Source organism: Kiritimatiellia bacterium, assembly GCA_025054615.1.
GTDB lineage: Bacteria > Verrucomicrobiota > Kiritimatiellia > CAIVKH01 > CAIVKH01 > JANWZO01.
The window spans coordinates 1-57,671 of sequence record JANWZO010000009.1; the positions used below are offsets into that span (position 1 = coordinate 1).

The following is a 57,671-nucleotide window of genomic DNA, read 5'->3' on the forward strand; positions in this document are numbered from 1 at the left end:
ATGGAGGGCCCGCTTCCACGCGGGCCTGTATGGGACAGGGTGGAACCTGTCCCTCCAGTTGCGGACGCCGTGGAAGGCGGCCCTCCAATGGTCGGGGTGGAACCTGCACCTCAAGATGCGTATGACGTGTGAGCGTTATTCCACGGTTGGGATGGAATCCGCCCGTCCGGAAAAGGAAGATTGGTCAAGAGGTCTGACAGATGAGTCGCGAGGCGTTGACCGGCTCCGGTGCGTCGCGTAACGTCGCGGTCCATCAGGAATCATGAGGACCGATCTATATGCTGCCGCTACCGCTGTTGCCGCTGGCTGATTTCATCTACGCGTTCCGGGAGAGCAATTTTCTTTCCGGCAAATTAATCATCATCATCCTGATGATTTTTTCCATCATCGCATGGACGGTGATGGTCTCGAAGATGATGGAGCTCCGCCGCGCGCGAACGGAGGCGCGCCGCTTCCTGGAGTTGTACCGACGGGAACAACATCCGCTCGGCCTGTTTATCCGTCGGCAACGCTTGCCGTACTCGCCGCCGGCGAAGGTCTATGAGAGCGCCTGTATGGCGCTTGGCCTTGAGTTCGAGAGCCGGGGTAGCGCAAACGATTTGTTCTCGCGCAGCGATTCGCGAATTGTCCTCACGCCTCTTCAACTGGAGACCATCCGGAACGCCGCGGCCCGGCAGTGCAACGACCAGGTCCTCGAGCTCGAATCGCGAATGGGATTCCTATCGATCGCCGTTAGCGCCAGCCCGCTGCTGGGCCTGTTGGGAACTGTCTGGGGAGTGCTCGACTCCTTTTCGCAAATGGCGCTGCAGGGTTCCGCCAACTTGTCGGCCGTCGCCCCGGGGATCGCCAGCGCCCTGCTGACGACCGTGGTGGGCCTGCTCGTCGCGATTCCCTCATCGATCGGATACAACGCGCTTGCGGGGATCATCCGCGAAATGACCGTCCAGATGGACAATTTCGCCGACGAGTTCACCTCCGAACTGCAGCGAACGTACGTCCGAGACTGAGTCGACAATGGCCCGGCGATCTTCCATCCGGCCGCTCCGGGAGATCAGCGAAATCAACATGACCCCGCTGATCGACCTGACGTTTTTGCTTCTGATCACCTTTATCATCACGATGCCGCTGCTCGAGCAGGGGATTCCGGTGAACCTGCCGAAGGGCCGCGCGCAGGACATGGACACGCCCGTTTCGCGCACGATCACGCTCGACGCGGAGGGCCGGATCTATCTGGAAAAAGTTTCGGTCACCCTGTCGCAGCTCGGGGAGCAGATGAAGGCGCTCGCCCAGGCGGAGCCCAGCCTGACGGTGATGGTCCGCGCCGATGAGCGGCTCCAGTACGGAAAAGTGGTCGAGGTCATGCGCGCACTGTACGAGGCGAATGTGACGCGCCTCGGATTGGTGACCACGCCGGACGCGCCGGCCCGGAGATAGACGAGATGCCGTGGGCCCCGCTCGCGCCGCGCCCGGCCGAATCCGCAGAAGCGTCTCGCTTCAGGCGGGCGTTTCTGATTTCGACGGCCGGGCATCTCTTGTTCCTGCTGATCGTCGTCGTTGCGCCGTTTATCGTCCGCTGGGTCACCCGGCCGCCGAAACGTGAAATAGTTACCTTCGTGGAGCTGGTGCCGCCTCCGCCGCCCGCGCCACCGGTCACTCGCCCCGAGCCGCCCAAGCCGCAGCCGCCCAGCCCGAAGAAGGAGGAACCGAAACCTTCGCCAATCCCCGAAAAACCGCCAGAGAAGCCTAGGCCGGAGAAACCGAAAATTCAGGTTAGCACCAACCGGATCGTGCGGCCCGCCGAGCCGCGGCCGCCCCGTCCGCAGCAGCCGGCCCTGACCCCTGAGCAGATCCGAAAGCTGCTCGAGGCAAATATCCGTTTCAACCCCGCGAGCCCGCCGGCCGCGACGATCGACGATCTTTCGCTCTACTATGCAATCGTTCGCGACGCGATGTATGCCGCCTGGATTCAACCGAGCGCCGTGGCCCGCGGCCTCCGCGCGGAGGCGTCGATCCGCGTCTTGCGGAATGGCGCGGTGACCCAGCGGCGGCTCACGCGGCCGTCCGGCAACCGGCTGATGGACGATTCCGTGATGCAGGCGCTGAACAGCGTGTCGATGTTGCGCCCGCTGCCGCCCGAGATCCGCGAGCCGCACCTGGATATCACCATCGAGTTTGTGGTCGGCGAATGATCGGATGCGATCAGCGTTGACCGCCGCCGGATTCTGACCCAACCTGCTGCATCGGTCGGTCGCTCGGGTTCTTGCACGCCCGCGTGCCGGCCGGAAATTTTCCATTGAATGGAAATTTTTGGGAAGGATTTTCCATAGCATGGAAATTTTTTGCGGCATTTTTACAGAGCATGGAATTTTTCGCTCCGCGCGCGGCGCGCTCTGCTTGGCGCTGCTGGCGGCCGGGTGCCTGACCGAATCGTCCTGGGCGCAGGTGAGGGTGGTCAAGGGGGCGGGGCAAAAGACATCGATCGACTGGTCCGCGTACCAGGCGCTGGATGCGGACGGCCAATTGTTCCTGAAGGTCCTGACGGATGACTTGATCCGATCGGGCTGGTTTGCGCGCGCGCCCGCGGGTTCGGGGGAGCTTGCGCTGACGGGAGAGGCGGGGGGCCGTAGCGTCCAGGCGGTCGTTTTCAACCGCGGAACGCGCCAGCAGGTCTACGGCAAGCGGTTTCCAATGGAGCCGAATCAGGTACGGCGGCTTGCGCACGTCGTGGCGGATGAGATCGTGCTGGCGGTGACCGGCCGCCGCGGAATGGCATCCGGCCGGATCGCGTTGGTGGGGAACCGGACCGGCCGCAAGGAGCTCTACCTGATGGATGCGGATGGGCAGAACCTGGTTCAGTTGACGCGTGACCAATCGATCAACATCGCGCCGAACTGGGGACCCGGGGGGCGCAAGCTCGTCTACACGTCGTATTTGAAAGGGTTTCCGGACATTTATCTGATCGAGCTGGCGACGGGGGCGCGTCGGCGCATTTCACACTACTCCGGGCTGAACACGGGTGGCGCGATTTCGCCGGATGGGCGGCAGATCGCGATGATTCTCTCGAAGGATGGCAATCCGGAGCTCTACATCCGCGATTTGGAGGGGGGCAAACCGATCCGTCTGACCCAGACGCTGCGCGCGGCGGAGGCGAGCCCGTCTTGGTCGCCCGATGGGCGGGAAATTGTTTACGTTTCGGATCAGGCCGGGTCGCCACAGTTGTATATCATCGGCCGCGACGGCGGGCCGCCCCGTAGATTGACTGCGCGCGGATCGCAGAATGTCGCGCCGGACTGGGGGTCGAACAACCTGATTGCGTACGCGAGCCTGTTTGGCGGGCGGTGGAGCGTGTGCGTGATTGATCCTCGCAGCGGCGAGGTGCGTCAGATTACGGGCGGCGAGGCGGATTATGAGGATCCGAGTTGGGCGCCGAACCAGCGGCATCTCGCCGCGGCGCGGTCGATTCGATATGAATCGAAGGTGGTATTGCTTGACACCATGGGCGATCCGCCATTAGTTCTCACGGACTATCCCGGTGACTGGTCCTCACCCGTGTGGGCGCCGGGCCAGTGAGTGCGGGACGCGTGGTAACGAATTGAAACGTTTGCGGAGGAACAGAGTGAAAACGTGGTTGAAGGTGGGAATGTTGCTGACCCTGGCCGCGGCCGTGTCGCTGACCGGCTGCAAGAAGAAGCCGAAGGCCGGAGCTGGTGCGGCGGGCGGCATTGATGATGTCGGCGGCGTGATCGGGTCCGACGTGAGCGGGGAAGGGCTCGGGCTTCGGCCGGAGGGCTTGGCGGAAATTGCGAGCCAGTTTGGGGTTGTGTATTTCGATTTCGACAGCGCACAGATCAATCCCAGCGAGCGCGGAAAGATTGAGGCGGTCGCGGATTATTTGCGGCGTAATCCGTCGGTGGGCGTCATTGTCGAGGGGCATTGCGACGAGCGCGGGAGCAACGAATACAACCTGGCGCTCGGAGAGCGCCGCGCGATGGCGGTCCGGGCTTATTTGGTGAGCCTGGGCATCGATGCCGCGCGGATTCAGACGAAGAGTTATGGAGAGGAACGGCCGGTGGCACTCGGCCATGACGAAGCGTCTTGGGCGCAGAACCGGCGGGCTGAGTTCAAGCTGTTCCAGTAGCCGACGGTTTTCCGGCCTACATCGATCAATGTGCAGGAACGCCGCGGGCGCGAGCCGGCGGCGTTCTGCGTTTGGCGTTCGGTGGGACGATGGTGAGGCTAAACGGGCCGTGACGCCCATTGCGGCGACCATCGGATCGTGCTCACATGGAGTGCATGGTGGCATATGCGTTCTTCGGCGGATCGGCGGGCGGCGGTGAAGTTCTGCTGATCCTTGTCGTCGCGCTGATCCTGTTTGGGTCCAAAAACCTGCCCGAGATCGCGCGGACGATCGGGCGAACCCTTGAGCAGATTCGGCGCACGGCCAACGAGGTGCGCGACGAGGTGATGAAGGCCGGCTTGGACGAGCCGCCGGCCGGAACGGGTCCAGAAGACCGACCGAGGTCGCTCCCTCAGCCGAGGCCACCTGCGGAGGATGGCGATGAGCGGGTCCCCCGCTGACCCAGGCGACGAGCGCAAGCCGTTTCTGGAACACCTCGAGGATCTGCGAGTGGTCCTCATTCGCTGCGCGTTGGCGATTGCGGGTGGGATGGCTATCGCGCTCATTTACACGCCTTCGATCCTCGCGATCCTGAAACGGCCCTTGGAAGGGCTTGTTGAAAACCCGGATGTGTTTCTGCGCTCGATTGAAGTCGCGGGCGCGTTCACGGCGACGTTGAGGATCGCATTTTGGAGCGGGCTGGTTCTGGCGTCGCCCGTCCTGGTTTTGATCGTGGGCGCATATCTTGTCCCCGCTCTCACGCCAGCGGAGCGGCGCGCCCTCGGCGGGGTGGGGATTTTGAGCGTGCTGCTATTCGTCGCGGGGGTTGGGATGGGGTATGCCTTCACACTTCCGTTCGCGTTGCGCGCGATGTTCGGGCTCCACGGCTGGCTCGGGATCGCGGCGGAGTGGACCCTCACGAGTTATGTGACCTTTGCCACGCAACTCCTCATCGCGTTTGGGTTGGCCTTTGAGTTGCCGGTCGTGTTGCTGGTGCTGGGCCGTCTGGGGTTGATCAGCTCGTCGACCTTGCGGCGATTTCGCCGCCATGCGATCGTGGCGATCCTAACGATTGCGATGATCTTGACGCCGCCGGATATCTTTTCGCAGATCCTGATGGGCGTGCCGCTGATCCTGCTCTATGAAGTGTGCATATGGGTGATTTGGGGGTGGGAACGGGCGGGGCGCCGCGGCGAGCGCGCCGGCTGACGAACCCGACTCGACCTGCGCCTGGCCGGGACCTTCCGCGATGATTGTCGAGATTTCGCCAACCGATTTCGATGCCGAGTCTTTGATTCGGCAGGTGGACGATTTTTTCCGGCCAGGCGGGCGTTTGCAGAAGGCCTGCGAGGTGGACGGTTTCCCGTATGAACCTCGGCCCCAGCAGCGTCAAATGGCGCTGAGGGTTGCCGAGGCTTTGGCCTATGGACGGCATCTTGCGGTCGAAGCGGGGACGGGCGTCGGCAAGAGTTTCGCTTATCTGGTGCCGGTGGTGCTTGCGGCCAAGTTGAGCAACCGGCAGGCGGCTGTTTCGACCTATACGATCAGCCTGCAGGAACAACTGATCTACAAGGATATTCCGTTTCTTCAGGCCCACCTCGGCGTGGACTTTCGGGCTGCCTTGGTGAAGGGGCGCGGGAATTACCTGTGCCTCCGGCGGTTGGCGCGCGCGGAACGGATGAGGCGACAGTTGTTTTCAGCGGACGTCGAGCCGGAGCTGCACCGCATCCGAGAATGGAGCCGCCGCACGCCGGACGGCTCGCTGCAGGATTTTGCGGAGCCGCCGCCCCCGGATGTCTGGGAGGCGGTCAATGTGGAGCCGGGCAACTGTCTGGGGCACAAGTGTCCAGAGTATGCGCCTTGTTTTCTCTTCAAGGCGCGACGGGAGATGCGTTCGGCGGACCTGTTGGTGCTAAATCACCATCTGTTGTTTTCGGACCTTGCGCTTCAGGGACGCAGGGGCGGTTTCCTTCCCGATTTCCTGGCGATCGTCATCGATGAGGCTCACATGGTTGAGAACGTGGCGTCGGATCACCTCGGCGTTCGTCTCTCACGCTATCAGTTTGACTATTGGCTTCGCCGTTTGTTTGTGCCGGACACGGGGAAAGGCCTGCTCGGGATTCTAAAGGACAGCGCGGCGGCGCAGTTGGTGGTCCGGCTGGGCGAAGACGTGAACCGGTTCTTCGCATGGGTGAAGGAGTGGGCGGGTTTGGGTCCGGATCGGAAACAGCGCGTCGTCCACGAACCGTTGCCCGTGGAGGTAGCCTTACTGGAGAAGATGAAAGCGCTCTCGGCCCGGTTGCGCGTGTTGCGCGACGGGCTTGAGGATCTCGACCTCCGGGCGGAATTGGCGGCTGCCCGGCGGCGCGGCGACGAGCTGGCGGCGTCGCTCGAAGCATTTCTGACGCAGAGTCTGCCTGACAGCGTATATTGGATTGAGTTGGAAGGTGCGCGCCGTCCCCAGCCGGTATTTTACTCGGCCCCGATCGAGGTGGGGCCTATTTTGCGACAACTGCTATTCAGCGCCCACCGCAGCGTCGTCCTGACCAGCGCCACGCTGGCGGTACATGGGAATCTAGACTATTTCATCCAACGGGTGGGCGCCGACGGGTGCGACGCAGAACAAATCGGGTCTCCATTTGATTACGAACGGCAGATGAGGGTCTGGATTCCCTCCCAGATGCCGGATCCCAGCGAGGCGGACAAATATCTTGAGGCGGTGACCCGGGCGGTTCGCCGATGTGTGCACGAGACGAGGGGGCGCGCCTTCGTTTTGTTTACGGCCGAGCGAATGATGCGGGCCGTCGCCGATCGGCTTCGAAGCGACTTCGAGGCGGCCGGCTATGAATTGCTGGTGCAGGGCGAGGGGTTGTCGCGCCGTCACATGATTGAGCGGTTTCGGAACAGTCATGCGGGCGTTCTCTTCGGGCTCGACAGCTTTTGGATGGGTGTAGATGTCCGCGGGGAAGCCCTCAGCAATGTCATCATTACAAAACTGCCATTTGCGGTTCCCGAGGAGCCTCTGGCGAAGGCGCGCATGGAGCGGATCCAGGAGCGGGGCGGCGATCCATTCAGAGAGTACAGTCTGCCCGAGGCGATTTTGAAATTCCGTCAGGGGGTGGGGCGGTTGATTCGTTCACAGACGGATCAGGGGATCGTGGTGATTCTGGACCCGCGGGTCAAGACGAAGGGGTACGGTCGCTGGTTTCTAAACGCGATTCCGGAGTGCCCGATCGAGATCCGGCCTTTGGCCGACTAAAAACGCGCCATCCTCTCCGCCAATCAGCGGTGAGGGCCAATGTGTCCCGAGTTACTTTGCCAATTGAGAGGATTCCGAAATCTGGTCTTTTCGTCCTTTGAAGGGGCGGGGAGGAACGGCAAACCACAACCCAACAATCAGCGCGGCCGTTATCGCATAGGCCACGACGAACCAGCTTTGAGGTAGGTCATGGTAGAGAAGGCGTTCCGTCCAATAGGGGATGAAGGCTTTTGGGGCGCCTGGCTCCACCTGGCCCGCGCGAACGCGAAGCTCGTGTTCCCACACGGTAAGGGGGCAGAGTCGTCCCAGTAACGCCTGCAGCAGCACAATGCCCATCAACCCCGCGTGGATGGAGCGGAACCACGGATTTCGAATCCAGCGCCATCGGCGGAACGCGCCGAGGGCGACCACGCCAATCCCGCCGAGGATGAAGAGTGGAATCATCGCGTGGAGCACCAGCAAGATATCCGCTGACAGCTCATCGCTCACGGGGTAACCTTTGCGCGTGCCCGAGTCGCGTCACCAGAAAAATGTGCTGGGGTCAGAGCTGAAGCCCTGCTGCTTCAATCCGCTGACCGGTTTTTTTCGAGACGGATTCTGCCGCACCTGCGAAGAGGACGTCGGTCTGCACGCCGTCTGCGCGAAAATGACAGCCGAATTCCTCGCATTCTCGAAATCGGTGGGGAATGACCTAAGCACGCCGCGTCCTGAATGGCGATTTCCAGGGCTGAAGCCGGGAGACCGGTGGTGCGTTTGCGCGGCGCGATGGAAGGAGGCGTGGGAGGCGGGAGTGGCCCCGCCGGTCATTCTCGAGGCGACAGCGATCGATGCGCTCAAGGTTATACCCCGATCGGTTTTGGAAGAGCACGCCGAGATGGGTGACGGCGGGGATTCATGAGGAGCTCCTGCGTAACCCGGATTCGTTGCAAAAACAGCCGAAGCGCCGTGTTAGCAGCTTTGGCGGTTGCCTCGCTGTTTGGGGCGTCGGTCTACGCGCAAGTTTTTACGAACATTGCCGTCTATCCGCATAATTTTGAGGTGCTCTCTCTGGACTGGTCGCCTACCAACAACCTGTTGGCCGTCGGATCCGCATCAGGTGTTACGCATCCTGAATTAAGAATTCTTCATTTTCAAACACCAACCAACCTTTCGCTCGCTGCCGCGATGCGGATCGGATCGCCCGTCTTGTCGGTTCGGTTTCACCCTTCGTCCAACCTTCTGGCGGCTGGCACCGGTTTCAACACGGCGACGGGCGAAGTTCGGTTCTTGCTCGTACACTCGACGAATGGGACGATCATTCAGTCGAATCGCGCCATCGAGGTTGGCGCGCACGTCAAAGGCGTAGACTGGCGGGTGCTGGGTTTATCAAACTATGTGGCGGTGGCGGTGAGCAACCACCCCTCGTTCGATGCGGCCGTCTATTCCTACGCGGTTTTGACGCCGACCCAGGTGCTGCAGGCATCTCTGAATTTTCCGCTGTTGGCCGACTCACCGATGCCGGATGCTCTGCAATGGCGGCCTGGCGGCACTCAGATGCTGGTGGGGGCCTACAGCACGGGCCTGAATCAGCTCATGAACCTGGGGTTTTCGGGAGGCGCGATGGGTTTGAACGCGTCCGCCGGCTTCCCCTTGCAGACACTCCGCGCCATTCGGTGGAATCCCGGCGGATCGTTTTTTGCGGTTGGGACGCATAATTTTGCCGGCTTGACGAACCTGATGATCTACACAGCGACGGTCTCAGGCGCCATGGCGCCCATCGCGGCCGTGTCCGATGAGACCAACGAGGTCACCGCGCTGGATTGGTCGCCAAACGGCGAATTCCTCGCGTATGCCCGGCTGGGAGCTTCGAACAATATTTGTGTGCTGAAATATGCGGCGGCATCGAACCATATATCGCTCGTGGGGGAGATCACCCACCCGATGCCCTACACCCGCATCAACGCGCTTCGGTGGTCGCGGGACGGTCGATTCCTCGCCGTCGGCGATAACAACCCGTGGGTGACCATTTACAGGTTTCGCCAGGCGGATCTTGCGGTGATTAAAACCGGTTTCCCGGTGACCGTGTCGCCGGGTTCGAACTTGACGTTTTGGATACGCGCCACGAACAGCGGGCCGGACGCCGCGACCTCGGTGCGGATGGTCGATTTACTCCCCTCCAATGTCACATTTGTCGCCGCCAATTCAGATGTATTTAGCTGTTCGGCCAGCGGGTTGACCGTGGTTTGCATGGCGTCGAATCTAGCGGCGAATACCAGCGCGTGGGTCTCCATTCAGGTTCAGGCCCACAGTTCCCTCCCCGCCGCGATCACCAATCGCGTTGAAATCTCGTCTGAAACGCCGGATCCCAACCTGTCAAACAATGTGTCGGTTCTGGTCCGTTTGCGCGATGGCGACGGAGATGGAGTGGCCGATGCGGCGGACAACTGTCCCTTCCAATATAATCCATCCCAGACCGACAGCGATTTGGACGGGCGCGGCAACGAGTGCGACAATTGTCCGTTTCACGCCAATCCTCTGCAACAGGACTCGGATGCCGACGGCTGGGGCGATCCTTGCGACCTCTGCCCCGCATTCACGAACATCACGAACTTCGACGTGGATAGCGACGGCTTCGGGGATGAGTGTGACAATTGTCCGACGAACTACAACCCGTCTCAGGTCGACTCCGATGCGGATGGTTACGCGGATGCGTGCGATAGTTGTCCCGGCGTGGCCAACTGGTTCATGGACCATGACGGCGACGGCATCGACAGCGCATGCGACCCGGATCTTGACGGAGACGGTATGCCCAACGATTGGGAGACGGCATTTGGTTTCGACGTATTCGGCTCCTACGATGGCGTGTTGGATTCGGACGGCGACGGTTTCCTGAATTGGGAGGAATATGTTTTCGGTACTCACCCGCTTAACGCGTCGTCGATGTTCCAATTCACTTTGGGATCTGGGCCGCCCCCCACGCCCATGTTTTCGTCGTCTACGGGCCGCTGGTACGACGTTTGGGTCGCTTCCAACCTGTCGCCGGGGACCCTCTGGATCCCTTGGGTAACGAATTTACCGGGGAACGGCGTCTGGATGGCGATAACCGACATGCACACGGCGACGCAGCGTTTTTATCGTGTTCAGGTGCGGGCGCCGTGAATGGCTCCGTGTAATGCGGCGCGTCGCTTAAAATGGTCTGAATTTCTGAATTGCGTCAGGGTAGTTATTCCGCCTATACAAATGGACCGTCAGCATCCGAGCATGATGAGACCTGCGATGTGTTTCTTTAGGGTGTTGCTACCCTTGCTCTTCTGCGTTGTGCCGCTTACCGCTCTTTCCGAGGATGCTGGGGCGTCAATTGCGACGGAGCAGCTCCGTCAGGAACTCGAGCAAATCCGGTCCGAAATCGAGGCCACCGAGAGGGGAATGAATCAGAAGATGGCGGAGATTCGCGAACGGCGCCATCAGATCGAATTTGGCGATCCGGAGATCGCTGCGCTGCGGCAGGAACTGGTTGAGCTTGAGCGCCAGGTTCTCCGGAAACGGGAGGAACTCGAGGCGCGTATCGCGGCGAACAAGGCGCTTAAAGCCTTGGAGGATGAGCGCCGCGCGGTATTCCAAAAATTGAAGGAATTGCGGGAGACAGAGGCGGCCATACGCCGTGAACTGGCGGCCCGCGAGAACAGTTGACCAGAATCAGTCCGGCGCGCCGGCGGCTTCGGCCTCCGCGTCCGGAAAAATCGGAGAGGTGACTGTGAGAACAACGCGAATGATCGGGGTGCTGATCGCTGTTGCGGCTCTGGCATTCCTGTGGGCGTCACGGACAGTCGGCGGCGGCAACGCGGAGGGGACTTCGACGTTTGAACTGAATCGTGAGGGCGACCGGTACACGCTCAAGGCGAAGAATGCAAAGCTCGCGGACATTCTTTCGGAACTTCGCAACCTGGCCGGATTGAAGCTGGATGCCGATCCTGCGCTCGATGCGAGAGTCACCGCGGACCTGAGCAATGCCACCCTCGAAGAGGTCTTGGCGGCGCTCGCCAAAAGCCGCGCACTGGTCTATGAGCGCACGCGCGACGACGATCTCAGGCTCATTCACGCCCGGTTGACATCCGAGCAGCCGGTCGATCCATCGGACTCATCGGAGGGTGTTGAAGCGGATCCCGCGCCAGCGCCCCGTGAGGTGCCTGTTCCGAGGGGAATTTTGACAAATTCCCGCCGCAGCTTGACAGAGTTGCGAAGGGACGATGCCCAGGCCCTGTTATTTTCCGGCGCGATTCTCGATACCCGCGCCGTGGTCGAAGAAGGCCGGCTGCTGGAGATTCCGGACCGATTCCGGGCTTCGGCTGATTCATCGGTTCGCATCGTTCAATTCAACCGGCCTGTTTCGTCAGCCGATGTGGAGGCGATCGAGGCTCTGGGCGGGAAGATACACCACTACGTGCCGCATCGAGCTTATGCTGTAAAGGCGACGCCGGAGCAGTGGGCGGAGATTCAGAATTTGCCGGGGATTTATGTGATCGAACCCTATCACCCCTATTTCAAAATGAGCGAGGCGGTGCGCGAAAAACTTCTCGCCTCGCCCGAATCCCTCGCCGACGACGAGCCGGCGCCGTTCAGCGTACTCTCCTTCGCGGGGGCTGATGTGCGGCCGGCCCTCCAAGCGGCTGGCGTCGAGGTCCTCCGCGAGGCGACCGACGGGCAACGCTCGCTGGTGACCGTGCGGGCGAAGGCGGGCCAAGTGATGGGATTGCTTCACTCCGAAGCGGTCCAATGGGTGGAGCCTTTTGTCCCCGCGAAAGCCATGAATGACCTCGGGCGGGAGCGGCTGAGGGTCCCCAGCCTTAGAAATATGTTCCCCGGTCTCACCGGCGAGGGGGTGATTATTGCTGTCACCGATACGGGGATTGATTTCAAACATCAGACCTTTAGCGCCGTGCAGGGTCTGCCGACGTCCACCAATATTAATACGCGAATCGTGTACTATGACCATCGACCGGGCCCCAACACGGAAGGATTACCAGGGGATGTGGATGGTCACGGAACACATGTTGCGGCTACCCTCGCTGGCAATGGAGCGCTTTCACAGACGGCGAACTCGGTGCCGGGTTCCGCCGGTCCGCCCTTTGGAACCAATCAGTTTGCCGGTGTGGCGCCCCGCGCGAGACTGGTGGTCCTGGAGGATTACAACAGTATCTCGGATAACGAGCAGGCGCGAATCGCGCACCAGCAAGGGGCCCGAATATCAAACAATAGCTGGGGCGTTCCCTCTTTGACGGATTACAGCGCCCTGAGCGCGATTTGGGACGCCCTGGTTCGGGATGCTGATCCGACAACGCCAGGAAATCAGGAGCTGATCACCTTCTTTGCCGCCGGCAACGATGGCGGCGGAAATTCCAATGGCACGGGCGGGGACGCGGGGACGATCCTTTCGCCGGGCAACGCCAAGAACGTGATCACGATGGGCGCGTTGGAGTTGCCAAGAAGGCCCAATAACATCATGGGCGTCAACCTGGAAGACGGCATCTATTTTTCAGAGCAGGAGGCAGATTCGGATTGGCAGGTTGCCTCCTACAGCTCCCGCGGTCCCGTATCGTCATCGGACCTCCGGGTCAAGCCGGATCTCGTGGCGCCCGGCTCCTACATCATTTCCGCCCAGTCCCATGAAACATCTCCGGACGAATACACCGCGGATTTCAGTCGCACGGATTATCGCTTCGGGAATGTGGACACCGGGACCAACTACGCCTTTATGAGCGGCACCTCGATGTCAACGCCGTTGGGCGCCGGCGCGGCCGCGTTGATCTACCAGCACTTGACGAACACGCTGGGTGCCGCGCCGAGTCCCGCACTGATGAAGGCCATTTTGGTCGCTGGCGCGCGCACGGTGAATAGTCTGCTCTATAATTTCCCGGCCTCGGACGATGATCTCGAAATCGTACACGATGGCTGGGGGTTGATCGATGTGGCGCGTTCGGTGCTGGGGCCGCGCATTCGTCCGGGCGACGGGGTGATCCTCTTTGATCAGTCGCAGACCACTCCGCTCCAAACCGACCAGTTGTGGTCATATCAGTTGACGCTCGGCGCGAATGATGGCGGCCTCAAAGTTGTCCTCGCGTACACCGATCGGCCCGGCACGCCCGGCGCCGGCATCCAGCTTGTCAATAACCTCGACCTGATCGTCTTCGCTCCCAACGGCTCGATTTATCGGGGCAATCAGTTCGCCGCCGACGGCGTCCATTCGAGGCGATTCACTTCCTCGAGCTCGGTCGAATACGACCAGTTCAATAACGTCGAAGTGGTGACCATCCCCGGTGGGGCGGGCACGTACACGATTCGCGTATATGGGCGCCAGGTTCCGCAGGGACCCCAGGATTTCGCGCTTGTGATCCAGCGCGGCATCGGCTTGCAAGGCCGGACGGCCGGCAGTTTCCCGGCTATCGCCCTCGACAGCAACGGGCTGCCCGTAATTGCCTATTCCCTCGACCCGATCGGCGGATCCACCAATGTGGCGAGGCAGATCCACGTCCGACGTTGGGTGGGACCCTTCGGAGATACGGCCGAACTCAATCAGTGGAAACGATTGGAGGATCAATGGTACGCCATTCGTGACTCGCTCGACGTCGGAGGAATCAGCAAGACCCTCGAAAATTCTGATTATCCGTCGATTGCCATACACGGCGATCGCATTTATGTCGCTTGGGAAGAGGGGACCCAGGGCAGTGGCGGCGCAATCACCAACCAGCGGATCTTCCTCCGGATGTTCAACGGAACCGATTGGGTCCAGGTCGGGAACTCCGCTGTCGGGTATGGCGTGAGCAAAAATACAAATGGCTACGATGCAACCCGACCGGCTGTCGCGGTAATGCCGGATGGTTCACCGGTGGTGGCGTGGTTGCAGGACGGAGCGGCGCCCAATCTGCGCCGCGTTTTCGTCGCCCGCTGGGACGGGACTAACTGGGTCGGATTTGGCGGCTCCCATACCAACGGAGTACCTTCGCCGGCGGCGACTCGACTTGCGGAAGAGTTGTCCCTCACCATCAATGGCGCCGGCAACCCGGTGGTCGCCTTCAAGGAAGTGACAAATCCGGATGGCGTTGTGGTGATGCAGTGGACGGGTTCCGCCTGGGGCAACATTAGCCCACCCGACTCCCCTCCATTCATCGAAAAACCCAGAATTGCAGCCGGTCCCGGCCCCAATAACCTCGCGCTGGCGTGGATTCAGACGTACGGAGCGTTTCCGGGTATCTATGAGTCCTTCCAAGTTTATGCCGCTCGCTATACGGGCACGTGGGTGGCGGTTGCCGGATCGCAAACGTTTCCAGGCGTAAGCGCGGCGACAAACCTCGCCGAGCGTCCCGTCGATCTGACGATTGGCGTCTCGTTCAACAATACGATCACGATCATGTGGCAGGGCGGCACCAACGCGGGCAGTCGAACCATTCTCGGCCGGCGCTGGATGTTTGGTGCGACCAACTGGTCGGATATCGCCGGATCCGCGCGAATGCCCGGTATCACCAAAACCTTCGAGACCTATTCCGCGCCTCGCATGGCGATCGACAGCTTCGGGCTGCCCATCGTGACATTTGTCAATACGCCTTCGTTCACCAACATTCAGGAGGTCCAAACCTACACGCTCATCGGTGACCGGGCCCCGCCGACCTTCGCGGGGCTGCAAACGGCGGTGGGGGGAACGAACAACAATGTTGTGTTGAACTGGCTGCCCGCCTCGGATGATACCTCGACCACGATCATTTATCGGATATTCCGCGGGACTCAGACGTTCGCGTGCGGTGTCACCCCAACGTGCGATATCGGGAACGTCTTCAGCAATCAGATAGCAACGGTCACCAACGTCACGACCTTTACGGTCACGGGTTTGACGGCAAATCTCGTGTACTGCTTCGGTGTCCGCGCGGTGGACCAGGGCGGCCTGATGGATTCGAACACCGTTGTGAGGTCAGCGGGTCCCGTATCCGGGACAGGCGACAACGACCTCGACTGCCTGCCCAACGGGCTCGAACTTGCCATCGGGACCGAGCCGTGCGTGCGGGATACCGACGGAGATGGCATGTGGGACGGGTGGGAGTGGACCTATTCAACGAACAACACCGCAAAGACCAACTCCATCTCCATTTCAAACACCAATGTGGTGTTCCTCAACCCGGTGGACAACGGTGTGGACAATGTCCGAACTGCCGCCTCCGGAGACGGGACTCCGCATAATCTGCCCGGCGCCGATCCCGACGGCGATGGAGCTTCAAATCTCGATGAATTCTTGTGGTGGCTCAACAGCGGGGCAAGTTGCGCGATTACCAACATCGCGGTTCCCGCCGGGCCGAATCCGACCGCCTTTGATACCGACAATGACGGCATGCCGGACGGATGGGAGATCGTTAACAACCTCAATCCGATCGTGAACGATGCCGCCCTCGACGTCGATGGAGACGGGGTCAACAACCTCAACGAATACCTGAATGGCGGGGATCCGCGGACGCCGGATACGGATGGCGACGGTGTTGGTGATGCGACGGAGCTGGTCAACGGGACAATCCTGAATCTGGCTGACAGCGATGCCGACGGACTGGACGACGGCTTCGAAGCCCAGATCGGCTCTAATCCGCGACGCGCGGATTCAAATAACAGTTTTCTGCCAGATGGCCTGGTCTTCGAGCTGGGTCAAAATCCGACGGGAACGGCGGTGAACTTCAAGATGCTGCTGCATGAAACCTTTGAATCCACCTCGCCGACCCTGAACGCCTGGACGAGCTACGCGCCCAATGTCGCTTTGCCGTTCAATTTCTGGCACCTCTCGTTCGTTGAGCCGCAGACGAACTTGGTCGGCGTGACCAATCCAATCGTCTACTTCGATTCCCATACGCGGACCGGCGCCTATCGTGCCGCCCGCGATACGACGCGGACAAATCTTAACGCCAACTACAGCGGATTTGGCAGTCTGGCGATGGCTTTGCAGGCGCCGACCCTGACGAACTCCGCGTCGGTATCGAACCTCTTCGTGTCTTGGCTGGAGTGGTACGAAACCGAGCCGAACGCCGACTTTTGCGTCCTCCAGGCGCGCAGCGTGAACAGTCCCAACTGGATTAATGTCAGCTCGACGGCATCCGGACGCAGCGGCGTAACCAATGTGAACGCAGAAGGTCAATCGGTCTGGGTCCGACGCACGGCCGATTTGAGCGCGTTTGCGGGTCATACGAACGTGCAAATTCGCTTCTTGTTCACCGCGAATGCGATCAACAACCAGTACAAGGGGTGGTTTGTTGACGACGTTCGGGTTTATGAAGCGGTCACGATCGCCGGATGGGTCCGAGACATCAACGGACGTGCGGTCGAGGGCGCTGTCGTTCGAGCGCTCGGCCGTGGCGGCGTGACAAATATCCTCGGCGGTCATGTCTTCGTGCGGCCTGGTCACATTTTCGGCGAGGCATATACGGAGGCGGACGGCAGCTACCGGATCACCGGCCTGCCCGCCGGCCAGTACTATGTCAAAGCCGAGGCGGCGAGCCACATTGCGGAATTTTATGACGGGCCGCTTTTCACGGGCGCTTACGCATTTGCTGCGGGATTCCGGCCGGGTGTTCCCAATCGGGAGCAGGTAACAACGAATGGGATTGTCAACCTGCCCGTGCCGGGTCAAACTGCTCGGGTCCACTTTGAACTGGAGCGCGGCAGCGGACACGGACGCCTAGGGGTTGCCGCGGCTAGCGCGCCTGTTGTTACGGTCAACGAGAGCCTCGCGCAGCGATGGAATGGTTCGGTCAGCACACCTGCATTTACAAATATGCTGGCGAGCTCAAACCTGGCTGCCCTAGCTTTCCACCTACCGGATTGGCTGACGAATGCTGTCGCGCCTCGATTCCTCTTTGACCTAGCGCCGGGCGACCACCGTATCTACATCGGAACCAACGTCGCCCGATTCCCGATCCCAAGTGTCCGCATTCGCGAGGGCGAAACGATCCGCGTGGAATTCCGCACGAATGCGGCGAATGCCCGGCTCTCGATCTCTGCGGCGGATGGGGGTTCGTACCTCATCCGACTGAACGGCCGCTTGCTGACCAATCTGACCCCCTCTTCGATTCCCGTGTTTGCCGGCCGCCATGATGTTTCGCTCGTGAGCACGATGAGCAGCCTGCGCGTGGGTACCAAATCCGTTACTGTAGCGCCGGCGACGATGGCGCATGTGATGTTCGCCACAAACGAAACCCAGGGATCTCCCGGGTTCGTTTGGGTGCGCGCGGTCGATATCAACGGCAATGCCGTCTCCGGACTTCAGATCCGCGTCAATGGGGTGCTGGTGGGGTCCAACGATGTTTCGGCGGGTCAAGTCCCGGCGACGCCGGCGCTTCTGACGAGCCTGCGGCCCGGAACGCACCTGATTTCGATTTCCGGAAACGGGTACAAGCATTCTGAGGTTCGGTCCGTCACCGTGCTGAGCGGCATCACGAATGTTCAGACGTTCATCGCGTATGAAGCGGATCGGGACTTTGACCGAGTAGGAGACGCGCTGGAAATTTCCGCCTACACCAACCTGTTCCTGTACCATCGCGCCAACGATCCGGATGGCGACGGGCTGAACAACCTCGGTGAATACGACCTCTTCCGTCTGTTCAATGTCCGGTCAAATCCGTTCTTGGCTGACACGGATGGCGACGGAATGGCCGATGGCGCCGAGCTAGCTTACAATGGCGTCGCAGGTTCACTGGCGCTGTCTGCGCTGGCGACGAATGCGATTCAGCATGCCTCCACTGTTCCCGTCCTGTTCGTGGGCCGCTATCTGGACGGGATCAACTATTTCGGGACCGGCACGGTCGCGGCGTCCATCAACGGAGACCGCTTTGTCGGAGCGGTCTTCCATCCTGTGCTGCCCGTTCCCACACCGGACCCGGCGATCATGCTGTTTACGAATGTTGCGTCGTTCCCATCAAACATTGCGGTCAACGCGGGCCACAACGCGGCAACGATCGTGTTTGCCGATGGTCGGCCCGATGTCGTGGATACCGACGCGGATGGCATGTGGGATGGATTCGAGGCGGCTTACGGATTGTCAACCATCGCCAAGCTCGATGTTATTGAACATGCTCGCGGGGTCGAAGACCCGGATGCAGACGGGTTGACCAATATCCGAGAATTTCTCGGCGTCAATAACCTGGCGGATGCCCTCGATTCGTCCAATCCGACCCTCGCGGATACAGACGGCGATTTCATCCCGGACGGCTGGGAATACACTTACGGGTTCAATCCGCTCGATCCGACGGACGCCTTTGAGGATCCGGATGGCGATGGACTCGTCAATCTGGGCGAATACCTATCCGGGGCGAACCCGACGCTTCGTGACACCGACGCCGACGGACTGCCGGACTTTGAGGAAGTGGTTGTCTATTTGAGCGATCCGCTTGACAACGACACTGATGGCGACGGACTCCTCGACGGACAAGAAGTGTGGGACAAGAACCTCGATGGCATTCAGGATGGCGGGTTCTTCCCGATGTGGGCTGGCGGGGATCTTGACGGCGACGGATTGATGGATGGTCCGACCGATTGGGATACCGATGGAGATGGGATGCCGGATGGCTTCGAAGTTCTCGACCGATACGGTAATCTACGGAATCCATCCCTCAACCCCTACGATCCGACCGATGGCGACGAAGACGCCGACGGGGACGGGTTGACGAACCTTCAAGAATATCTGATCCGCGACGCGCTATACGGAAACAATCCTATTGTTTTCGGTTTGCCGAATGTCATCTGGGATTACTCGACGGATCCCTTCGACGCGGACTCCGATAATGACGGCATGCCGGATGGATTCGAATCGCTGTACGGGCTTCACCCCGTCGATCCAATCCCCGTGCTCGGTGGAAGCAATACCCTGACCCGATACACCGAGTTGTGGACGTCCGGTGATCCGGATTTCGACGGACTGTGGAACTTGCGGGAGTATCGAATCCGATTCTATTTGCATCCGAATGCTTCGACATCCGCGGCGACATCCCTGAGCACGCACCCGTGGAATCCGGATACTGACGGAGATGGACTCGGCGATGGCGAGGAAGACCGCGCCTTCCGGAGCCACCCGATTCGTCAAGATGCCGACCAGGATCGGCTCACGGATGGCGTGTCCTTGCCGGAGAAATGGGGCGAGATTGAGTCGGTCATGCGAGAGAGCCAATATGCGCTAGTTATCACGACTATTACGTGGAACGCCGCATTCAACGCCGCTCAAATTTCGCACGCGGCCTTCTTTGGCTCGCCGTTCTCGAACATCATCGGGCAACTGGCCGTATTCTCCGATCCCCAAGAACTGATCGATGTATTCCCGTCGCTGGGCATCACGTCTTCGAACATCGCGATTGGTGGCGTCAATGAGGGTGTATCGCCCGGCAATTGGACCTGGATCAACGGGGAGCCATTCTACTTCTTCAATTCATCCTTTACGCACGGCTCGGCGGCCTCGTCGTTTGTGGCAGGCGTTGTGAACCACCTGACGCTGACCCCGACCGGGCTCTATCATGCGGTCACCAACGGCACGATCCTGGCGGGGTATGTCATTGAATGGGAAGACGTACCGGTAGTGACCAATCATTATGATTTCGCCCACAATGACCTGTGGCAGCTCATTTGGCCAGCCTTCCCGGATAACAACCTGCCGTATTGGCAACGCGTGGATATTAGCACAAACAGCCCGGTTCCCCAAGGCCGATGGGGCGCGGCGATGACCTACATTCCGGTCTTTGAGACCAAGCTTCCCAAGGACGACAACAACGGCACCATTCTCCTCGATAACCGTCAGCTCGTTGTCATCGGCGGCCGCGATGGTGTGAATCGTTTCAAGGATGTCTGGGAATTTATCATCCGATCGAACATGTGGGTCCGCAGCGCGGCGCCCCTGTACGGAGCGCCGCCCGGCTTCTTCCTGGGCTTGAGCGAATCGGCGGCCGTTCCGGTGTTCGGCTACAGGAATACGAAGGCTGGCGGATGCCCGTGCGATAATCAACCGTATGATTGCATTGGCGACGACTTTGGTGAGCCGAAGAATCGTCCATGGCAGGAAAGTCGCTCGTTTGATTGGACGTTCCTCTTCGGCGGATGGTCGGAGGCCTATACCTACTCGCTGGGCCACATCTTCTACAAGTCGACGGATGATCCGCGCCCGATCACCGACGTGGCCACGGCGTCGAAAGGCGCAACCGAATTTATCAACGAAAACACCAATCTGACTGCGGCCGCCCAGCAAAGCGGCAGCGTTGAAACCTTCCTGATTGGTGACAGCCCGACACTCCTTAATCTGGATGGGGGTGGCGGTCTGAATGACAATCCGACCGGGTACTCGGCCTTCCAGTTCGCCGATTTCGCGCTGACAAAGGCCTGCGAAAAGATCCTGTCGGCTGAATTGCTGATCGGCTTCCAAGGGCCGCCGACCGCGCCGATCAACGCGTCGCTGTATACGGAATTTACACTCGCGACGGGTGCTTCCGATGAGAATTATGCCTCGGATCTCAACACCACGGAGCCGAGCGTCCGAATCGGCAGCCCGGCCTATTTCAATTCACCGCCGTTGCCGATTGTGATTCCGGCTGGCCAGAATGTGGTAACAGTGGATGTCTCCTCGATCGTAATTGCCGCCCTGCAGCATGGGAATTGGGGTGCATCGAGACTTGGCTTTGTCATCAATGCCGTGGGCGCGACGAATTTTGGCGTTGTACGCAGGGACCGTACGCGGCTGCGCGTCTCCTATGTGCCATCGTACAAGAGCAGGCCCTTCTGGCAGAGTGCCAGCGCCCAGTCGACCTTCACCTCCCAGCAACTGACCGGTCGGAAATCCGCGGGTCTGGTTTATGACTACGACCACGACGTGCTGGTCGTGTTCGGCGGGATCGATGGAAATGACGTACTCGGCGACACGCATGTTGGGCAGATTGTCTTCAACAACGCGTTCTCCCCGATCCGTGTGGAGTGGACGCAGCGCGTCTTTGACGTCGCGCCGTCGCCGCGGTGGGGCCACAGCATGGTGTATGACGCCAAGAACAAGAGGGTGGTCCTGTTTGGCGGCTTTGATTCGAACCATCGGCCTTTGAATGATCTCTGGTTCTACAGCGTCCAGAGCAATATGTGGACGCCATTTACTACGTATCGGGACGACCAGATTCCGCAGCCTCGCGGCGGCGCCAGCATGATCTATTTCGGCGATTACGATTACAATCGAGGAATCAACAATTACTGCGTTAGCGGGAACAAACAGAAGATTGTGATGTTCGGCGGCACAGACGGGAAGACCTACTTCAACGACACCTGGGTGTTCGACGATGTGCAAGGGCGTTGGATTCTGGTCAGCCCGGTTGGTGAACAGTCGATTAGCCCGCCGCCGCGTGCGTTTGCATCGATGGTGTATGCTCAGAACGCCAGACTTGTGCCCGATCCGAACGGCAACTCCACCTTCCAGGTGAATAACAATCCTCCATGCGCGAGTCCGGTCGCGTTCTTGTTCGGCGGGCGCAGCGGTCTGCTTCCAACCGGACGCGATACGGACTTTGACATGGTAGAGGACGGGACTGAGCATGAACTGGGCGGCCCCACCGCAGGACGTGATCCACGCGTCAACGCTCTGATTGTTTCCGGCACTTCTGAAACCATTCCATATGCCTTCAAGCGAATCGGATCCGTTCCAGCCAACGGCAATCCGCTGTTCCGAGGTGTAATCGCCAACTTCGAATCCCTCAGGCATGACAAACCGGATGTGGAGCACGCGGCCGATTTCGACCTCCCGTATGAGGGACACCGCGACCAATGGACCCTGCAGGAATACTCGCCGTATATCCCCGCTGGCGTCGATGCCATCAGCCCGGAATACGTGACGTTGTGGTATCACCGACACGGCGTCGGCGATCCGTTTGACCCGCGCGACCGGTGGCAGCTTGGACGTCCTGACAACAGCGTAATAGGCTCGAATGGGGCGCCGCCGTATGCCTACAGCGGCCGTTGGGTGTACGGCACCGACCTCAAGAGCGGTTATCCGAATAATGCGTTGATGGAACTGTATTCGCCGCTGTTGAGCTTCAAGCTTCCGTCCAATGATTCGACCGATGTCAGTACCAACTCGTTCTTCTTGGTCTTCCATGAATGGCTCGACTTGGCGGACTCGAACGATGTGGTTCGGATCGATGCCGTTCGCCCCGAAACGCCGGCGGACATTCTCAATCGCGTGACGGGCGTGAATCGCCCCGTCAAGCCCGTGTTGCCGAATCGAAACAACCTTCACAATACGACAGGTGAGTGGCGCCGTGTCATCGTGCCGCTCGACATCCTGGCGAACGACACAAACGTGTTCCTGCGCTTCACGCTGCAAAGCGACGGCTACAATGCCCGCGGAGCGGGCGGCTGGTACATCGATGATGTGGCAATCATTCAGGCCTACGACATCAGCGGCGTTGTCAGTGGCCTCTCAGCCGGCACAACGATTTGTCTGATCGGCCAGAACTTCAATCAGCACAACCAGCAGTGCACGCAGATTCAGCCGAACGGCGGCTTCAACTTTGGACTGCTCCCACTGGGCAATTACCAGATCGTCACCCCAGCCGGGACCAATGGGCCGATTGTCCTCGCCGGGCCGGGCGTCTCGACGAATTTCACCGTTTCGTCTTCATTCTCGGAGCCCTTGTTCACCAGCATTGGATTCAGCTCGCCTTTGGTGATTCGGTGGACGGCGACCAATGGCGCGGCGTACAAGTTGGATGCCACGACCAATTTGCTCACGGGGCCGTGGGTGCATTTGTACTCCGTCACCAGCGGCGTTAACACGACGCTCTCGTACACGGACAACGTGCCGATGCAATGGAGATTCTACCGGGTGTCCATCACGAACTCGCCCTAGCCATGTCACGGAATTGTCGCGGAGAATGCGTTCCCCCGTTGCGGGGCCGTGGGCGGGCGTCTGCGATCGACAAACGGATTGACCACCGCGCGTCCGATTTTCTACTATATCAACATAGATTCCGCACGTGCACGCAAAGGAGCTCTGAATGAACATCAAATCACTGGCGTTGACGGCTGCTCTGACGGGACTGGGATTGTTTTTGGGCTCAGGATGCGACTGGTCCTCAAATGGACCCTCGCTCAATACTTCGCAAGGTGCGGGGATCAACATCAACTTTTCCGGTGTCTATTACGGAAACATCAATGGGCGGGCCGTTGACCGCACGAGTGCGGGGACAATTTCGCATCTGACGATCCGTCAAAGCGGCAACCGGGTTGAGGTCATCGACAGCCAGGGATCCCGTTACGAAGGCACCGTCGGGGCGCCAGGTCTGGTTGCTCGACCACGCGGTGATGGTCGATTCCCGCCGGGGGCCGAATTGGTGCAAGCCCAGATCAGTTGGAGGGGCAAGGATGGAGTAGCGCAAAAAGATGTTGAATTTGTTGGAATCATCCATGCTGTCGCGGTTGAGGATGTCCAGTCCAAAACAGAGTCGAGAATCATCACGGATGAGTCACAATCGGAACGTTCCCGGGAAGACGTTCAGGAAACGACGGAGACCAGGACGGAGAATAACGGCCAAACGACGACCATCACTGAAATCACCACTGTCGGTACGCCGACAAGCCCATTTTATCAACAAACCGTGATCGTCACGGTGATTGACAACCGAACCGGCCGCGTGTTGAGCAGAAATGTCAGGACGACGGGCAATTCCTCCCGAACGCGTACGGACCAGCGGGTGGTGGAAACCGTCAGTACGTACACTCTTACGGAAGCGAATGTTCAATATCGCCTTGAAGGTACATGGATTGAAAAAAACAGCCCAATCGTCTCGCGAGTGGACGCGATTTCCCGCGGGGCCTTCGGGATCGTGACAATCTCCACGCGAGGAGCCCAAGAAGGGGGGGTGCCAACTAGCGGCGGTGGCGGTGGGGGAACCGACGGCGGTGGTGGCAACGGCGGAGGCGGTGGCGGCGGGACCTAATTCATCTCCGCGGCATGAGATTTATGTAGTCAGTTCGCGACCCCGGCCGTGTGCTTGGGGTCGCGTGTTCTAGAGGTATGATGCAGCAACGAGAGGGTGAATCCGATGCATGCAGTAAGTGTTATTCTCGGCGGGGGTCAGGGGACGCGTCTGATGCCCTTGACGCTCGAGCGGTCGAAGCCAGCGGTTCCGATCGCGGGGAAATATCGTCTGATCGACATACCGGTCAGCAATTGCATCAATAGTGGGATTCGATCCATCTACCTTCTCACGCAATTTAACAGCGAGTCCCTGCATCGCCATATCGCGAGAACGTATCGATTCGACCAGTTTTCCCAAGGATATGTCCGCATTTTGGCCGCCCAGCAGACGCCCAGTTCCGAATCTTGGTACCAGGGAACAGCCGACGCGGTCCGGCAGGGATTGCGTTACTTCCTCGAGGAGGAGCCAGACGTAATCGTTATCCTGTCCGGCGACCAGCTTTACCGGATGGATTTCCGCGACGTCATCCGCCAGCATTTGGACAGCGGCGCCGATGTCACGATCTGCACCAAGCCGGTTCCGCGGCACGAGGCTGGTGCACTGGGCATCATGCAGATCGATGATTGCAAGCGCATTGTTCGGTTTGTCGAAAAGCCGGGCAACACTCCAGCGCTCGACGAGCTTCGCGCCCCGCTCTACAAGGAGGAGCGCTACCTCGCCAGTATGGGAATCTATGTCTTCAACCGGGACGTTCTGGTTAAACTCCTCGAGGGAACCCAGCCCGACTTCGGGAAACACATCATCCCGTCCTCCATCAACACGCACAAGGTCTACAGCTTCATATTTGACGGCTTCTGGCGAGATATCGGAACCATCCACTCGTTCTGGGAAACGAACCTCTCTCTGACCGATCCGGTTCCCGAATTCAATTTTTATGATCCCAAGGCGCCTATTTATACCGATATGCGGTATCTGCCGCCTTCGAAAATCAACTGTTGTGATCTCAACCGATGCTTGCTATCGGAGGGTTGCATCATATCGGGGCACCGAATTCTCCACTCGATCATCGGAATCCGCCAGATCGTGGGGGAGGGCTCGGTCATCGAGCACTCGGTGATCATGGGAGCCGACTACTACGAGAAAGAACCTAAACCCGGAGAAGTCCCCCTCGGGATCGGACGCGATTGCTACATCAAAAATGCGATCGTTGACAAAAATGCGCGAATCGGCGATGGCGCCTACCTTTCGCCGGACGGGAAAAAAGACGCAACTCACCCCCTGTACGTGATTCGCGACGGCGTCCTGGTCATACCCAAGAATGCGGTGATCCCGCCCGGCTTCCGAGTCTGACGCGATCGGATCGATCGTCGCCGGCACCGGAGCTTACGCAACTCCGCTGCACCACGGAGCCAGACCGCTAAGCCGACACCGCTTGGCAGATTCCGTCGTTTATGTCAGAGACGAAACGATTTGGGTAACAGTTCCGCCAAGGTTCCCCACTCGTAGCGGTGGAGGCTTCTGCGGGGGGCGAACAGCACCAACAGGGACGGTCCTCCAAATTCGGCGAGGACCTGCCGGCAAGCTCCACAGGGATAAGGCGGCCGTTTTCCGCTGGACACAATCGCCACAGCTTTGAAGCGACGGTGCCCTCCCGCAATGGCGTGAAATACGGCATTCCGCTCGGCGCAGCTCGTCAGGCCGTAGGACGCATTTTCGACATTGCAACCGGTTATGATCTCTCCGCTATGAGTCAGGAGGGCTGCGCCAACCTGAAATTTGGAGTAGGGCGCGTAGGCTCGTCGGGAAACTTCGGCAGCCGCATGGAGAAGTTTTTCGACCCATGAGGACGAGATGGGGGGGACCGGCACGGAGTGTGGCTGGTCAGTGAGGCCGGCCTTGCGGGTCGAGTCCTTCACGAGCCACCTCGTTCCAAAAGTTGAGAACCACCTGTTTCATCCGTTTCATTGAATTCCGTGTCGCCTCCGTGACCTCTTCATGGCTGAGGCGCCCCGCCGTGATGCCCGCGGCGCTGTTGGTGATGCAAGACAAGCCGGCAACACGCAAACCGCATGCGCTGGCCAGCAGGGCTTCAGGGACGGTCGACATTCCGACAGCATCCGCGCCGAGCGCACGGAAAGCTCGTATTTCCGCCGGCGTTTCATAGGAGGGTCCGGAGTTGGCAAGGTAGACTCCCGTTGCCAACTCCTCACCAGCATCGCGACCGGCCAGCTTCAGGAGGCGCTGGAACCCAACGTCATAAACCTGAGTTTGGTCCGGGAATCGCGGACCCCAGAAGGAATCGTGCGGACCGGCCAACGGATTCGCACCAAGAAAATTGATGTGGTCTTCGATGATCATCAGCGTACCGGGCTTCAGGTCGGATCGGATTCCGCCTGCGGCATTGGTCAGGAGAACCCCTTTCGCCCTCATCGAGCGCAGTAGAAAAATCGGCAGCGCGATAGGGGTCCAGCCTACCCCTTCATAAAAGTGACGCCGCCCCTGAAAAATTAGTGTTTCCAGACCTGCGAGTTCCGCCAAGACAAGCTGGCCGGCATGTCCGGCCACACCGGTGCGGCCCAGGCCGGGTATTTCGTCATAGGGGATGGCAGCAACCTTGTGAAAGGCTTCCGCCACATCGCTCCATCCCGAGCCCAGGATTAACCCCATTTCGGGTTGGGCGTCGGGCCATTCACGTCGGACATGTTCAAGCGCCCGATCGAGGGTTTTCCGGTCAATCATCGTCCAAGATCCATGTTCCGGGTCCGGTATAACAGTAGTCGGAGCCGACAAAGCACCGGATGATATCTCCGATCACCGACTTTAGATTCGCTGCAGAATCAATTTCGGAGGTCGGGGCCGGGCTTTTTGTACCTTGAATGCAGACTTCAGCAATTCTTTCGCTTTTTCAAGCCGTTGTTCATCGTTTGCGTGGATGAGGAGGAGTGGCTCCCCTCGTCGAACAAACTCGCCGATTTTTCGGATGCCGGAGACGCCGACGGCATGGTCCACGGAGTCATCCGTTTTGGTTCGTCCCGCGCCCAGGACCACACACGCTTTGCCGATCGCCTCTGCATCGGCGATGGCGACATATCCCGTGGTTGGCGACGGATAGGGAACCATCCAGCGCGCTGCAGGCAAACGACCGGGATCGTCAATGACCCGCACATCCCCTCCCTGGCATTCCACCATGCGGCGAAAAAGACTGAGCGCGGAGCCGTTCGCGATCGCGGCCTGAAGTTGTCTGCGAGCTTGGACGCGGGTGGGGGCCACCTTTCCGAGGAGGAGCATCTCCTCGGCGAGGGCAAGCGTGAGGTCGGTCAGGTCCTTGGGTCCCTCGCCGCGCAACGTTTCGATGGATTCCCGGACTTCGAGCGCATTCCCCGCTGTACGACCTAGTGGCTGATTCATGTCGGTGATGAGGGCGCGCATGCCTTTACCCATCGCTTTTCCGACGCGCACCATGCTGCGGGCAAGTTCGCGGGCCTCGCCGACCGTACGCATAAACGCGCCCTTTCCGACCTTTACGTCGAGGACCAACGCATCGATCCCCTCTGCAAGCTTCTTGCACATGATGCTGGCCGTTATCAGCGGAATCGATGGAACGGTGCCCGTGACGTCGCGCAGCGCGTAAAGCTTCTTATCCGCCGGGGCCAATTCACGAGTCTGCCCGATGATGGAGCAGCCGACCTCTTTCACGACCTCGAGGAATTCAGTTTCGGACAGGTTAGTCCGATAGCCGGGGATGGATTCGAGTTTGTCAAGCGTTCCGCCAGTTATTCCGAGGCCCCGGCCCGAAATCATAGGAACGGCAACACCGCAGGCCGCCACAAGGGGAGCCAGCACGAGAGAGACCTTGTCGCCAATGCCGCCGGTCGAATGTTTGTCGACCTTCGGCCTAGTGATGGCGGATGTATCGACGACCTTGCCGGAATGCATCATCGCATCCGTGAGAATCGCGGTCTCTCTCGGCGTCATGCCGCGGAAGTAGATCGCCATAGCCAGGGCGGCCATCTGGTAATCGGGCAGATCGCCCCTCGAATACCCGTCGACAAAGAAACGTATCTCATCCTCCGTCAATTCGAGGCCATCCCGTTTTTTTTCAATAATCCATTGGGGAACCAAGGGTGTGGATCGAGCCGACTTCATGGATGGTCATCCGTATTTTCGAACTGATATTTTTTGAAAGATAGCCATGTCCTCGGCCAAGACGGGCAACTTAACTCCAAAACGAGACGCCGCGCGACATGGGCTGCAAACCGAAGGCCGAGGCAATGCTTTGCGCAACATCATAGTAGCCGATCCTCAGTCCGAGCGAACGCGCGGGGCGGCCCGGCGAATAGACCAGTAGGGGTACGATTTCGCGCGTGTGGTCCGTGCCCTTGAATGTCGGATCATTCCCATGGTCGGCCGTGATGATCAGTGTGTCATCCGGCCCAAGTTTCGGAATAAATGTCGCCAGCCATTCGTCCGTCTGGCGCAGGCACTCGGCATAGCCGTGCGGATCTCGGCGATGGCCAAATATCATGTCAAAATCTATAAAATTTGCGAAAAGGAATCCGTGGTTCATTTCGCGTTCAAATCGTTCCACCGCCCGCTGTGACGCGCGGTTGTTCCCGGTATGGTCGGACGTTGAGATGCCGCGATGGGCGAAAATATCCTCGATTTTCCCAACAGCATAAACGGGGATTCCGGACTCCTGCAGGCGTTCGAGGATGGTCTTTTCGCTCGGCTTGTAGGCATAGTCGCGCCGGTCCTCCGTGCGATAAAAAGAACCATTTTTTCGGCGGAACGGCCGCGCGATAACCCTCCCCACCCGATATGGATCGCACAGTCGACGCGCAATTTCGCAAGCGCGGTACAGCTCCCCAAGCGGGATGACGTCGATGTTCGCCGCGATCTGGAAGACGGAATCGGCGCTGGTATAGACGATCCAGCAGGCCTCGCGCGTCGCCTGTTCTCCCAGTTCATCGATGATTCCGGTTCCCCCCGCGGATTTGTTGCCCAGCACCTTGCGGCCCGTTTCACGTTCAAAAGGTTCGATAATATCGGACGGAAATGACGGTGGGCCGGGCGGAAAGAGGGTGAACCCGGGACGCAACAACAACCCGGCGATTTCCCAGTGGCCGGTGATTGTGTCTTTACCCTGCGACATTTCCTGCATCGCGCCAAAAGATGCGAGCGGCTGTTTTGAGGGTCTGAGCCCCGGTATATCCACGGGGCGCGGTGTCAGGGCTGGAATGTTGCCCAGACCCAGCCTCTCAAAGGTTGGCAACGAAAGCCCGCCGATCGCTTCGGCGATGTGTGGGAGTGTCGCCGCTCCTTCGTCTCCGTAGTCAGCCGCATCCGGTGCGTGTCCTATCCCGACGGAATCGAGAACGATCAGAAAAATTCGCATAACTCAACCGAGGTCGTATGTCGATGATCCCGACAATACCGATCGAACCGGCGCGTCGAATTAGACATAAGTCTGCCGCAGTCCATTTTCCCCGTCGAGTCCCAAAACGCACTTGGTCTACCCCGCATCAAGAGCATCGACCGCAGGAAAGTAGTCTCCGAGACCCTGGACTGCCGGATCATTTTTTCAGTGATCGGTTCCTTCTTCCGATACGATGGGTAAGGAACCTATGAATAATCCCGATCCCACCCGCTGATCCGGTGCCAGTTTTCAGGGGGACATTGGTTAGCCGGTTCATGTCCGTCGTAGGTGCGATTTCAGTGTAAAGCTTGGGTAGGTGGGGTATGACAGCTAAAAGGCCCTGAACGCAGTGCTCATAAACGAAATTATCTGCGGCTGCAGGCTGTCACAAACGCTTGGCGCCCTGAGCGCGCCATGAGAGGACCTCATCTAAGGGCGGAATTTTACCACGCACCTCAGTATCCCTCTCCGCCATGCGTCTGGGAGATCCCCGTTCGCGCCTCTTCCATGATCTTCACGCTGTTCGAGCATCCGATGCGCGTAGCTCCGGCGTTGACCATTTTTACAACGTCAGCATAGGTCCGGATCCCGCCGGAGGCCTTCACGCCCATTCTCCACGGCGCCACCAGGCGAGCCAGAAGGGCGACATCCTCCGGTGTGGCTCCGCCGCTGGAAAAACCGGTAGACGTCTTCACGAAGTCGGCGCCGGCTTTCATGCTCAATCGGCAGGCCCGCTCCTTTTCCTCGTCCGTGAGCAGGGCGGTTTCGAGAATGACTTTGCAGAGAGCGCGCGCATTCCGGCAACTTTCGACAACACCGCGGATGTCGCGAACCACAAATTCATCATCCCGGGCTTTCAGGGCGCCAATGTTGATCACCATGTCAATTTCCGAGGCGCCGTCCTCAATGGCCTTTTGCGCCTCCAATGCTTTGATCTGAGGCTCCGTGGCGCCCAGCGGAAAGCCAACGACAGAGCAAATCTTCACCCCGCTGTTCCTCAACAGGGCGCTGGCGTGTTTCACATAGGCTGAATTCACGCAGACGGAATGAAAACCGTATTTTCGCGCCTCGTCGCACAGGCGCTCGATGTCTGCAGGGGTGGCCTCGGGCCTGAGGAGGGTGTGGTCGATGAGTTTGGCTATTTTTTCCGGAGGCAGCGGGTGCGAGATCTCAGGGGGCCGTGAGGCGGAATTCACATGCGGTTTGTCCTGATTGGCAATGCGCTGGATATTGTCGCCGGATAGCATCGCGCCGCCCGATGGCTTCATGTATGCGCGCTCGATATCGCGGAATAGCTGAACGCGCTCACGATGAAGATCTCCTGAGCCTTCGGTTGTTAGGAATATGTTCACAATTTGTTTGGCCGTTGCGAGGTCCATCATTCTTGCCCCAATCGCGAGAACATTGGCGCCGTTGTGTTCGCGCGCGTTCCGGGCAAGTTGCTCGTTGTAGCATGCGGCGGCGAGCACGCCCGGAACCTTGTTGGCCGCCATTGCGGAGCCAATCCCCTCACCGTCGATGACGATCCCGAATTCGGCCGCGCGAGCGGCCACCCGTTCGGCCACCGCGCGCGCGAATACGGCGCAGTCGACGGAATCCTTGCCGGTGGTGCCGAGATCCTCGACGCGGTGGCCGAGTGTATTAAGAAACAGGATCAGTTGTTGTTTGAGTTCGTAACCGCCGTGATCCGATGCGATGGCGATGGTGAATGAATGAGCGTTGTCGGACACGGACTTAGAGAGTGGAATGCTCCGATGCCGGATGCAACAGAATTATCCTTCCACGGGTTCGACGTTCTCCTCCGGTTCCTCGGCCTGTCTCCTTTGGTTGTCTTGAAAGTTGGCCGCGCGAAGAAGCTGCTGCTGCCATCCGTCGAACTGTTGACGACCCAGTTGTCGGCGAATGTTGTCGGCCAACTGCTGGCGCATGGCCTCGTAACTGACATTCTCTGCGGGTTTGCGCATGGCAAGATGAACGAGGACAATGTCATCGTCCACCCAGAGGGGTTCGGAAATCTCGCCTTGGTTCAAGAACATCACGGTTGATTCAACAAGGTCCTCGAGGTCCTCATCGCCAAGATCCAAATCCGTCGTGGCGGAGAAGACGCCCGTGGTTTTCACGGAGAGATTGTAAAAAGCGAGCGTATCGCGGAACGAAATCTTTTCGGCGAGGGCCTTTTCCGTTTCCTCTCGTATAGATTTAGCCCGGTCCATCAATGCGTCGCGGATGGCTTTCGCGCGGGCTGCGCGGAGCGCCTCGTCCCGTATCTCTTCAAACGAAGGAATGCGGGAGGGGATCCGCTCGCGCAGGGCGATAATATAGACCTCGTTGCTGCCGCGAATGGGATTGCTGAAGTAGGTCTCCGGGCCTTCGGCTAGTTCGAATGCGGCCGATCGGAAGGCACGCGGGTTTTGGATCCCTTCGAGGGAGCTGTTGAGGGCAAATGGCGGCAGAGAAAGAACCGTTCGTTCAAACCGGGCCGCCACCTCTTCGAAAGAAAAGGCCCGGCCATCGCGGTCCGGCGTAAGGGCCAGAACAAAATTCATCGCGGTCTCGTACGCCTCGTCCATGGCCTTCCGTTCGAGGAGGAGGTTGGAAATCTCCTGCTTGACTTCTTCGAGGGGCCGATAGCGTGTCAAACGCCCAAATAGGTTTGTATCCTCGCCAGGAGCATCGGTATCGCTCTCTATCACGTAGTTTGTCAGATGCTCGTCGTAGTAGGCCTGGATTTCATCGTCGGTGACACGGACGCGCGGAATGAACGGCAAGGCGGAGATGCGGACATAGTCGACCCTCACCTGCTCGGGCCGCCTGAAACGCTCGGGTTCCTCGTTATAAAATTTCCGCGCGTCTTCGTCCGAGACCCGGACCTCCGACTCGACCAACGAAGGCTTAAGGACCACGAACTCCGCGTCGAACTGGTCCGTCACCGAATGGAAGGCCCGTCGCAATTCATACGGCGTTATAAGAATCAGCCGATCCAAAATGTGGCGGGTCTTCTGGAGGATGATTTCCTGGCGGATATATTCTTCGAACTGGCGCTCGCCGGCTCCAAAGCGCCCTAAAAAATTTTGGGCGAACGCCTTGTAGGCCATCACATTGAATTTGCCCTCGAACTGAAACGGCTCCAGTTGCTGAATCGTGTTGGCCACCTCATCGTCGGTGGCTGTGATCCCCAATCGAGAGGCCGACCGGATAGCTGCCAACCGTTGCCAGGCGGCCTGCCGGAGTTGCTCGTTGATGCTGGGTGTGATCTCGATTGCTCGCCCAAGGGCAAGGACCACCGACAGGTAGGTGTTGAAAAAGGCCTGTTGGAACACGTCGGGATCCACCGGCTCGCCGTCCAGCGTGCCGGGTGCGGTTGCTTCGCGCAGGTCAGACGCGTCCGGCGTTACAGTGCCCCAGATGACGAACGAAAAAATGACGATGACCAAGAAGCTCAACCACAACAGCTTCGACTGGATCATTCGATGGAATTTTGAAATCAGCATCGCCATAATTTAAAAACCCTCGTTGGAAAGAATTCGGTACCCTACCGAGCGCACTGCACTGCGGTCAAGGTCGCTCCGCTCGCGGCGGGCCTCCCTGGAGAGAGGTGACCGGTGGTCAATTCGATACAATCCGATGGATTTGTACGGGCCAACGATTAACATCGACTCAGATGGCCACGATATGGGTGATTGACGACGATCCCGCCATTGCGGACCTGCTGGCCTCGACCCTTCAGGAGATTGGCCACGACAGCCGTGTCTTCACGAACGCTCGGGACGCGCTGGCGGCCTATAAACCCGGCGCGGCGGACGTCGTCATGACGGATATCCGAATGCCGGGTATGGACGGGCTGGAGCTGACCCGCCTCCTGCTCGCGAAAGATCCCAAGGCGACCATTGTCATCCTTACCGGATATCCCTCGGTCGAGGATGCGGTGGAAGCGATCAAACTCGGTGCGATGGACTACATGACCAAGCCCTTTAGGATTGAAGAGATTCGCCTGCGCCTGTTGCGGGTCCTCGAATCGCGCGATTTGTCGGAGCGATTTCGCAGAAATCGGGCGTTGACCTGGCTGCTCATCGGGTCGCTCCCTGTCTGGTTCATCCTCGGCATACTCCTCGCCCTCGTCATCGCGAAATTCTGAACTGCGGGCGAATTTCTGCGGATTGCACGAATCAGCCGCTGAGGAAAGACTGGCTCGAATTAGCTTCGCGTTGCTGGCCCATCGATGGACGATGGTTTCGAGTGACGGAGCAACAGCACGGCCTCGGAGATCATCCAGCACTCGAGCGCAAGTGTCACAGAGCCGATGCCGACGAGTATCCATTGCCGTGAAGCGATCCAGCTTGGCGCCTCCGCGGTGCCGACGAATAGCTGGATGAACATCGCCCAAAATGGCATGGCCAGCATGAATATGGCTGGCCCGATCACGAACCACGTCGGCAGCCCTGTGCGACGAAGGTAAAACAGAACCACCAAGAAGGCCAAACCTCCCAGAAGCTGATTCATTGCCCCGAACATGGGCCAGAGCACCATGCCTCCGCTGCCGGCCGTTGCCCATGACCACGGGCGGCCGGGGAGGGGGAAGGCGGCGATCAACCCGGCGCTGGCGATGGCCAGCATCGAAGCGCCATGACGGTTCATTAGGAACTGAGACACCAAGCGCGATATCGTAAAACGCGGGGCCGTCCCACCTGCAGCGGCGCTTTTGGCCAGTTCCTGGATCACATATCGCTGAAGACGGCAGGCTGTGTCCATGGTCGTCCCCGCAAATGAGGCAACCAGAACGCCCATGAGGGCGACGGATGCCTCTCGCGGAAGGCCCAGCGCTCCCAGAAAGTTGGCGGCCCCTTGGACGAAGGCACCCACCTTCGCCCCCAGACCGGCAAGCGCCGTCCAAGAGGCATATAGCGAATTCCATGCTTCCGCGCCGGCCAGCATTTCTCCGGATGCGCTCCGGATGCCAAGGCTGACACCGGCGCCGCAGGCCATTATTACCAAAACGGCAAGAAACCCCTCTAACAGCATGCTGCCGTAGCCCACTGCGGTCGCGTCGGTTTCTCGGGCAAGCTGTTTGCTGCTGGTGCCGCTGCTGACCAGGCAGTGGAAGCCGCTGATTGCGCCGCAAGCGACGGTGATGAACAGAAACGGAATCATGTCCGGCGCACCGGCAGGCCGCCATTGAATGGGCGGTGCGGCCATTTCCAAGGGCGGACGGACGCCGCCCTCCAGCGTAGCTCCGCCCCAGAAGGCGGCAGCCACCAACCCTGCTGCAATGAGGCCCAAGGCAGAAATCAGTTGGAGCGAATTGATGTAATCGCGAGGCTGAAGAAGGATCCAGACCGGCAACACGGAAGCGGCGTAGGAGTATACGAGGAGAAAAATGACCCACTCGATATTGGCCAGAGCGGCCAATTTTATGTTGAACGCGTGGAGAGGACCCCAATCGCCCCAAAACACGGACGCATACATCAGGAGCAACGCAACCGCGGAGGGGATGAACAACCCGCGGTTTTGGCGGTGCAGCCACTTGCCGATGGCCATGGCCAGCGGAATCTGGATCAAACAGGGGAAGATCGAGGCAGGAAACTGGCGGAACACCGCCGCGATGACGAGGCCGAAGACCGCCAGCACAATAGTGAGCGAAAGAAATAAGATCAGCAAAAAGAGCAGGCGAACGCGCCGATTCAGGAACCGACCTGCAAGATCCCCAACCGTTTGGCCATCATTCCTTAGGCTGACGACCAGCGTTCCCAAATCGTGAACCGCGCCGATGAAGATGGAACCAAGAACGACCCACAAAAGGGCGGGAACCCAACCCCATAAAATCGCGATGGCGGGGCCGACGATGGGGCCCGTGCCGGCGATGGAGGTGAAATGATGCCCGAAGACAATCGATTTGGGAGTGGGCACGTAATCCTTGTCGTCCCGGAAGCGAATTGACGGGCAAACCGCGCTTGCCGAGAGGCGAAAAATTTTACGGCCCAACCATCGACCATAGCCCGCGTAGGCCGCTACGAAGGCAATGGCGGAGCCAAAAGCGATTATCAACGCATCCATCGAACAAAAGTGACAAGGAAATCAAGGTTAGTAATGCCGGGATTGATATCGTTTGGTTTGAAGAATTGTCCAGTCCTTTGAATTCCTTTTGCGTTCAACTTCCAAATTTCCGGGTGGGAATTCCCAGCTCTGAGGTAAAATGGGAGGTTGAAAGCGGATTGTGGTTTGGTGTACTAGCGGGCTGACCGTATGGAAAAGGCATTTACCACGCTCAATCGTTCCGCAATTTGCATCGGTCTAGCCCTGGCAGCCGGTGCATTTTTGCTTTATTCGGCCACGCTCAGCGAAGGTTTCTACCCCGGACCGCTGACCGAATTGATCGCCGGTCGACTCGGCGTTTCACCGTTCCGTTCGACCATGCACTCGCTCTGGGGCTTCCTGATCGAGGGCCTTGCCCGGCTGCCGATCGGGCCGTTGGCCGTGCGAATCCATTTGGTCGGCGCGCTATTCGCGGCGGTTTCAATCGGGTTGCTGTTCTCAATCATGTACCGGTTGCGCCGAAAGGCCTTGTTCGAGCAGGGCATACCGCCAGAAATTGCCGCCCGGGTTCGTGTTTTTACCGCAGTCACGGCGGCGCTCGTTTTGATGGTGTCGATTCCCTTCTGGTTTGCCGCGACGACATCGCATCCGCTCATGTTGAGCCTGATGCTGATGTTGCTCTCGTTTGATTTGCTCATGCGTTATTTTGAGGGGGGGCGCCGATTACTGTTGTATCTCGCTGTGCTCTTCTACGCGCTTGGGATGGGGAATTTCGCCTCACTGGTCCTTTATCTGCCCATTTTTGGTTTGTTTTTGCTCCTCGCGCTCTATCAACACGGTGAATTGACGTGGAAGCGAACCGTGCAGTTGATCGTTGTGGGGCTGCTGGGTGCGGTTCCCCTGCTGGTAGATGCCGCCATCTATCGGGAAACGCCGGCTTACGAGTGGCGCGAGTTCAAAGGGTACTGGCAAGTACTGCATTTTATGCTGCTGGACCAGTATCTTTCTATCTTGAAGGCCGTTCCGCGGGTTGGATGGCTGACAGTCTTCGTTGCTGCGATTCTTCCGTGGGTGGGTGTATTTCTCTTCGGAGTGGGCCGGAAATCGGCGTCGGCGGGCCGAGGGTTCGGAGATTTTCTGCTGGCCTTGTTGCTGACCGTGTTGAGCGTGGTTCTGCTGCTCGACTTCAAGATCTCTCCTTGGGCTCTGACAGGTGCGCAGCCGCTTCTCGTGGTCCCGTATGTGTTCATCGCGATGTGGGCCGCCACGCTCGCGGGCTATTGGCTGGCATTACTGCAGCGGCACAAGGGACTCGGCCAAGCCGCCGGATGGGCCTGGGCAGGTATCGTCTTTGCGTTCATCGGTTTCGTCGGAGTTCGGAACCACGCCTATGCCGCAGGTTCCGGCGGGCAAGTTTTTGCGAATTATGCGCGGGCTGTGGCGGATCGGCTCGACGATCGGCCGATGATTGTGTCGGCGAGCTCGTTCGACACTTTAGTCCAGTTGGAATTGTTCAGCCGCGGAGAATCGAGGACGTTTATCAGTCTTCAAGGGACTGGATCTCTTGCCTACCGCAGGTACGTGGCCAGCTTATTTGACGATCCGAGGCTGAAAAGTCTGGCCACCATTTCGTTTCAGCCATTTTTGGTAGAATGGTTTTTGAGCGACACGAATCTCCTTGATCGCCTGGCCATCATCGATCATGCAGATTTGTGGATGGCGGCGGGATGTGTCGGGGTTCCACACGGTCCGGTCTACCTTCCACTCCGCCCTGATGAGACGCCCAACGTAGACGACCTGTTGTCCGACAACCGGAAGTTTTGGGCGGAATTTGCGAGACCGGCAGCGGAGAAGAGCTGGTCGGATCGGCATCCGGCGTCGGCTGCCGTTCGGGCGATGCTCGCGCAGACAGCGAAGGCCGCGAATAACCTTGGCGTTTTGCTCGAGGACCTTGGCCGCGCGACGGATGCAGAGGAGGCATACCGAGCCGCTTCGAATTTCAACACGAATAATGTCAGCGCGATGGTCAACCTTCACGCGTTACTGCAGCGCCAAGGTCGTGAGGAAGCAGCCGAGCTCGAAAAGCGACTCGAGTCCGTTATTTCGCGCGCCGCGGTGCGTCAACAATTGTGGGCCCTATCATACCACCAGGGAATCATCCGGAGCCCACAAATTTACGCCGGTCGTGGTTGGGCGTGGGCATTGTCCGGCAAACCGGCTCTGGCCGCCGCCGATTTGCGAAAGGCGATTGAACTGGGCGGGGACAACGCCGGCTTGAAAATGGCCATTTCGGCACTCGAATCAGACGAGGACCTTGGGGAAGTCTCCGAAGAGCTTTTGAAACTGGAATTGGACCGCGATCCGACGAACGTGCGAGCAGCACTGGGGCTATACCGCCTGTCAGTACGGAGCGGCCGATTCGAGGAGGCGCGTGGACGGCTCGAAGCGCTTCGGAGCCTGTCCATCCCCGAGGATTTCCTCCGGACAGAAGAAGCCCTCTTGGAGGCTGCTCTGGGTAATGTGGACCGTGCCCTGGCGACCTTGGCGGATGTCGTTCGTCGAAACCCCGAAAATCTGCGCGCTTGGGCCTCGCTTGCCATTCTGGCCGGCGAGCGAAGCGATTCCAAAATGGTGCGCGAGGCGCTGGAGCGGATCCAGCAGGCCTCCGCTGCCTCGCCGTTGATTCGTTATCTGGCCGCGCGGGCCGCGCTACGGGAGGGTGACCGCGAGGGCGCGCGTCGTTTGCTGGAGCTGGCCCTGCGCACAGATCCCAACTACGTTCCGGCCTTGGAATGGATGGTTCGAATCTTGATGAGCGAAGGGGACCGTCAGGGAGCAGAGGCCATGGTGGATCGGCTTATCACGGTGAGCCCTCGAAATGCGTTCGGCAACTACATGCTGGGTGTGTTTCAGGCCCTGCGTGGTCAATATCAACTGGCGGAGTCATCCTATCGTGTGAGTCTGGAGGTCGTTCGCTTGCCGGAGGCTTTGAATGATCTGGCGTACGTCCTGGCGCGGCAGAATCGCATAGAGGAGGCCCTCCCGTTGATTGAGGAATGCCTCAAGATGTCGGACCTGCAGGGCGCGGCGTGGTCCACCTATGGATATGCTCTGCTTTCGGCGGGTCGCCTTGAAGAGGCGGAAGACGCGCTGATGAAAGCTGCGGCCTATAATGAGGGGCACCCCGAACTCCAGTTCCAAATCGCTCGGCTCTATGAAAAGACGGGGCGAAAGGAGGAGGCGCGGAAAATCGCTGAAGACCTTACTTCCCGATCGGCCGAGCTTCTCAAGGAGGATCAGGAAGAGCTCCGTGAAATGCTCCGGCGCCTTCGCGACCAGAGCTGAACGGCGCCATGAATGGATCTATCGGTCCGCTCTTCTTCTTCCCCATCTACCGAGATTATCTTTGGGGCGGCGATCGAATCGCCAAACGCTACAGGCGGAGCATTCCGCAAAATCGATGCGCGGAATCATGGGAGATATCCGCCCGTCCCGAGGGGCCCAGCGTGGTGGAGATGGGGCCCCTTGCAGGCGCTCGCCTGACGGAGTTGGTAAACCAATATCCTTCTGCCCTTATGGGTGAAGCACATCAGGCCGCTTTCCCGCTTCTCATCAAATTGATTGACGCGCGCGAAACTCTCAGTGTGCAGGTACATCCCAATCAAACGACCGCGCTGCGAAGCGGGGGCGAGCCAAAGACGGAAATGTGGTACGTCCTCGATGCGGATCCCGGCGCCGCGGTATACTTGGGTTTTCAAGAGGGAGTAACCCGCCGGGAGATCGAAGCTGCGGCACGGGCTGGCACGGTCGATCAACTTTTGGTCCGCCGCCCGGTTTCTGCTGGCGAGGCCATATTTGTGCCCGGCGGCTGTGTGCATGCGATCGGCGCCGGATGTCTAATGTTCGAGTGCCAGCAGAGTTCGAACACGACCTTTCGCCTGTTCGATTGGAATCGGATGGGGCGGGACGGCCGTCCACGTGAATTGCACGTGGAGAGGGCTCTCGAGGCGATCGATTGGGGCGGACAAACTCTGGCGGCTGGGCGGCCTGCGTCCGAATCTTTAGGGGCCGGCGGTGTTGAAGACCTCGTTCAGTGCGATTACTTTCGCGTACGTCGGATTCGATTTGAAGAATCGTTCAAGGTTGATGCGGACCCACCGCGATTCCAAATACTGTTCATGGCCGAGGGCGAGGCCGAGCTTCTCTGGAATGACGGGACAGTGCCGATCCCCTTTGGCCGCACGGTTCTGTTGCCGGCCGAGATCCGGGAAGCGCTCGTCCACCCCAGCGGCAGGCCCGCCACGGCGCTGCTGGTCGATGTGCCCTTATCCGCTTGAACTGCGGCCTGATGACCATTTCGTTTAGGCATGGCTTGCAAAGCCCGCGCATCCCCGGCTATGTTCCACCCATCTATAGGAGCGATTTAGACATGAAAAAATTTCTGATCCTGCTGTTGTGCGCGGCGGCATTTGCGCCCTCCGTACGGGCGGAATCTAGCCTCGGTTTCGGGCTGCGGTATTTTCAGATGACGGACAGTCTGCCCAAACCCTTCAAGGACAGGGGGGGAGGCGGATTCATCAATTGGCGGACATATTTCACCGACTGGTTCGGCGCCATGGCTGAGGTGGATGTTTACGTCGATGGGTTCGCGGGTACGCGGAACGAAGTGCTGTCTCCCCAGGCCTTTTTGGTTCTCGGACGACCCGTTTATGCAGCCGTGGGAGGCGGCTACCTTTTCTGTGACGGCGATCTTTCCGACGACCCGTTTCTCGCGCTGCGCCTCGGAGCCCAGGGCCCTCTGACAACCTGGTTCATGTATGATATCAGCGTGTCGTATGAATTCGCCGAGTGGAGCGGCGTGAACGACGTGGACGACAGATTTGAAAGCGACACGGTGGTAATCGGGGCCGGATTGCGAGTACTGTTCTAGCGAGGCGGTCCCGCTCGCCCGATGTTTCGGCCCGTCTCGAACAAGGTCCATTTCCCCTCGCTTGAGGAGGAAATCCTCAGATTTTGGGAAACCGGCCGAATTTTTGAACGTTCTCTCGAACAGCGCCGCGGCGCGAAAGAGTATGTCTTCTATGACGGGCCCCCCTTCGCCACGGGGCTCCCGCATTACGGCCACCTCCTCGCCGGGACGATCAAGGATATTGTCCCGCGCTATCACACCATGCGCGGGTTCTACGTCGAGCGCCGTTTTGGGTGGGATTGCCACGGGCTCCCGATCGAGGCGCTGGCCCAGGAGCACCTGGGTCTCGCCGGCACGGCGGCGATCCGCGAACGAGGTGTCGACGTTTTCAATGAAACGTGCCGCTCACTCGTCCTTCGCTACGTCTCCGAGTGGCGAAAGACCGTGACGCGGATGGGGCGCTGGGTCGACTTCGACAACGATTACAAGACGATGGACCTCTCCTACATGGAGTCCATCTGGTGGGTTTTCAAACAGCTTTGGGACAAGGGCAGGGTGTACCGGTCCTATCGGATCATGCCCTACAGTTGGAAGCTCACGACACCGTTGTCGAATTTCGAGGCCGGAAACAATTACCAGGATGTGCAGGACCCGTCGATCACGGTCCGATTGAGAATTCCTGGCGAGGAACTCGCGCGACGAGGATTCCATGGAGAATGGTATTTCCTTATCTGGACGACAACCCCCTGGACGTTGCCCGCGAACCTCGCCGTTTGCGTAGGGCCCGACCTGGACTATGTCGCGGTCCGGGACAAAAAAGAGGGGGTCGTTTACATCCTCGCGGAGGCTCGACTCGGCGCCTACTACAAGACCCCAAGCGACTATGAAGTCGTTGCCCGATTCAAGGGCGCCGATCTTAAGGGGTGGCGGTATACGCCGTTATTTCCTTATTTGGAGGGGCAACCTCGCGCGTTTGTCGTGCTGGCCGACTCTTTCGTATCCACAGAAGACGGCACGGGTATTGTCCATATTGCGCCCGCGTACGGCGAGGATGACTTCCGGGTTGGGCGGGATGCGGGCATTCCGCCGATCGATCTGTTGGACGAAAACGCCGCGTTCACGGCGCGCGTTCCGGAGTACGCCGGCCAATTTTGCAAGGACGCCGACAAGGCCATCATCCGGCGTCTGAAAGAGGAAGGCAAACTCGTTCACCACTCAACCATCGTCCACAGCTACCCGTTTTGCGAACGGACGGACACGCCGCTTATCTATCGCGCCATCGAAGCGTGGTATGTCCGCGTCGAGGATCTGCGCGAACAGCTTGTCGCCAACAATGCCACCGTTCACTGGATGCCAGAGGCCATCGGCGAAAAACGTTTCGGAAACTGGTTGCGTGAGGCGAAAGACTGGAACATCAGCCGAAACCGTTTCTGGGGATCCTGCATTCCGGTTTGGATCAATGTTGAGGACAAGGACGACATGATTTGTGTCGGGTCGATCGCCGAGCTGGAAGCGTTGTCCGGCCAGCGGGTGACAGACCTCCACAAACACATCGTCGACCGCATCGAAATTATCCGCAACGGCAAACGCTACCGGCGTACGCCCGAGGTGCTGGACTGCTGGTTCGAAAGTGGTGCGATGCCGTACGCCCAAATGCACTACCCGTTCGAAAACAAGGAGCGTTTTGAGAAAAATTTCCCCGCCGATTTTATTGCCGAGGGACTCGACCAAACGCGCGGCTGGTTTTACACGCTGATGGTCCTGTCCACGGCCCTGTTTGGCCGCGCCGCCTACAAGAACGTCGTGGTCAACGGCCTCGTCCTCGCGGAGGACGGCCGCAAAATGAGCAAGAGGCTGAAGAATTATCCCGACCCGCAGTACATCCTTGACACCTACGGCGCGGACGCCCTGCGCCTCTACATGATCAATTCCCCGATCGTTCGCGCCGACGACCTACGTTTCTCCGAAGAAGGCGTCAAACAGTCGCTCCGCCACCTCCTCATTCCCTGGTGGAATGCGTTCAGTTTCTTTGTGACGTATGCCCGGCTTGACGGCTGGACACCCCGCGACGCGATTGCGGGTTCATCCATCAATCTGCTGGACCGATGGATTCTTTCGAGCCTCGAACGTCTGAACGCCGATGTGGTAGAGGCGATGGACCGGTACGACCTCCAGCGGGCGGTGCGCCCGTTTGTGGACTTCATCGAGGCGCTCACCAACTGGTATATCCGCCGTAGCCGCCGCCGTTTTTGGAAATCCGACAACGACGCTGACAAGCAGGCAGCCTACACCACGCTGTACGAGGTGCTGATGCGGCTGAGCCGAATCGCGGCGCCATTTGTGCCGTTTATCAGTGAAGCCATCTATTGCCATCTCCGCACGCCTGAGCTGCCCGAGTCGGTTCACCTCTGCGATTACCCTCTGCCCGAACCGTCCCGCCGGGACCTCGCGCTGGAAGAGCAGATGGCGGACGTGCTCCGCGTTGTCGAACTTGCGCGGTCCATCCGCACACAGCACGACCTGAAAATTCGACAGCCGTTGCGCCGCATGCGCGTGGTGTGTCACGACCCCGCCAAGTTGGCTCGCGTCGAAGCCCTCGCAGACGTGCTGGCGGACGAATTGAATGTTCGAGAGGTCCTCTTCAGCGCGCACGAGTCCGATCTGGCCGACCTGTCCGCCAAGCCTGATTTCAAGAAACTTGGGCCGAAGTTGGGATCCCGCATGAGAAAAGTAGCCGAAGCCATTCGCAGCCTCTCCGCGGAGCAGGTCGAACAGTTATTGGAGGACGTCCCGCTGATCCTGACCGTTGAGGGGGAGCCATTCGAGCTGACTAAGAGCGACATCCTCGTCGAGCGGAAACCGCGCCCCAACCTGGCGGTTGCGGCCGATGCGGAGTTCGCCGTTGCGCTCGACACGGCGCTGGATGAGGACCTGATCCGGGAGGGATTGGCCCGTGAATTCGTCAACAAGGTGCAAAATTTGCGCAAGGCACTGGATTTCGACATCGCGGATCGAATCCGTGTCCGGGTTTCGGGTGATCCGGCCGTTCGGGAGTCGATCGTGGCACATCAGGCGTATATTGTGTCCGAAATTCTCGCGCTCTCGCTCGAATGGGCCGAGGGATCAATCGATGAGGGGGAGGCGGTTGAGCTCAACGGCCGCGCTTGCAAAATTTTCATAGAAAAAACGTAAGGACCTTGAGATGGCCGTCTAGAACTGATGTTTGTGCTGGATTTTTGGTGCGAATATAGCAGATTGATCAATGTACGTCAGGGCCTTGGGTCGCGGGTCCCGGCGTGATGGAGAAGAAAAGCGACGCAACTGCAGTGAGAGGCAAGGAAAGTAGTGAACATATTCGTAGGAAATCTGCCGTACAGTGCGACGGACATGGACCTGCGGGCCGCGTTTGAGGCCCATGGAACGGTGACATCGGCCAGTGTCATCTTGGACAAATTTACGGGGAAATCGCGTGGGTTTGGCTTCGTCGAAATGCCGAACCGCGAGGAGGCTCTCGCTGCCATTGCGGCGCTCAATGAAAAGCAGATGAACGGCCGCGCGCTTCGCGTCAACGAGGCTCAGCCTCGTGAGGAACGCCCTCGGCGCGAGCGCAGGGATTGGCAACAGAGCCGGCCTGATCGCCAGGATCGCTTTGCTCGCAACGAACGCGGCGGCCATCGCGGTGGGTTCCGCGGCGAACGCGGATTCCGCAACAATTACTAATTTACGTTCTGCTAGGGATCTTGGTTCCCGTTGCCGGGCGGCGCGGCCCGCATTAGCTGCTCATTGCACCTTCGGCCGCGCCCGCTAGGGGAGTGCTGTTATTGGAAACGAGACTTCTCCCGATCCCGATGCCAAAGATCAGAGAGGGTTGTTGTCTGGTTTCCTGTTCAGGGACGATACTGCAAGTGGCTACAATACGGTTCGGACCGGCCGCTGCGAACTAACATTCCTCCCAAGCAGAGCGGAAATCCTCGAGGACTTCGTGGTGTGTCAGGTCAAACCACAGCGGCGTGAGAGAGACGAATCCCTCTTCCAGAGCGCGAATGTCCGTTCCGCGTCCGTCCCCGAGCAGTTCCATATCTCCATCCATCCAGTAATACACGTTGTTTCGCGGATCAGTCCGACGATGGAAAACTTCGACAAAGCGTGAGCGGCCCATGCGGGTCACGCGATATCCTTTCAACTGTTCAAAAGGGATGTTCGGTACGTTGACGTTCAACAGAGTTTCGGGCGGAAGGCCGCGTTTGGCGATCTTGGGCACGAGGTCGCGAGCGACGCGTGCCGGCGTGTCCCAGATGGGATTGGTGAAGGTGGCGAGGGAGATGGCGACGCTGGGAATCCCAATGATGGTGCCCTCCGTGGCGGCGGATACGGTTCCAGAATAAATCACGCTGATCCCGGCGTTCGGACCGAGATTGATTCCACTGACCACGAGGTCCGGCCGTCGTGGCAGCAGGGCATAGACGGCGAGCTTGACGCAATCGGCCGGCGTTCCGCCAACCGCGTAGCCGAAAAAATGGCCGTCTCGTTCGACCGGCTTGCACTTGATAGGGTTGTACAGCGTGATCGCATGACCCACTGCGCTCTGCTCGGCGTGCGGGGCGACGACGTGCACCTCGCCGAGGTCGCGGACAGCCTGATACAGCGCTCCGATGCCGGGCGCGAAAATTCCATCATCGTTGCTGACCAAAATGATCATGCCGCGAATCTGCACGGGCAGCGAATTTCGAACAAGCGGGAAAATATCTTCAGCCCATGCGCCCGGTCCGGCACATTATCCGTTTTTCCGGTCCCAGACGGTCAGCCCCGGTTTCAAGATCGGCGCCGGCATCAGGCGGCTTCCGGCGTAGCCGACCAATAGGGTTATCATCAGCGAACAGGGGAAATAATAGATCCAATGGATTGCCGTCCGGTGTTGCAGGAACAAATTGGCGGCCACCGCGAGGGCGGCGCCGGCGACCCATGGCTCGAACCGGGCTCGCCTACTCAGCATGCCCAGCAAAAACAAAGCGAGGATCGGCGCATTGAAGAGGCTGATGAGGCTCGTGTAGGCCTTGATCAGGTGCCCGAAACTCGCGATGTAAAACGAGACCGCAGTCGCCAAAACACCCAGCGCGAAGGTCAGCGCGCGCGCGAGCTTTAGGTCCGCCGATTCTCCGCGTTCTCGTTTGCGAAGAGGACGGATGAAATCATTGACCAGCACTGTCGAGATGCAACTGATGCCGGAATCCACGCTCGACATGGCCGCGGCGAAGAGCGCGGTGATCAGAAGGCCCGAAACGCCGTCCGGCAGGGCGTGGATGATGTAATACGGCAGGATTTGGTCTCGCGCTAGATGGTCGGGCAATCGGTCGGGGAAGGCTTGATGGTAGGCGAATAATCCGAGACCCACGAAAAGGAGCGATGAAATGATCGCGAAATCGACGGCGGCGTTGAAAAAGATTGCCCGCGCGATTCCCCGCATCGTCGGCACCGCCATCATCCGCTGCACCGTTGTCTGGTCCGTCCCATAATCCTGCATCAGTTTGAAAAAGTACGTCAGGCCGACCACGATCCCGCTCATGGAGTACAGATCAAATTTCCAGTTGAGCACGTGCAGCCGGCCAGTCTCGGCCGCGGTCGCCAGGATCGACTCCGCCCCACCCGGCACGCGGCTCACCAGGGTCGCGATCAGCCAGAATACGCCGCCGACCATGATCACGAATTGAACCACGTCTGTCCAAATATCGGCGGCGAGACCGCCGAGCGTCGTGTAGATGGTTGCCAGTAACCCCATCGCGACAAGGCAGAGCGTCAGGGAAATGCCTGTGACCGTCGAGAGCGCAAGAGCCGGGGCGTAAATCACGGTTCCTAGCCAGCCGAGCCGGGCCAAGACGAAGAGACCCGAGACACAAAACCGCGCCGCCCGTCCGAAACGGGCGTCGATGTATTCATACGAAGTGGTGACGCGTAGGCGGTGGTAAAACGGATAGAACAACACGACCAGAAACGGAGCGACCAACGGGCTCACGAGGCTGACGACCAGAAACGAGATGTTTTCGTGATAGGCCGTCGCAGGAAGCGCCATGAAGGTGATCGCGCTGGTCAGCGAGGCATACATGCTCATGCCCACGACGAGCCACGGCATCCTCCGGCCGGCAAGGAAGTAATCCTCCGTATTTCGCTGCCTTCGGGCAAATCGGATGCCCACCACGATCATCCCGAGCAGGTAGGTCGCCAGTATGGTGTAATTCAGCGGGCTGAAACCGGCCGTCGCATTCATGCGTTCATTCCCGCACGGAGGCGGATTTTGCGTCCAGCGAAATTTCGAACAACTGCCGCCGATGGTCGCTGAGGGGGGAGTCGCGCAGCCGGTAGCGGTGGATGACGATATTCGTGGAAATCCACGCATGGTCGATCGAATAGAGAGGGATGGGCAGGGGCCAGGTGTAGGGCCATCCCTGCCCCGCGGATTCAAAAGCGTGAACGAGATGCCTGCGGAAAGGTCGGAAGGCTCGGGCGTCTCGGGGCGTGTTGAAATCTCCCATAAGCACCAGCGGCGTCGGATCCTTCCTCTCCTCAAGCCATTTCGCCAAAGGGGCCAGCGACGCGGTCCGGTCGATGAGTGGGTGGCTGACGATGTCCGCGCAGACGACATCGAGCTCCCCCTGAGGAGTCTGTAGGCGGACGGCCCATGCCCAGCCGTTCTCGATTGGGACGGAGGGAAGGGTGAAGAAGGAATATCTCGAAAGGAGAGCCATGCCGTCGCCGGAGCGCGCGAAGGGCAGGCCCAGCTCACGCTTTGAGTAAAACGGTAGGTCGATTACATTTCGGGCCTCGGACAGCATCACCACGTCCGGACGGTACGGCGCGATTGTTTGGAGAACGGGGACGATACCCGCGTGGGCGCGCGCGATATTCCAGTGGACAATCCGGAGCGCATCGTCGGGTGGCTTCTGAGGTCGGTTCCAGCGGGCATCGATCACGGCCGTTCGCACCATGGCGGCCCCGGTCATCGCGATGAGAAAAAGTTTGCGATGGATGGACGCGCGTCGGATGTGGATGAGGATCTCCAACAGGCCCCATGCGGCGATGAGCGGCGCCGGAATGAAATAGAGCCAGAGCCAAGGCGGCGGTTGCTCATTGAGAATCCAGCCGGCGAGCCAGGCGCAACTGGCAAGGGGAAACAGAAAGCGGCGAACCGTTCGGAGGCTGATGGTGACGATCCTGGCGGCCGCTTTCATGGATGACGGGGCCTTCAGCGGTTCAAAGGAGCTGGATGTCGAAGGATGGCAAAATGACGAAGATGCGGGGCATAGCGCGACCAGCGATATCCTGCGTTATAAACGGCGAACTCATCCGTGGCCCACAGATGATATCGCGAATACATCGGGAACCAAGAGGGCGACGAATAGGGGAGTCCGAACCCGCCTCGTTCAAAGACCGGGGTGAGGTCGCGCCGGAGAGGTCGCCAAATGGCATCGGTCCGATCGCGAATTCCGCCTGCGGCAAGCACCAGGGGTCGATTGCTTGAAATGAATTGCAGAAGCACTGCCATGTCCGTTTTTTGGGGTGGCGCCGTCTGCTCAATAGCGAGCAGATGATACGTGCCTGCTGGGTCGAAGATTCGACAAAAAAGCCATCGGTCCGCCACGGCCTCGGGCACCGGCAGCCGTTCGATCGGGAAGCGAGACAGGATCAGCATGGATTTTCCGCCATGGCGAAATCGCAGGCGAAGCTCTCGGATGCCGCCCCGTTGTGCCGCTCGCTCGCGGATCCATAAGGGCGGGTAATAAAGCACGACCGCATGCGGAAGCTCGCGCTCCATCTCGCTAAGCAGCGCCGGATTTTCTATTCCCGGGTCAAGGGCCCATTGGACGATCCTCAAGGCATGGCCGCGGGGTGAGGATCCTGAACGAGTGAGCAGCGCCGTATCCCTTACAAATGCCGACAAGCAGCCCACTGTGATAGTCGCCATCAGCAGGCGGAGCCACTGGCGGGCGGTGCGCCAGGCGACGGCTATCCAGACGACCGCCGACGCGCTGGAGATCAGCGGTGAAATCCATCGGGCCCAGTGCGGGGCGTTCGCATCGAGCATCGGCCACCAGACGGCGAGGCCTGCGACGGCCACCGGCGCGGCAAGGAGGGCCATCCACCGCGTGGCCGCGGCGGCCCGCGGCTGGGCGCGCGACGTCACAAGAGGTTTGCGGCAAGTTCGGCCACTTCCGAACGAACCCCTCGGCCGAGGACGATATGCGCCGCCACGTTGTAGGGGCGGAATTTTTCAACAATCGAAGTCAGGCCGTTGGACATGCTGTCGAGAAACGGATTGTCGATCTGATAGATATCGCCGGTCAGCACGATTTTGGTGCCGGGTCCCACGCGCGTGAGGACCGTCTTGGCCTCCAGCGGCGTCAGGTTTTGTGCCTCGTCCACGACGATGTATTGGTTAGGAATGCTGCGACCCCGGATGTAGGTCAGCGGCTCGATCCCAACGCGGTCGTCGTCGTCTCGGGCGAGTCCGTCGCGGCTGCGTTTCCAGATTCGGCCGCCGGTGGATAGGAAATCCAGCGCGTCGTAGATCGGCTGCATCCACGGATTCAGTTTCTCCTCCACAGTGCCGGGCAGATAGCCGATGTCCTTCCCCATCGGTACGGTGGGTCGGCAGATCAGCATTCGACGATAGCGTTTTTCGTGTAGCGTCTTATAGACCGCAGCGGCCACCGCCAACAGCGTTTTGCCAGTGCCCGCCTTGCCGATGATGGTCACAACCTTGATGTTGTCATTGAGCAGCGCGTCGATCGCATAGTGCTGCTCCTTGTTTCGGGGCTGGACCGGTTTGATCTCATCGGGACTGGGAATCAGCGGCACGAGAGATTTCGTTTCGCCGTCGAATCGAACCAGGACGGTGTGATTCGCATCCGCCTCAGACCGCAACATGACGTACTCATTGGGTGAGAGCGCGGCTTGTGCTGGCGGGTCGACCTTCCCGTCGCGTCGGAACGCCTCGAGCACATCGGCCGGGACGGTCAGCTCCGTGTGGCCGGTGTACAGCTCGGAGATGTCCACCCTGTCGCTCTCGTAATCCTCCGCGTCCAGCCCGAGCGCATCGGCCTTGAGCCGGAGGTTGATGTCCTTCGTAACTACAATGCAGGGAAGCGGCTCCTGTTTCGACAGTTGCATCGCCAGTTCCAGAATCTGGTCATCAGCCGACAGGCCGTTTTTGTACGTCGGACCCGGGAAGGCGATCCGCAACTGGCCACCTCCCGGAAGGTCGACGCCCTTGTTGAGCTTGCCGTATTGCCGCAGCTCATCGAGGAGGCGCGAAACATGACGGGCGTTTCGGCCCAGCTCCGTCTGGTCTTTTTTGAAATGGTCGATTTCCTCAATGACCTTTAGCGGGATGATGACATTGTTGTCCTTGAACCGCTGGATGGCAGTGGCCTCGTGTAGAAGAACGTTGGTGTCGAGAATGAAGTTTTTCTTCATGCGGGGCGTGCGCCTCCGATCGCTACATCCACCGTTTGAAACGAAGAATGACGTAGATAATTCCCGTCAAAATCGCATTGAGCACAAATATATACACATACGCTCCCTTCCAGTCGTGCGATTCTTCGTTTGGATAGTGCTGCAAATTCATGCCGTAAAAACTGGTGATCACGATGATCGGCAGCGCAAGCGTGGCCAGGACGGTCAGGACCTTCACAACCTTGTTGATCTCGTTCTGCTGGGCGTTGATCTGGAGGGTCATCAGGTTCGTAAGCGAATCGCGATAGGAATCGGCCTGGTGCCCCAGCCGAACGAGTGTGTCGTGGAGGTCGCGGAAATAGGGCAAGAGGTGTGACCGGATGATCTTGAACTCGCCCCGCGCGATCCGCCCGATGACATCGCGCTGCGGACTCAGGATCGACCGAAGCCGCGCCACTTCCGCCTTTAGCCTCAATACGTGCAGCAGGAAATCGTCGCCGCTGGTTTTTAGGAGATTCCTCTCCATTTCTGCGATTTCCATCGAAAGCCGCTCGATGGCGGGATTGTAGCTGTCGAGCAGAAAGTCCAGAAGTGTGTAGGTGAGCCGGTCCGGAGCGCGCGCGACGGCCGCCGCATTTTTCATCACGCGGTCGATGGTCTGCGCGACACTGCGAAGCGGGCGATCATGGTAAGAGACGAGAAAATTTTTGCCGATAAAGATGTTGAGCTCGTGAGTCTCAAACCGATGCTCCGAAGCCACGTAATCGACCGCGTGCATCACCAGAAATAAATAGCCCTCGTATTCCTCGACCTTGGGCTGTTCAGAAACCGATACGCAGTCCTCGATTGCAAGAGGGTGGAAATTGAAAACCTCCTCGAGGAGAAGCCGGTTTTCTTCCGGCGTCGATTGCTCCATGTCGATCCAGATTTGCGCGTCTTCTTCGATCAGCATGACCCGGATAAAGTCCAAACCAGGGTCCTGGGCGACGAGCTTGCCGTTGCTGAAAACGAATGACCGGATCATCAGTCGCGGAGTTGCGGTTGAGATTGGACGTCACCTTCAGACTGCTTTGCAACCGATTGCTTGGCAAGGTCTTTTTCCTCCTGCTCCGGCTCCACCGCGACCGTGAAATAGCGGTTTGCTTTTTTGAAGGGCCGGAATCGGCGCATCGGCCGTCGCAGGTGGGGAAATCGCTTGTGGAACCAGGCGGACATACGCCGGAACGGTCGCACATGGGGCGCCAGGAGCAGTGCGCCGACCGCAATGAGAAGCGATCCGGGGATGAAGGGAATCAACAGGCCGAGCGCACCGAGACCCAGGAGCAGCCACCCCGCAACCTGCCTCTTCATGGAAGACCAACCGATCATCTCTCCAGAATACTTCGGCCTCCCAAGGCACGCCTGCGGTCGGAAAGGCCCCAAGCTATCTGGCTTCTCTCGATGAGCGTTTCCGCCGGCCTAAAGCGAGACGTATCGAAATCCAAGTTTGACCGCCTGGTCTCGAGAGAAAAACTTCTTAATGTCTACAAGGACAGGTGTCCTGCAGACCGCACGAAGATCTTTCAGCTTCAGTTTTTTGAAGGCGTTGTGCTTGTTGATCACTACGATGGCGTCAATATCGCGTGCCTGCTCCGGAGTCGTCGTTTCCAGATTGAATTTTCGCTTGAGAATTTCCGGGGTTCCGAGAGGTTCCCAGGCGGTAACGTGGCAGCCGAACCCGCGGAGATAGGTCACGACGTCCTCCGCCTTGGTGTTGCGGAAATCTGGCACATTTTCCTTGAACGTCATTCCGAGCACCCAGACATTCGCCTCCTTGGGCAGCCGCCCTGCGGCCACCATTTCCCGGATGCACAATTCCCCGACATATGGGCCCATCGAATCGTTGATGCGCCTGCCGGCGAGAATAACCTCGGGGTGATAGCCCAGCATCAGCGCACGGTGCGTCAGATAATACGGATCCACCCCGATGCAGTGGCCGCCGACCAGACCGGGGTGATATTTGTGGAAATTCCACTTCGTTGAGGCCGCCTCGATTACCTCATAGGTGTCTATGCCCATTCGCGCGAAAATCTTCGACAGCTCGTTCATCAGCGCGATGTTGAGATCGCGCTGCACGTTCTCGATAACCTTCGCGGCTTCAGCCGTCTTGATGTTCGAGGCCAGGTGCAGGCCCGCCTTCACAATCTGGCGGTAAAGAGCTGCGCATCGCTTTAACGCTTTTTCGTTGTGGCCGCTGACGACTTTGACCACGTTCGAAACTGTGTGCTCTTTGTCGCCTGGATTCACGCGCTCCGGAGAGTAGGCGAGGTCAAACTCGCCCAGCTTCAGCCCGGAATACTTCTCTAGAATCGGCAGACAGATTTCTTCCGTCACGCCGGGATAGACCGTGCTTTCATATACGACCATGGTGCCGCGCCGCATCACCTTGCCGATCATCTCCGACGAGTGGATCAAGGGATCCAGGTCCGGCTCCTTTGCCAGATTCACGGGCGTTGGGACCGCGACGATAATCGTCGTGCAACGAGCCAGGTCGTGCGGGTCGCTTGTGAACGTCAGGTTTGGATGCTTGAGGTCTTTCGGGTCGGCCTCGCCGGTATGGTCGCGGCCCGACCGCAACTCCTCAACCCGCACGTCCCGAATGTCATACCCGACGACCTCCGTGATCTTCGAAAAGGCGATCGCAAGCGGGATTCCCACATACCCGAGGCCAACAATTCCTACGATCTCCCGGTCCGAGGCGTTTTTTTTCGGCATAGAATTGTTCTCCACTGGTGATTGCGCAGGGCCTGTAATTTACAGACGATGGAAAACGGCTGAAGCAATTTTTACAGAGAATGGAAATTATCGAAGGAGATTGGCCGTCAGCCTTTCCGCATGCCAGGACATGATCCGCCCGGGAATTCTCAGCGCACCGGCGCCGACCCGATGGGGAAACCCTAATTGGCGGGACTGCTTTTGAGTAGACGATCGATGATCACAAACGCGAGAGCCGCCCGCTCATTCCGATTGAGCTTGGATTCGAGCGCCGCAAGTTCCGACTGGATGCGTGGCGAGGATTCCGGATCTTCAAAAGCGAGGCGGAACGCACTTTTGAGCTGGCTCTGATTGATGCAGTAAACAGATTCGCCGCCGAGCAGCTCGATCGGTTTGACCGCCATGCGCTAAACCGAAAAGCTCGCGCCACACCCGCAGGCCTTGACTGCCCTGGGATTCTTGAACCGAAAACCGGACGCAATCAGATCGTCGGAGTAATCGATCTGTAGACCGTCTAGAAACATCGCGCTGTGCGGGTCGGCCACAACTCGGAGGCCGTTTTCTTCAAACAAAATTTGGTCTGTATCGGAAAGCGTGTTGTCGATGCAGGCGGAATACGTCATTCCCGAGCAACCGCCGGCCACAACCGAAATGCGCAGAAAATTTGGGCCGGTTGCCTCGAGCTTGATCAGTTCGGCTTTTGCCTTGTCGCTGATGTAAATCGCCATATCCCTTTTGCTCTCCAACCAATTGCCGACAGATTACGTCGCCATTTCAAGTATGTCAAGCTGGCGTTCGGGACTTCGTCATTACCCTTTGAAAATTTCCCCTTTCTAACTCTGTAGAGACGACGAATAGGCAACGGAGGGAGGCCCGTGCGCTGGGAGAACTTCGCGCAGGGATTGGAACGGGCAAATGAGGCCAATATCGGGATAGCTGTAACGCTCCCTCGAAATGCGGTCGGGGTGGAACCCGATCTTCCAAAGGGGGTGAGGTGGAGGGCGCGGTTCTACCCGCGCCAATCTATCTTCGAGGGTGCCGTTCCACCGGCGACGTCGCGTATTGGATTTGCGGACGCCGTTGAAGGCGTCTCACCATCGAGAAGTTAGGGCACAATTCAACAATAGCCGAGAACGATCGGCGTTGAATCCGACCCTTAGGATGGGAAATGGGCCGGGGTGGGAACCGACTTTCCAGATATTTAGGATCGGGCGGCGCCTTCCCATCCAGTTTATGTAGAGGTTATGGATGGGCGGGCTACGGCATCGCCATCGCAGCCGTTCGTACGGAAAGGATGTGTTTCTAGAGGGTTGTGACTGGTGGTGGTCGGGACGCCGTGAGAGAGGGGCTTTGAATCCTTATCCTCTGGAACAGCCGGTGATCGTCAGACAAAGGCGGTTCGGAATCGAGATTTGAACGCGCTGATCATTTCTGCGGCAACGCCATGTCCAGCGCCAGCAAGCAATACGAAGTCACTAGTACGGGGTCAGCCTCCCACCAGCGCCCTTCATCATTTTTCCAGTAACCGGATCCATCGGGTTCGATCCGCTGCAAGCTGACCAATTTCTTGATCAGTTCTTCGCGCCAATTGATGCGGCGTGAATCGGCAAGATGCAGTACATCCTGGTTCATGATGGCAAGAGCCTTGGCCAGGGTTTGATAGTAATAGTAAAGACCCTGCTGGCCCATCCCCGGGTTTTCATCGAGATTCCAATACTTGAGTGCCCATTCGAAGGCACTTTGCACGCGGGGGTCGGATTTATCGACCTGCGCGTAAATGAAGCTCAACAATCCGGCGTACGTCATGCTGCCATAGGACCGGAGGCGCACCTGTCCTGCTTCGTTCGTGTAGCTACCTGCCATGCTTGAATCCGGCTTGTAAGCGAACCCCCCGTATTCGGCCGGGTCGTCGCTAGCCCACGGCTGGTCGTTCGACTCAGGGCGATTCTGCACGCGTTCGATGAATCGGCGAGCCGCCTCCCAGTTCAGGTCCGCTCGGGCCTCACCTTGCCGACGGAGTTCTTCGACCCGCTCGGTCAGCCGCATGGCCTCGTAGGCGATATAAGAGTTCGATAGGTCCGCGTAGGGCCGCCCCGTGGCTTCATCATATCCCATCCCACCATAGTAAATGTCATCCCCAAAGTGCTGGGTCCCGGCGATGAATTGGCGCGCGCGCTGTACCACCGGTATCAGGTCTTCCCGGCCGACCTCATACAGCGCAACCATGGCGATTGCAGTGTTGTAGTTGCACAACCCGCCGCCCCGCCGTTCCTCGCGGGGCGTCTTGCAAATCGAGCCATTTTCATTGACGCAGGACAAGATGTATTGGACGCCGCGCTCTACCGCGGGTTCAGACCTCGCGCCGTGGCGCACCAGCGCCCAGACGGGAAGCGCAGTCAGTGCCGGGAAATCCGGGTTTGACCAGTATCCCTCGGGGGCCTGCTGGCGAATCAGCCAACGGACCGCGCGGTCCCGCGCCGAGATCGCTTCCCGAGCCAGTGATTCGGAAACGCCGGCCGCAGGCTGCAGTGTGCGGAGAAGGATGGGCGACTCATCGGCAGTCGCGATCGACGCGGATGCAAGCGCCAGACAGGCAATGCTGATTTTCATGACACGGTCTCCGGTTTAAAAATTTTGATTCTCCAGAGTATCGGCAATCTCGACCTGAGGAAACGCCGAAATGGCAAATGCAAAGTCGATGGGAACGGCGATGTGCTGATCCGCGCTGCCCCGATTGGTGGAGGGTAGGAGAGTCGAACTCCCGACCTCGTGAATGCCATTCACGCGCTCTACCAACTGAGCTAACCCCCCAAAACGGGTTGCCCGACATCTGTATCGAAATCAGCATAGGTGCGTCAATGATTGAACGATAGAGTACCTCGCGGGGTTCATTCTAGCTGGCGAAGGGTGCGAGTCAGACCAGGGCTGCAAACCGGCGCGAGCCGCCTATGATGCGGAACGATTGACGGATTTCGGGGCTCGTGCTATCGGGAGGCATGCGCGTGAGTTTTTATTTCGTCGCCTGGTTCGCCATGGCGTTGATCGCTGGTTGCGGGCCCGGGTCTATCCGCGAACAGCGCGAGGAGCGGGACCCCCTCTTGCGCCGCGCGCAGGCCAAAAAGAACGCTGGGGATATCGACGGTGCGATCGAGGCGTACCTTTACGCGATCGAGAAGAGGCCCCGTTCTGCACGCGCCCACCTCGAGCTCGGATGGATTTACGATCACGACCGCAACGATTACCTGCGCGCCGCCTACCATTATCAACGCTTTCTCGAGCTGCGCCCTGACTCCAAGGATCGGGACCTCGTCGAGGGCCTTTTAGAACAGGCCCGGCTTTCCTTCGCGACAACGTTGCCGGAACAGCCGAATGGCGCGGTAAGGCGGATCCGGATGCTCGAAGCGGAGAATGCCGCCCTGCGCGCGGAAATTTCCCGGCTCACCGCTGCGGCCTCTCCGCCGCCGCGCGTCCAAACCGCGTCATCCCCGACTACGGCAGGTCCGGCCTCTGCAGCTATCCCGGCGCCTCCGCCCCCGGCGCCAGGCCCGGCCGTTCAGCCGCCCGCATCAGCGCCCGGCTCGGCACAGCCCGCCACGACCTATACGGTCCAGCCCGGGGATACGCTCTCGCGAATCGCGGCAAAAGTTTACGGCGATTCCAAAAAATGGCAGATCATCTATGAAGCCAACCGTGCGTCGCTGCCCGGCGGTCCGCAAAGCATCAAGGTGGGGCAGACGCTGATCATTCCGAGGGCGGCCGCGCGGTAGGCAAGAAAGGGAGCCGACCATGTCCGGAACTGATTTTTTCGATGATGACCTGATCCGCCAGCGCGACGTGTCAAGGCGGGGCAGGTCTGGGACCGGCGATGATCCCTCTGGGCTAGGTTCTCATGAGGGGAGTGAACTTCCCGCGCGGCCGGTTTCGGATCTGAATCTCACCCGCATGGCGCGGCACCGTAAGGAGGTGGATACGCATGCGGCCATAGCCGCGCAGGAACTCGAGCGGCTTCGCAAACGGCAGGAGCAGTTGGAGCAAGAAAAGCGCGAACTGGAGGAGCTGCGTCGGCGACAGGACGAATATGAGCGTGGCAAACGGGAGATGACCGAAACCCTCAAGCGGAGTCTCGTCGCGCTCGAACGCAAGGAGATTGACGCGCAGCGTACTGTCGAGTTGCTGGCGGACGCGAGAGTCCGATTCAAAGAGCTGCTCGCGGAGGTTGAGCAGCTCAAGGAGGAGGTCTGGCCGGAAGATCGGATTCGTGAGGAGTTGGCAAAAAGTCTCGGCATTCTGGAACAGGCCCGTCTCGAGTACAGCAAGACCATGGCCAAAATTGAGGCCGTCAAGCCGGAAGCCGCGGCTGCATCCGGCAAGCCAACGGTGATCCTCGAGGATCGGTCGGGCGACGCAGAGGATGAAAAGAGCTTCCTGTACTGGCTGAAGGTGGGTCTGGCATTTACGCTGCCGCTCACTGCAGCCATCCTTTTGGTCGGCCTCCTGTTTCTGTTCGCGAGGATCAGCGGGTACTACTGAGCCATGCTCTTCCCAAATCGCGAAAACGCGCTGGAGCGGCGCCTGCGCGAAGTTGAGGAAGAAGAGCGGCGCATCCGGCAACACATCAAGGAGGTCAGCCGTCGCCTCCGAAAAATCGAGCGAGGCCGAGTGGACGACCTCTTGCCGACGCCATTCGTCACGGGGCCGGTTCAGATATCCGCGAGAGGGAGTGCGCCCACGGCCGATCGACCGGAACCGCAATCGAACTCTCCGACGCGCGAAGAATCTCAGGCCACCGTTCCGCCGATGGG

Annotated in this window: 42 protein-coding genes, 1 tRNA gene and 2 pseudogenes (1 of these 45 running past the window's edge); 24 read left to right on the forward strand and 21 right to left on the reverse strand. The window is 59.3% G+C overall.

From position 1 onward, the window contains the following. The 9 genes from NZ740_05565 to NZ740_05605 form a co-directional block, all read left to right on the forward strand. A partial coding sequence (locus NZ740_05565) for a hypothetical protein (GenBank protein ID MCS6771477.1) occupies positions 1 to 241 on the forward strand: 241 nt, incomplete at its 5' end. A 37-nt stretch (positions 242 to 278) separates the two neighbouring features. Further along, positions 279 to 1,007: a MotA/TolQ/ExbB proton channel family protein gene (locus NZ740_05570; GenBank protein MCS6771478.1), complete on the forward strand. Its 729-nt coding sequence runs from the start codon at positions 279 to 281 to the stop codon at positions 1,005 to 1,007. 7 nt (positions 1,008 to 1,014) lie between these two features. Continuing rightward, on the forward strand, positions 1,015 to 1,434 hold the full coding sequence (locus tag NZ740_05575) for a biopolymer transporter ExbD (GenBank protein ID MCS6771479.1): 420 nt from the start codon (positions 1,015 to 1,017) through the stop codon (positions 1,432 to 1,434). A 5-nt stretch (positions 1,435 to 1,439) separates the two neighbouring features. After that, positions 1,440 to 2,189, forward strand: a complete 750-nt coding sequence (locus NZ740_05580; protein ID MCS6771480.1) for a TonB C-terminal domain-containing protein — start codon at positions 1,440 to 1,442, stop codon at positions 2,187 to 2,189. A 139-nt stretch (positions 2,190 to 2,328) separates the two neighbouring features. Beyond that, on the forward strand, positions 2,329 to 3,570 hold the full coding sequence (locus NZ740_05585) for a hypothetical protein (protein ID MCS6771481.1): 1,242 nt from the start codon (positions 2,329 to 2,331) through the stop codon (positions 3,568 to 3,570). Between the two features lie 46 nt (positions 3,571 to 3,616). Continuing rightward, entirely contained in the window at positions 3,617 to 4,138 is a 522-nt protein-coding gene (pal, locus tag NZ740_05590) for a peptidoglycan-associated lipoprotein Pal (GenBank protein MCS6771482.1), read from the forward strand. A gap of 146 nt (positions 4,139 to 4,284) precedes the next feature. Continuing rightward, positions 4,285 to 4,578: a twin-arginine translocase TatA/TatE family subunit gene (locus NZ740_05595; protein ID MCS6771483.1), complete on the forward strand. Its 294-nt coding sequence runs from the start codon at positions 4,285 to 4,287 to the stop codon at positions 4,576 to 4,578. Beyond that, positions 4,559 to 5,326 carry a twin-arginine translocase subunit TatC gene (gene tatC / locus NZ740_05600; protein ID MCS6771484.1) on the forward strand — a complete coding sequence of 256 codons (768 nt, stop codon included), beginning with the start codon at positions 4,559 to 4,561 and terminating at the stop codon, positions 5,324 to 5,326. Before NZ740_05595 ends, tatC begins: the two co-directional genes overlap by 20 nt. Positions 5,327 to 5,366: 40 nt before the next feature. Continuing rightward, positions 5,367 to 7,376 (forward strand): hypothetical protein, encoded by a 2,010-nt coding sequence (locus NZ740_05605; protein ID MCS6771485.1) that lies wholly within the window; start codon positions 5,367 to 5,369, stop codon positions 7,374 to 7,376. Positions 7,377 to 7,427: 51 nt separating this feature from the next. Here NZ740_05605 and NZ740_05610 read toward each other — a convergent pair whose 3' ends face one another. Beyond that, positions 7,428 to 7,865, reverse strand: coding sequence for a DUF2784 domain-containing protein (locus tag NZ740_05610; GenBank protein MCS6771486.1), 438 nt, complete (start codon positions 7,863 to 7,865; stop codon positions 7,428 to 7,430). A 16-nt stretch (positions 7,866 to 7,881) separates the two neighbouring features. Here NZ740_05610 and NZ740_05615 point away from each other — a divergent pair, with 16 nt between their 5' ends. From NZ740_05615 to NZ740_05640, 6 genes are all read left to right on the forward strand, one after another. Next, complete coding sequence (locus tag NZ740_05615) at positions 7,882 to 8,274, forward strand: DUF2237 domain-containing protein (GenBank protein MCS6771487.1); 393 nt, start codon at positions 7,882 to 7,884, stop codon at positions 8,272 to 8,274. A 47-nt stretch (positions 8,275 to 8,321) separates the two neighbouring features. After that, positions 8,322 to 10,514, forward strand: a complete 2,193-nt coding sequence (locus tag NZ740_05620; protein ID MCS6771488.1) for a thrombospondin type 3 repeat-containing protein — start codon at positions 8,322 to 8,324, stop codon at positions 10,512 to 10,514. A gap of 117 nt (positions 10,515 to 10,631) precedes the next feature. Further along, on the forward strand, positions 10,632 to 11,045 hold the full coding sequence (locus NZ740_05625) for a hypothetical protein (GenBank protein ID MCS6771489.1): 414 nt from the start codon (positions 10,632 to 10,634) through the stop codon (positions 11,043 to 11,045). A 64-nt stretch (positions 11,046 to 11,109) separates the two neighbouring features. After that, on the forward strand, positions 11,110 to 23,241 hold the full coding sequence (locus NZ740_05630) for a S8 family serine peptidase (GenBank protein MCS6771490.1): 12,132 nt from the start codon (positions 11,110 to 11,112) through the stop codon (positions 23,239 to 23,241). A 148-nt stretch (positions 23,242 to 23,389) separates the two neighbouring features. Continuing rightward, the gene (locus NZ740_05635) at positions 23,390 to 24,331 is read left to right on the forward strand and encodes a hypothetical protein (protein MCS6771491.1); all 942 of its coding nucleotides are present in this window, start codon (positions 23,390 to 23,392) and stop codon (positions 24,329 to 24,331) included. Positions 24,332 to 24,436: 105 nt separating this feature from the next. Next, entirely contained in the window at positions 24,437 to 25,663 is a 1,227-nt protein-coding gene (locus NZ740_05640) for a glucose-1-phosphate adenylyltransferase (GenBank protein ID MCS6771492.1), read from the forward strand. Between the two features lie 104 nt (positions 25,664 to 25,767). Here NZ740_05640 and NZ740_05645 read toward each other — a convergent pair whose 3' ends face one another. From NZ740_05645 to NZ740_05675, 7 genes and pseudogenes are all read right to left on the reverse strand, one after another. Then, a complete protein-coding gene (locus NZ740_05645) occupies positions 25,768 to 26,181 on the reverse strand; it encodes a cytidine deaminase (protein ID MCS6771493.1) in 414 nt (137 codons plus the stop codon). A gap of 13 nt (positions 26,182 to 26,194) precedes the next feature. After that, entirely contained in the window at positions 26,195 to 27,052 is an 858-nt protein-coding gene (locus NZ740_05650) for a purine-nucleoside phosphorylase (GenBank protein MCS6771494.1), read from the reverse strand. Between the two features lie 81 nt (positions 27,053 to 27,133). Beyond that, positions 27,134 to 28,459: a thymidine phosphorylase gene (locus NZ740_05655; GenBank protein MCS6771495.1), complete on the reverse strand. Its 1,326-nt coding sequence runs from the start codon at positions 28,457 to 28,459 to the stop codon at positions 27,134 to 27,136. A gap of 70 nt (positions 28,460 to 28,529) precedes the next feature. Further along, the gene (locus NZ740_05660; protein ID MCS6771496.1) at positions 28,530 to 29,708 is read right to left on the reverse strand and encodes a phosphopentomutase; all 1,179 of its coding nucleotides are present in this window, start codon (positions 29,706 to 29,708) and stop codon (positions 28,530 to 28,532) included. Positions 29,709 to 30,184: 476 nt separating this feature from the next. Continuing rightward, a complete protein-coding gene (gene deoC / locus NZ740_05665) occupies positions 30,185 to 30,871 on the reverse strand; it encodes a deoxyribose-phosphate aldolase (GenBank protein MCS6771497.1) in 687 nt (228 codons plus the stop codon). A gap of 144 nt (positions 30,872 to 31,015) precedes the next feature. Then, positions 31,016 to 31,459: pseudogene (locus tag NZ740_05670) on the reverse strand (RpiB/LacA/LacB family sugar-phosphate isomerase). A gap of 42 nt (positions 31,460 to 31,501) precedes the next feature. Beyond that, on the reverse strand, positions 31,502 to 33,226 hold the full coding sequence (locus NZ740_05675; GenBank protein MCS6771498.1) for a peptidyl-prolyl cis-trans isomerase: 1,725 nt from the start codon (positions 33,224 to 33,226) through the stop codon (positions 31,502 to 31,504). Between the two features lie 164 nt (positions 33,227 to 33,390). Between NZ740_05675 and NZ740_05680 the strand changes: the two genes are divergently transcribed. Then, positions 33,391 to 33,864: a response regulator gene (locus tag NZ740_05680; GenBank protein MCS6771499.1), complete on the forward strand. Its 474-nt coding sequence runs from the start codon at positions 33,391 to 33,393 to the stop codon at positions 33,862 to 33,864. Positions 33,865 to 33,923: 59 nt separating this feature from the next. Here NZ740_05680 and NZ740_05685 read toward each other — a convergent pair whose 3' ends face one another. Continuing rightward, positions 33,924 to 35,780: a carbon starvation protein A gene (locus NZ740_05685; GenBank protein MCS6771500.1), complete on the reverse strand. Its 1,857-nt coding sequence runs from the start codon at positions 35,778 to 35,780 to the stop codon at positions 33,924 to 33,926. A gap of 189 nt (positions 35,781 to 35,969) precedes the next feature. On the opposite strand from NZ740_05685, the gene NZ740_05690 reads away from it, so the two are divergent. The 5 genes and pseudogenes from NZ740_05690 to NZ740_05710 all read left to right on the forward strand — a co-directional run bounded on the left by NZ740_05690 (position 35,970) and on the right by NZ740_05710 (position 44,277). Beyond that, the gene (locus NZ740_05690) at positions 35,970 to 39,104 is read left to right on the forward strand and encodes a tetratricopeptide repeat protein (GenBank protein MCS6771501.1); all 3,135 of its coding nucleotides are present in this window, start codon (positions 35,970 to 35,972) and stop codon (positions 39,102 to 39,104) included. Between the two features lie 8 nt (positions 39,105 to 39,112). Beyond that, on the forward strand, positions 39,113 to 40,096 hold the full coding sequence (locus NZ740_05695) for a class I mannose-6-phosphate isomerase (GenBank protein MCS6771502.1): 984 nt from the start codon (positions 39,113 to 39,115) through the stop codon (positions 40,094 to 40,096). 92 nt (positions 40,097 to 40,188) lie between these two features. Then, a complete protein-coding gene (locus NZ740_05700) occupies positions 40,189 to 40,689 on the forward strand; it encodes a hypothetical protein (GenBank protein MCS6771503.1) in 501 nt (166 codons plus the stop codon). Positions 40,690 to 40,710: 21 nt separating this feature from the next. Then, the gene (ileS, locus tag NZ740_05705) at positions 40,711 to 43,860 is read left to right on the forward strand and encodes an isoleucine--tRNA ligase (GenBank protein MCS6771504.1); all 3,150 of its coding nucleotides are present in this window, start codon (positions 40,711 to 40,713) and stop codon (positions 43,858 to 43,860) included. A 153-nt stretch (positions 43,861 to 44,013) separates the two neighbouring features. Continuing rightward, positions 44,014 to 44,277, forward strand: a pseudogene (locus NZ740_05710) (RNA-binding protein). A 331-nt stretch (positions 44,278 to 44,608) separates the two neighbouring features. Here the strand turns inward: NZ740_05710 and surE are convergent. The 12 genes from surE to NZ740_05770 form a co-directional block, all read right to left on the reverse strand. After that, positions 44,609 to 45,367, reverse strand: a complete 759-nt coding sequence (gene surE / locus NZ740_05715) for a 5'/3'-nucleotidase SurE (protein MCS6771505.1) — start codon at positions 45,365 to 45,367, stop codon at positions 44,609 to 44,611. A gap of 75 nt (positions 45,368 to 45,442) precedes the next feature. Then, positions 45,443 to 46,930, reverse strand: a complete 1,488-nt coding sequence (locus NZ740_05720) for a sodium/solute symporter (GenBank protein MCS6771506.1) — start codon at positions 46,928 to 46,930, stop codon at positions 45,443 to 45,445. A gap of 4 nt (positions 46,931 to 46,934) precedes the next feature. Continuing rightward, positions 46,935 to 47,891 (reverse strand): endonuclease/exonuclease/phosphatase family protein, encoded by a 957-nt coding sequence (locus NZ740_05725; GenBank protein ID MCS6771507.1) that lies wholly within the window; start codon positions 47,889 to 47,891, stop codon positions 46,935 to 46,937. Between the two features lie 14 nt (positions 47,892 to 47,905). Then, positions 47,906 to 48,844 carry a hypothetical protein gene (locus tag NZ740_05730; GenBank protein MCS6771508.1) on the reverse strand — a complete coding sequence of 313 codons (939 nt, stop codon included), beginning with the start codon at positions 48,842 to 48,844 and terminating at the stop codon, positions 47,906 to 47,908. After that, complete coding sequence (locus NZ740_05735) at positions 48,841 to 50,136, reverse strand: PhoH family protein (protein ID MCS6771509.1); 1,296 nt, start codon at positions 50,134 to 50,136, stop codon at positions 48,841 to 48,843. Before NZ740_05735 ends, NZ740_05730 begins: the two co-directional genes overlap by 4 nt. A gap of 22 nt (positions 50,137 to 50,158) precedes the next feature. Then, positions 50,159 to 51,139 carry a magnesium transporter CorA family protein gene (locus NZ740_05740; GenBank protein MCS6771510.1) on the reverse strand — a complete coding sequence of 327 codons (981 nt, stop codon included), beginning with the start codon at positions 51,137 to 51,139 and terminating at the stop codon, positions 50,159 to 50,161. Continuing rightward, positions 51,139 to 51,465: a hypothetical protein gene (locus NZ740_05745; protein MCS6771511.1), complete on the reverse strand. Its 327-nt coding sequence runs from the start codon at positions 51,463 to 51,465 to the stop codon at positions 51,139 to 51,141. The genes NZ740_05740 and NZ740_05745 overlap by 1 nt, the downstream gene beginning before the upstream one ends. A gap of 108 nt (positions 51,466 to 51,573) precedes the next feature. After that, positions 51,574 to 52,869, reverse strand: coding sequence for a nucleotide sugar dehydrogenase (locus NZ740_05750; GenBank protein ID MCS6771512.1), 1,296 nt, complete (start codon positions 52,867 to 52,869; stop codon positions 51,574 to 51,576). A gap of 182 nt (positions 52,870 to 53,051) precedes the next feature. Further along, positions 53,052 to 53,273 (reverse strand): hypothetical protein, encoded by a 222-nt coding sequence (locus NZ740_05755; GenBank protein ID MCS6771513.1) that lies wholly within the window; start codon positions 53,271 to 53,273, stop codon positions 53,052 to 53,054. A gap of 3 nt (positions 53,274 to 53,276) precedes the next feature. Next, complete coding sequence (locus NZ740_05760; GenBank protein MCS6771514.1) at positions 53,277 to 53,597, reverse strand: iron-sulfur cluster assembly accessory protein; 321 nt, start codon at positions 53,595 to 53,597, stop codon at positions 53,277 to 53,279. Positions 53,598 to 54,294: 697 nt separating this feature from the next. Further along, positions 54,295 to 55,479 carry a terpene cyclase/mutase family protein gene (locus NZ740_05765; GenBank protein ID MCS6771515.1) on the reverse strand — a complete coding sequence of 395 codons (1,185 nt, stop codon included), beginning with the start codon at positions 55,477 to 55,479 and terminating at the stop codon, positions 54,295 to 54,297. A 125-nt stretch (positions 55,480 to 55,604) separates the two neighbouring features. After that, positions 55,605 to 55,680 (reverse strand) — tRNA-Ala (locus NZ740_05770). A gap of 191 nt (positions 55,681 to 55,871) precedes the next feature. On the opposite strand from NZ740_05770, the gene NZ740_05775 reads away from it, so the two are divergent. The 3 genes in view from NZ740_05775 to NZ740_05785 are tightly spaced (at most 19 nt apart) and all read left to right on the forward strand, a layout consistent with a single transcriptional unit that may run on beyond the window. Then, on the forward strand, positions 55,872 to 56,636 hold the full coding sequence (locus NZ740_05775) for a LysM peptidoglycan-binding domain-containing protein (GenBank protein ID MCS6771516.1): 765 nt from the start codon (positions 55,872 to 55,874) through the stop codon (positions 56,634 to 56,636). Positions 56,637 to 56,655: 19 nt separating this feature from the next. After that, positions 56,656 to 57,399 (forward strand): hypothetical protein, encoded by a 744-nt coding sequence (locus NZ740_05780; GenBank protein ID MCS6771517.1) that lies wholly within the window; start codon positions 56,656 to 56,658, stop codon positions 57,397 to 57,399. 3 nt (positions 57,400 to 57,402) lie between these two features. After that, positions 57,403 to 57,671, forward strand: partial view of a hypothetical protein gene (locus tag NZ740_05785; protein ID MCS6771518.1) — the 5' portion only. 172 nt of this gene lie beyond the right edge of the window; only the first 269 of its 441 coding nucleotides appear in the window; it begins with the start codon at positions 57,403 to 57,405; its stop codon lies beyond the right edge, outside the window.

Bases quoted from the DNA above. Each gene is read 5' to 3' on its own strand.
- NZ740_05570 (MCS6771478.1), top strand. From the start codon at position 279: ATGCTGCCGCTACCGCTGTTGCCGCTGGCTGATTTCATCTACGCGTTC.
- NZ740_05575 (MCS6771479.1), top strand. From the start codon at position 1,015: ATGGCCCGGCGATCTTCCATCCGGCCGCTCCGGGAGATCAGCGAAATC.
- NZ740_05580 (MCS6771480.1), top strand. From the start codon at position 1,440: ATGCCGTGGGCCCCGCTCGCGCCGCGCCCGGCCGAATCCGCAGAAGCG.
- NZ740_05585 (MCS6771481.1), top strand. From the start codon at position 2,329: ATGGAAATTTTTTGCGGCATTTTTACAGAGCATGGAATTTTTCGCTCC.
- NZ740_05595 (MCS6771483.1), top strand. From the start codon at position 4,285: ATGGAGTGCATGGTGGCATATGCGTTCTTCGGCGGATCGGCGGGCGGC.
- tatC (MCS6771484.1), top strand. From the start codon at position 4,559: ATGAGCGGGTCCCCCGCTGACCCAGGCGACGAGCGCAAGCCGTTTCTG.
- NZ740_05605 (MCS6771485.1), top strand. From the start codon at position 5,367: ATGATTGTCGAGATTTCGCCAACCGATTTCGATGCCGAGTCTTTGATT.
- NZ740_05625 (MCS6771489.1), top strand. From the start codon at position 10,632: ATGTGTTTCTTTAGGGTGTTGCTACCCTTGCTCTTCTGCGTTGTGCCG.
- NZ740_05635 (MCS6771491.1), top strand. From the start codon at position 23,390: ATGAACATCAAATCACTGGCGTTGACGGCTGCTCTGACGGGACTGGGA.
- NZ740_05640 (MCS6771492.1), top strand. From the start codon at position 24,437: ATGCATGCAGTAAGTGTTATTCTCGGCGGGGGTCAGGGGACGCGTCTG.
- NZ740_05650 (MCS6771494.1), bottom strand. From the start codon at position 27,052: ATGATTGACCGGAAAACCCTCGATCGGGCGCTTGAACATGTCCGACGT.
- NZ740_05655 (MCS6771495.1), bottom strand. From the start codon at position 28,459: ATGAAGTCGGCTCGATCCACACCCTTGGTTCCCCAATGGATTATTGAA.
- NZ740_05660 (MCS6771496.1), bottom strand. From the start codon at position 29,708: ATGCGAATTTTTCTGATCGTTCTCGATTCCGTCGGGATAGGACACGCA.
- NZ740_05675 (MCS6771498.1), bottom strand. From the start codon at position 33,226: ATGGCGATGCTGATTTCAAAATTCCATCGAATGATCCAGTCGAAGCTG.
- NZ740_05680 (MCS6771499.1), top strand. From the start codon at position 33,391: ATGGCCACGATATGGGTGATTGACGACGATCCCGCCATTGCGGACCTG.
- NZ740_05685 (MCS6771500.1), bottom strand. From the start codon at position 35,780: ATGGATGCGTTGATAATCGCTTTTGGCTCCGCCATTGCCTTCGTAGCG.
- NZ740_05690 (MCS6771501.1), top strand. From the start codon at position 35,970: ATGGAAAAGGCATTTACCACGCTCAATCGTTCCGCAATTTGCATCGGT.
- NZ740_05695 (MCS6771502.1), top strand. From the start codon at position 39,113: ATGAATGGATCTATCGGTCCGCTCTTCTTCTTCCCCATCTACCGAGAT.
- NZ740_05700 (MCS6771503.1), top strand. From the start codon at position 40,189: ATGAAAAAATTTCTGATCCTGCTGTTGTGCGCGGCGGCATTTGCGCCC.
- ileS (MCS6771504.1), top strand. From the start codon at position 40,711: ATGTTTCGGCCCGTCTCGAACAAGGTCCATTTCCCCTCGCTTGAGGAG.
- surE (MCS6771505.1), bottom strand. From the start codon at position 45,367: ATGATCATTTTGGTCAGCAACGATGATGGAATTTTCGCGCCCGGCATC.
- NZ740_05720 (MCS6771506.1), bottom strand. From the start codon at position 46,930: ATGAATGCGACGGCCGGTTTCAGCCCGCTGAATTACACCATACTGGCG.
- NZ740_05725 (MCS6771507.1), bottom strand. From the start codon at position 47,891: ATGAAAGCGGCCGCCAGGATCGTCACCATCAGCCTCCGAACGGTTCGC.
- NZ740_05735 (MCS6771509.1), bottom strand. From the start codon at position 50,136: ATGAAGAAAAACTTCATTCTCGACACCAACGTTCTTCTACACGAGGCC.
- NZ740_05740 (MCS6771510.1), bottom strand. From the start codon at position 51,139: ATGATCCGGTCATTCGTTTTCAGCAACGGCAAGCTCGTCGCCCAGGAC.
- NZ740_05745 (MCS6771511.1), bottom strand. From the start codon at position 51,465: ATGAAGAGGCAGGTTGCGGGGTGGCTGCTCCTGGGTCTCGGTGCGCTC.
- NZ740_05750 (MCS6771512.1), bottom strand. From the start codon at position 52,869: ATGCCGAAAAAAAACGCCTCGGACCGGGAGATCGTAGGAATTGTTGGC.
- NZ740_05755 (MCS6771513.1), bottom strand. From the start codon at position 53,273: ATGGCGGTCAAACCGATCGAGCTGCTCGGCGGCGAATCTGTTTACTGC.
- NZ740_05760 (MCS6771514.1), bottom strand. From the start codon at position 53,597: ATGGCGATTTACATCAGCGACAAGGCAAAAGCCGAACTGATCAAGCTC.
- NZ740_05765 (MCS6771515.1), bottom strand. From the start codon at position 55,479: ATGAAAATCAGCATTGCCTGTCTGGCGCTTGCATCCGCGTCGATCGCG.
- NZ740_05780 (MCS6771517.1), top strand. From the start codon at position 56,656: ATGTCCGGAACTGATTTTTTCGATGATGACCTGATCCGCCAGCGCGAC.